We start from the raw sequence: 57,671 nt of genomic DNA, 5'->3' as shown, positions 1-57,671 counted from the left end.
AACAACGAGTATGAAAGAGAAAAATAAGAAAAATATTCAAGGGTCTGTCAATCGAAAACATTTTATAAATTATTTAATTGAAAAAAATTTGACTACAATGGCTGCTTATCGACATTTTAATAATGGAAATTCTCCGTTATTTTTTAAGCACTATCAACAATACTTTGGCACATTACATACTGTAGTTTATTCGCCAAAACTTCTAGAAGTTATCGTTGGAATAGGGGAGGACGCAGAACCGATTACAATTTCTTTTAAAGATTATTTGGACGAAGCTTTAACACTTCCTAAAAGGATAAAAGGTCGGATTGATTCAAAAAGCGGAGAAAGAATGGAATAAGCAATATATAATAAGGAGGGGGCATATTAAAAATCCTTCTCCTTTTTAGTTTACTTTCTAATGAAGGATTATTAAACTAATGGTTGCGACTAGAATGGTGTTTCGTTCGAAAAATAAAAATTGTTTTAGAATTTTATCAGTTCCTGATAGACTTCTCCAACGTCAATAATGGGAAGGAGATAGCCCAAAAAGTAAGTGGCGATAAATGTGGGTTGGTAATAGTCAAAACTCGCTTGGGATGATAAGATAAGAACGAATATTTTTATTTAGAGAGGCGAAGAATCATGAAGTATGCATTTATCCAAGCCGATTCCGGACGTAATTATGTCGAGATATAATTGAACAACCATAAAAACGAAGTCTACTATAGTATTATAGGAATATTGGATTGAAATCGTTTCCCTAGTGGAGAGTATGACATGATGTTAACTTCGGCTAACGATTTTTGTATTTGATGCGAAAGTCAAGCCCAACTAAATTAAGGCATTATTCATGTCTATAGATGAGGAAGTACCAGTTTGTATGAAAACACGAAAAATAAAACTAATTTTACTACTATCAACTATCTTATTAATACTGTTTACAAGCTTAAACATCTTTACATCCTATATAAAAATGAAAAAGACAGTTGAAGAGTCAATCGCTAACCAAAGTCTGGAAGCGGCTATGTCTATTGCATCTTCAATTGATGTAGAGGCATACAAACAATTTTTAGATAACCCCGTGAAAAACGATTATTATTGGCAATTAAGAGATTACTTAAATGATGCAAGAGTAAAAATAGGTGCCTTATTTGTTTATACATTAGAGATTGAAAATCCAAAGGTATCCAAAGCAATGATTATGGGTTTACCAGCTGAATTTAAAGGCTTTGATATCGGAATGTACTGTACAGTACCCGAGATGCAAGTGCAAAGAGCTTATAATGGAGAAACATATGTAACAGAAGTAATATCAGACCCTGTATATGGCTCTTACTTATCTGTTGGTGCACCAGTCAAAGATAAAGCAGGGGAGATTATTGCATACATAGGTATTGATATTAGTGCAGACACATTAAATGGCATCAAGGGAAAAGTGATCAAAGACAATCTTTTCATCTTTATTTTTAATGGTGCCCTCATTTTAATCGTTATTTGCTCTGTTTTCTTCTTACAGAGATGGTATCAAAAAGAAGTAGCAGAGGAAGTTGGAGCGACAGAAGATACATATCAAGCAGAAATTAAGACTTTAATCACTTCCGTGTCCTCTTTAAGACATGATTTCACAAATCATATACAAGTATTGCATGGATTTCTGCAATTAGACAAACCTGATCAGGCCAAACAATATTTATCTTCACTATCCAAAGAGGTTCAGGCTATTAAGTCACTCAAATTAAATATTGATCATCCTGGCTTGGCGATATTATTACAAACGAAAAAACTAACTGCACAAAATCATAATATTGATATGGATTTTTCAGTCTCACAGGATGCATTTAATAAAATTAAAACAACGGATTTAATCAAAATCTTGTCGAATTTAATAGATAATGCGATTGATGCAGCAAATGAATTACCGGAAGAGCAACGAAAAATTACAATTTGCTGTAAAGCTGATGATAAGCAATATGAATTTAAGGTTACAAATACCGGACCAAACATTGTAGAAGCAGGGCAAATATTCAAGCAAGGATTTTCCACTAAAAAACCAGAAAGTGGTAAAATAAGAGGACAGGGCTTGTTTATTGTGCATGAAATTGTTAATAAGTACGACGGTCAAATTTCTATCGATTCATCAAAATATTTAGAAACAACAGCAATAGTTACCATTCCAATAAAGTAAATTTCTAAACTTCATGCAGAAAATTTTTATTAAAAGTTAAGTGTTAAAGTAATGCAAATAAAGCCGTCACATTTGACGGCTTTAATTACGCGCACGCATTTCTTCTAAGCAACGCTCTCTAAATATTCTTTAAGTTCCTCCGTAATCTTTGATAAAAATTCAGTAGTTGCTCTAATTGATTCTTCTCCTTCTAGCCGTGTCCCTATTTCATCTCCACCCGTTTTAAAACATAAGCCTCAAACTCAGTATAATCCTTGAACGGCTCCAAGCCCTTAGATGGATCTTTATGTTCGTTCGCCATATAAATACATCCCCTTATAACACTATCTTTTTGATTTCCTCGTAATGTTCATCCCAAAGTTTTTAGAACGCAGCCTTCAATTCTTCACCGGATAAAGCTTCTTCTTTAGCTATTATAAAAATATAAGAGCCTTCTGAATTAATGGATAGAACGTCCAAAGTCGTGGATAGAACCTTTGAAATGATGGATTAGAAAGTTCAAAGTCGTGGATAGAACGTCCAAAGTCGTGGATAGAATCTTCGAAATGATGGCTAGAATCACTAAAGTCGTGGATTTCATTTTGTTCAATTAACACATTCATTGACCTTACAGATAAATAACCATATAATGGAATTTACTTGATAGGTTAATTATGTTTCTTATAAAGGAGTGACGAATGTTGACAAAATTATTAGATTTAGACTCTCAAAGAAGGAACGCAATTTTAAATGCAGCTTTAAAAGAATTTTCATCACAGGGGTATGACAACGCTTCAACAAATGTAATTGCAAAAGAAGCCGGAATTTCTAAAGCCCTTATGTTCCACTATGTAAGTAGCAAGCAGGAGTTTTTTCTTGTTGTGTATGATTACTTTTCTGACCTAATAAAAAAAGAATATTTCGAATTGATGAATTATGATGCAAAAGATATTTTTGACAGATTGCGTCAATCATATCTTTTGCAAATTAAACTATCGGAAAAGTACCCTTGGATTTTAGAGTTTAATAAACTTTCACGAACTACTAATTCTAATGAGGTAAATGAGGAACTCGAAAATAGAACAAACAAAGAACATTCAAGCTGTTATTCTAAATTATTTGATGAAATAGATGAAACTAAGTTTAGAAAGGGGTTGGATCTAGAAAAGTGCAAGCAGTTTATACTTTGGTCTAATATTGGATTTACTAATGAAATATTAGATGATATTAGAAATTCAGAATCTCAGTCTTTGAACTTTGAACTCGTTATTGAAAAACTTGATGGATATTTTGATGAACTTAGAAAAGTATTCTACACGTCAAGAAATGAATAAGAGGTCGGGAAATGTGCATTCAACACGAAAAAAACGGTTGACTGCACGTATCAGTATCGTAATAGTACTTCCCCTTGTAGCACTAGTCATTTTCAATAATGTAGGTAAAGAATCGGCGGAGGAGGGATATGAGATGATTGATGCGCGTGAGCCGATAATTGTAGAGTTTCCTTTGAGAGGAGAATGGCACTCTCCTAACACTCCAGGTACAAAAATTCCGAGTCACGGCACAAACAAATTAGCATCAAGATATGCTTATGACTTTATACAAGTGGATTGGGAAAGAAAGGGCTGGCCCGCCTATCGCGTTAGCTTGGCGCAATATCTACTTTTTGGGGTTCACTTAGATGAATATTATTGTTGGGGTCAAGATGTTTATTCTCCTTGCGATGGGATTATTGTCCAAGCAGAGGATGGTTATAAAGAACGTACACGAACAAAATTGCTTTCAGATATGTCTAACGCTTATAAAAATGCTCATTATTTCGACCCGAAAAAAGACGACATACAAATAGTTGCTGGCAACTACATCATTATAGAATGTGGCGATAATGTATATGCTGCATTAGTCCATCTTCAAACAGGGTCAATTCAGGTTTCCGTTGGTCAGAGTGTAAAAAAAGGTGAAGTTATTGGTAGAGTTGGTCATTCAGGTAACTCCTTTGCTCCGCATTTGCATTTTCAACTTATGAATAGTAGTGACATAGCTACAGCAAAGGGATTACCTTTTGCTTTTGAACAATACGAATTATTTAAAAATGGCAAATGGGAAAAAGTAAATAACGGAATTCCAACAAATAAGGATAGAATAAGATTTCAAAAATCTGATGAATTGGATTAAATTAAAATTGCATAAAGAGGTACTGTCAGGAAAATGGGCTTAGCGCTGTAAATCCGCATGGTACCCATATAACAAAATTTCCCCTTACGGCAAACGGCCGAATGGGGAGTTTTACCGACGAAGTAAAGGGGTCTACCGACTAAAGAGGGAGTTTTAGCTGCGGAGTAAAAGAGTTTAGCGGCTAAAGAGGGAGTTTTAGCGGCTAAAGAAGGAGTTTTACCAGCAAAATAAAGGAATTATCCCGGAAAATTTAGTTGCTCTTTCGATGAAGTAACTCCTTTGCTGCTAAAAGCTTTTTCAACTTTCATTTCTACATTTTTTGAGCAATTCATTTCATATATTACTAATAATCAAAATGGTACTCTATTAGGAGGAGATGGAATAATTGGATGAATCAATCCTTGATTTATTGAAAAAGGGTGGATTTGTTTTGTATGCGAGGCATGGCCAAGCAACTGTCGGGTTAGATCAGCCAAATTTAAATTTTCAAGATTGTTATACTCAAAGAAATTTGTCTGAAGTTGGGCGAAGGGAGGCAATTTACTTTGGACAAATGCTTCGCTATTTACAAATTCCGATTAGTTCACCGATTGTCGCAAGTCCTTTTTGTCGTACGTTTGAAACGGCACAGTTTGCATTTCCCTATGCCTATATCCAAATTGATCCAATTGGATATGAAATTTATAAATTGGGTGGAAACATACCTATCGTTGAAAAAACAAATATATTATCAAATCTGCAATCGATGCTAGAAAGAAAGCCACCACAGGGTACGAATCAAGTGATCGTTGCCCATAGCTTTCCCGAAGGTGTTGGATTAGGGAATATTTCTAATATGGAAATGGTTATTGTGAAACCAAAAGGTCCTGGAAATGGGTATGAAATAATAAAAAAACTAACTTTAGAAGAGCTACCACTTTTAGGTAGTAGCTCTAATTAAGCTAGGGATGGGAGAAAAGTATGGAAATAAAAACAGTCTCGCAGTGCACGTTAGAGGAAATTTTAAAAGCTTGGAATAAAGGCTTTGAGGGGTATTTTGTCCAAATAGAAATGAATGAAGAGATGTTTTTAAACCGACTCGTTAGAGAAGGATTATCGCCAGAATTATCAATCGTCGCATTTGATCGTAATAATCCTGTAGGCATTGTATTAAATGGCTTTAGACAAATAGATGGTAAGAAAACCTCTTGGAATGGTGGAACAGGCATTTCTCCAGACTATCGCGGTAAAGGTGTTTCTCGTGTTTTAATGGAAGAAACAATCGCCATCTATGGAAGAGAGAATGTGGAAGTTGCAACGCTTGAAGCTATAAAAGAGAATAAAGTAGCAATTGCGCTATATGAGAAGCACGGCTATACAATTACAAATCAATTGCTATTTTTAAGTGGCGAATATGAAGCAAAAGTAGAGGAGCAAGCTACAATTCATGTGGAAACTATTCGGCCAGAGCAACTTCCTTATTTATTTTTTTATCAGGAAGATGTTCCTTGGCAATGTAGCTGGCAAAGTAATAAACAAGGGGAAGCTAAAGTTTTTTACAACGAGAATAATGAAGCGATTGGTTATATGTTATATAAAATAGTATGGGATCAGGATGGAGCCATCGACCACATAGTGCTTTATCAATTAGAGCTATTGGAGAATGGCAATGTAGATCATATTCCACACTTTATCGCAAGTATTACAAATCACAAAGTAAATATAGCCACGGTTAACTTTTTAGCAAGCAATCCAGCGGCGAGCTATTTGATGGAAAACGGGTTAGAGGTGAAGACAGCGCAAGTGCAAATGAAGAAGAAAATGGATTGATATTAGGTGAGTAGAGAAAATTACGGAAGGATTGAAACGTCAAAGGTTGAGCTCCAACGTTGATGAATTTAAATGAAGCTCGAATTGTTCCGAGAAGTTAAAGCCACGGGCGGATGTCACGGAATCGGAAAGGAGTTCTTATATTGGATGTTAGCCTAAAATCATTAATGGCTAACTGACCTGCATCACGGGCCTAAGCACAAAGCCGATTCTGGACGCATTGTTTATCTGTGCGAAAGCGAAGCGACAGCAACAAATGTTTTCTGTGCGAAAGCGAAGCGACAGCAACAATTATGCAGAGACATAATTGATCAGGTTGTAAACATTCAAGAATTCCGGTATACTAATCCGATAAAGAATGTAAATAAAGGATGTATTTAAATGACGTTTGAAGAGATATTACCACGCTTAAAAGCGGGAGAAAAAGTAATTCGTAAAGGTTGGGGCGGTGCCGAATTATATGTGAAGCTTGTTGGACAAAGCGAACATGATGGCGAGGCTTTGAATCCTTATTTTTTAATTAATGTACGTGGTGAGGGCTATACAATGTTCACACCGACAGTCTGTGATTTATTAGCGGAAGATTGGGTAATTGTCAATTAATCGAAAGAGCCATCTCAAATGAGGTGGTTTCTTTGTTTTTTGAGGAGAGATATGTATGAAGTTTGAAGAATATAACGGTAAAACGGTATTTGTAACAGGGGCTGCTTCAGGTATTGGTCAAGCCCAAGCTATTGCATTTTTAGAAAATGGGGCGAGTGTATTCGGGTTTGATTTAGATGAACAAGGGTTAGTAAATTTACATCATCAATTTCCTGAACAATTTGCCTATCAAGTAGGAAGTGTATGCAATAAGAACGATGTAGAGCAAGCATTTGAAGCGGCGATTTCAATATTTAAACAGGTAGATATTTTATTAAATACCGCAGGCGTTTTAGATGGCTTTGCTAAAACGCTTGATACAGATGAGGCGCTTTGGGATAAAATTATGAATACTAATGTAAAAGGTACTTATTTTGTGACAAATACGATATTACCCCATATGGTTAAACGAAAATCGGGCACGATCGTTAATATGGCATCTATCGCAGGGCTTGTTGCAGGTGGTGGGGGCGCGGCGTATACAGCATCTAAGCATGCAATTGTCGGCTATACGAAGCAGTTAGACTTAGATTATTGTCGTGCAGGAATTCGTGCTAATGCCATTGCACCCGGAGCCATTCAAACACCGATGAACAAAGCCGATTTTGAAGGTGATGGTGCAATCGCAAAATGGGTTGCCGATGAAACGCCTGCAGGTCGCTGGGCACAACCACACGAAGTAGCGAATTTAACACTTTATTTAGCAAGTTCAGCAGCTGATTATATTCATGGAGCTGTTATGCCGATTGATGGAGGATGGCTTACTAAATAATATTGTTCAAACGTAAATTCTTCTGCTATAATACGCAAGTAAGCAAAATTCAGCTTGCACTGCGGCACTTCAGATAGGGCGAAATGCTCTCTTCCTTTGGCCGTAGTTATTACTAAAATAGCGAAAATGCTATTTTACAAAGGAGAATAAAATTGAATACAACTATTGTAAAAGATTCTAGCCGTATTTCTGTAACCGAACTTACAAAAACGGCACTAGTTGCAGCTTTATATGTGGCTGTAACTGTTTTATTGTCAGTTATTAGTTTTGGGGCAGTTCAACTACGTTTGTCGGAGATGTTTAACTACTTGGCCCTATATAACAAGCGCTATGTATTAGCCGTGACTCTAGGGGTAGTACTCGCAAATTTCATGTCACCAACATGGGTATTAGATGTACCTATTGGTGGAATTGCGACATTTCTAGTTTTAATTCTTTGCAGAAAAGTAACGAAAAATATAACAAATGATATTGTGAAAATGGTTATAACTGCATTGATTTTTGCTGTATCAATGTTCACCGTTGCAGGACAATTAACAATTCTCAATGATCTTCCGTTTTGGGCAACCTGGTTTACAGTAGGTGTTGGAGAATTGCTATCCATGACTGTTGGTGGTATGACTATTTATTTATTAAATAAAAAAATTGATTTGATGAAATAAATTGAAGTAATAAAAGCAAGTCGCCATTAAAAGGAGACTTGCTTTTTTGATTCTATAAGAAATACTGGTTTGTAATCATAAATTCTTTTCTACCTTATTCTACGGTTACAGATAATTCTTTCACAAGGAGAGATGCAGAACCATACCCATCTGGCAGGAAGTAAAGATCTGAGCTAATTTCTTCGATATTATTTAAAAATTCAAAGAAGTTTCCAGCGATTGTCATCTGCTTCACAGGTGAGACAATTTTGCCGTCTTGAATATAGAATCCTTTTGCCGCGACTGAAAAATCACCGGAAATCGTATTCGTACCAGAGTGAAGGCCAGATAATTCAGTAATAAGGACTCCTTCAGAAACTGTGGCCATTAACTCCTCCTGTGATCGCTTACCTGGTGAAATATATAAATTTTGAGGTGCGATTGATAAAGTACCTTTGTAAGAGTCTTTATGTGCATGTCCGCTAGTTTCGCAGCCTTCCTGCTTTGCCGTTTTTCTATTATGCAATAGTGTTTGCAGTGTTCCATTTGAAATTATCGCCTGCTCCTTTGTTGCAACGCCTTCACCGTCAAAGCTTGCACCAGACAAAGCTTCAGGATGGAATGGAGCATTCAGTAATGTCAAAGTATCTGACGCTACTTTTTGTCCGACTTTCCCTTTTAATAAAGATTGGTCCTTTTGTGCATTTTCAGCTGACAGAATAGGCATAAAAGTACTTAGTAATGAGGCTGTCGCATCAGAGCGTAGGATGATTGGATATTTTCCAGATGGAATCGACTTTTCACCTAGATTTGCAAGTGCTTCCTCAGCTGCTGCTTTGGCAATTTCCTCAGCATTGAGAGAATGAAAATCACGTGTCATTTTCAAATACCCACCCGTTTTTAGTTCCTCACCTTCTTTGACGACTGTAGAAAGGAAGATGACTAAGCCGTTCTCCTTATTTGATAAGGAAAGGTTTTTACTATTCGCTAATGAACGTTCAGTAGTATATTCTTGAAGCAAACAGTAATCAAGCGTTACAATGCGCGAATCGAATGCTCGAATTTTTTGTTCAATTGAACGAAGTAGCTCAATTTTTTCTGGAATTCCGATAGTCTCTAATTCTTCATTGTAAAATACATATTGTGTGTATTCATTACTGCCTTCAAAAATATCTATGCCCTCATCTTCATCTAGAACGTCTGCATTTTCTTTTGCACTGTTGATTAAAAAGGACATCGAATCATCGTCTAGTTTTTCTGTATAGGCGTAACCCATTTTTCCGTTATGCAGCCCACGTAGACTTAGGCCACCATCTTCAGACGTTTGATAGCTATCAATCTGTCCTTCATAAAGCATACATTGAAAAGAGTTTTTTCGTTCATAATAAACTTCAGCCTCGTTAAAACCGGCTTCTATCGCCTTATTTAGTAGTTTTTCTTGATATTCAGCAATATTCATAACTTATTCCCCCTTTGTTCCTCCAACTGTCATTTCACTAACACGAATCATCGGCTGACCAACATTGACAGGAAGACTACCACTAATTGATCCGCACATGCCAGCACCGTGCGCAAGATTATTACCAACGCGATCAACTAGCTGTAATGTTTTTGCACCGTTGCCTATAAGTGTTGCACCACGTACAGGACGATCTATTTTTCCATCCTTTACAATATAAGCTTCCATAACCGCGAAGTTATAATCACCAGTCGATGGATTTACTTGACCGCCACCCATATATTTTGCATAAATACCATATTCGGTAGATGCAATAATTTCTTCAGGTGTAGAAGTGCCTGGAGCGATATATGTGTTCGTCATTCGGGATGTAGGATTGAAACGATAGGATTGACGACGTGAAGAGCCTGTTGGTTCAGCATTCATGCGGCGCGCATTAAATTTATCAATCATATAGCCTTTTAGAATACCATTTTCAATTAAGATATTTTTTCGTGTTTTTTCCCCTTCATCATCAATGTTAAGGGAACCCCATTCGTTTGGAAGTGTGCCATCATCAATATATGTAACAATATCAGGGGCAACTTTTTCACCAATACGATTTGCAAAAACGGAATTGTTTTTCGCGACGGCTGTTGCTTCAAGCCCATGACCACAAGCCTCGTGAAATATAACGCCACCAAATTCATTATCAATGATGACTGGGAATTTACCGCTAGGACATTCATCGGCATGAAGCATAGTGACTGCAATACGTGCAGCTTCACCAGCATAGTGCTCTAAATCTAGATTTTCGATAAATTCAAAGCCTGCATGTGCACCAGGACCATAGAAGCCCGTTTGCATTTCTTTGCCCTCGGAGGCAGTTACCTGGATGGCAAGTCGATTATGAATACGCTTGTCTTCTACAAATTTTCCTTCTGAGTTGGCGATTAAAACATGCTGATCTTCGTCAAGATACCGAACTTTAACTTGACTGATGCGTTCATCATAATTTCTAGCAATGCCATTAGCCTGCCGCATAATCGTTACTTTTCTAGCAAGCTCCACACTGTTTGGTAGAATGATAATGTTATGAATAGGGGTAATAATTTCTTTTTTTAGTGGCTGAATCGTTCCGGTAGCACCACCTTTAATGGCAAGTGCTGCTCGTTTTGCTGCTGCTAGTAAGCCTTCCTCTGAAAAATCGTTGGTGTATGTGTAAATGCTCTGAAGACCGGAAAAAATGCGTATACCAATGCCGAAGTCACGTCCTGAAATACTTTCTTCAATTTTTCCACTTTGTAATGTTAATTCATTGACGAACTTGTCCTCAATGAAAACTTCGGAAAAATCGCCACCTGTAGAAAGTGCTGCTTCAAGTACATTTTCAATAACTGATTGTTTAATCATATTTTCTCCTCCTTTTTTCAAGTATACCAAATAATTCAAAAATTCCGCATTTGTGAAGCATATCACATGATTATATATATTCTTTTTGTAACTTTTTATGATATGGAGTATGGATTATTGGAAAAATTTCTAATTTGGTTATGCATTTAAATAAATATCTATATGAGAAATCAAAAATTGATTATATTTAACATCTTCTTACACCAAACTAATGGAAAGGCATAGGAAGGTGATGGAATGAAGCAACAGCAATATAGTGCAGGGGATATAGTTTTCATTTTTTATCAACATCCATCTATTCAGGAAGTAGTAAACATACAGGAAGCGGCAGTGGTGAACAATCCTGATAATCCAAATGAGCTGGCGCTACTTCTCTTGGATTCGTATTATCCGCTAACAAACGATATGTTAATATTTACGAGCGAAATGGATGCTGAGCAAGCTTATCACCAATATTTTCATTGATAGAGGCTTACAATATGTAGTTCATTTAGCATTGATTTTCCTACATTAAAAAGTTGCATTTTCAACCCTATAATGTGAAGAGACGTAATAAGTTTTCTCTCAAAATCTTATTCTATAACTAACTGCGTTATATATGGTTCAATATATCTGCAATCTAATCCATCTGGTAACTTTAAGAGTGAAAAGTATTGCATTGTCTCTGATTCTTTATAATCAATAACTAAATCGCCTTTAACATTTCTTGTATAATAGACTGCCGTAACTGAGTATAATTCATCCCCATTCGAAACTTTAAGATAATAATCTGGTCCTGAAAAAACACCTAATAACTTTAGATCCTCTATAACTAAACCTGTTTCTTCTAAAACTTCTCTTTTTGCGGTATCTTCTAAGCTTTCCCCTAATTCCATTAAACCGCCTGGAAGCCCCCAACCTCCATCGTATCTTTTTTGTAATAACACTTCATTTGCGTTATTGAGAATTAATACAACTGAACCAGGTAAAATGATGGGTTGGTGTCCTACATATTGTCTTAAAAATTTAACTTCTTTCAGCGGGTGTCCAAACATCCGCTGAAATAGAGGAACTCAGTCTAAGAACGCCACGTCCTGTGGCAACTACTGAGTGACCAACATCGTGTTGGCCCAAAGCCTCCGGCGGATGTCGCAGAATCGGGAAGGAGTTCTTTGTGCGAGCACAAAGTCGATTCCGGACGCAATTATGCCGAGGCATAATTGATAGTATTCCATAGTTACACTCATTTCTGTATTTGTTATTGTCCTTATATATGAATTGTCTAAATAACAAAAAAATCCTCCTTTAATTTGTATAATCTCAATCTTGGTGGTAACGCTAACAAAGATAGTCATGAAGAAGGGGAGAATACAATATGGACTCATTTCAACCGAATTGTTGGTCGGAGCATGAAGAACTTAAGGTTGTTATGCTTTGTGCACCTTCAAAATTAGATGTACCAGATTTAACAATAGCTGAAAATGTAGGATGGGATGCTGCTGTTAATCATGTAAAAGCAATGGAGAATTTCATGGGATTTAAGACAACACTAGAAAATGCGGGTGTCAAGGTTATTGATTATTCGAAAGAGCTATCAACTGATGTAAAAATAGTAAGTGAGCAGCTTATTAATAGATACTTTGTACGCGATCTAGCCTGTGTTATAGGAAATAGTATTTTCCGTGGTGAGGCGGGTAGTTCGCTAAGGCGTCCAGAGTATCCACATGCACACTCGCTATTAGAAAAGTGGTTTCCAGAAAAACATTTAAAAGTGAAACAACCTTCTACTGCTTTAGAATGTGGAGACGTGCTGATTTTAAATAAGGATGCCGTACTTATTAATATTGGAATGAGAACAACGTTAGAGGCAGTGGAAAGTATCAAGGATCGTATCTTCCAAGAAGGATTTTCGGAAATTGCAATCATTGATTTGCCAAGACGCGCCGATACACTTCATTTAGATATGAATTGTAATGTGACGAACGCTAATCTGCTAATAGCTAAAAACTTTATGCGTTATTTTCCTGTACACGTGTTCACAGCTCAAACAAATCGTTTTGAAATGACCGAGCAATTTTTAAATCACCATGGCTTTGACGTTTACTGGCTTGAAAAATATAATACAATCCCTGATATCAATTTTATTAATCTTAATCCCGAAACACTGTTAATTAGTAAGCAAGCAGCGAAGCAGCACTGGACGAAGCATCCACTATTACAAAAGAAAAATTTGATAGAAATTGATGTCACGGAGCTTGAAAAAGGCGGTGGTGGCATTCGTTGCATGACATTGCCATTGTTAAGAAAGTAGCCAAAAGGCAGGAGGGGGGATCAAAATGACATCTAAAACAAGTAAAGGGAGGTTGTCTTGGTGGCAGCTTTCGCTTCTCGGTATAGGTTGTACACTAGGAACAGGATTTTTTCTTGGGACAAGTATGGCCATTCATAAGAGTGGTCCTGCTGTGGTGATTCCTTTTTTGTTAGCGGCAATTGCTACGTATATTGTCTACGATGCTCTTGTTAAGATGTCAGTTGATAATCCAGATAAGGGATCATTCCGTACGTATGCAAAGCAAGCTTTTGGCAATTGGGCAGGATTTAGTAATGGCTGGATTTACTTGATTTCTGAGATGCTTATTATGGGTAGCCAATTGACGGCGCTTGGTATTTTCACAAAGTTGTGGTTTCCGACGCTTCCATTATGGATGGCTGCGTCTATTTATGCTGCACTTGGATTAGCTGTTATTCTTACGGGTATGAAGGGCTTTGAAAAATTTCAAAATATTTTTGGTGCGTTAAAGGCAGCGGCGGTTGTGATGTTTATTATAGTAGCGGCTGTCTTAATAATAAAAGGATTTAATTCGGAATCAACGGCACTCGCTGCATTGCATGCAAATTATGAAGAATTTTTCTCACAAGGTGTGAAAGGAATATGGCTTGGGCTACTATATGCCTTTTATGCATTTGGTGGAATTGAGGTTATGGGGTTAATGGTCATTGATTTAAAAAATCCTAAAGAAGCACCGAAAGCTGGTAAAGTGATGCTTATTGCTATAACTATCATTTTTATAATGGCTATTATGCTTGCCTTGGCACTTGTTTCTTGGAAGGACTTTAATATTGAGGAAAGCCCATTTATTACAGCACTTAATGGCTATCACATACCTTTTTTTGCAGATATTTTTAACGGAGTGTTGATTATTGCAGGTTTTTCAACAATGGTCGCCTCTTTATATGCGGTCATAACGATTCTCATTACATTGGCAGAGGATCATGATGCTCCAACGGCTTTGGCGAAAAAAGGGAAGATGAAGATTCCGTTTCCTGCATTTCTCTTTTTAGCTAGTGGTTTAATCATCACTATTGTTATAGGTTTTCTTATGCCAGAAAAGATTTTTGAATATTTGGTTACAGCTGCAGGGCTAATGCTAATTTATAACTGGCTCTTTATCTTAGTGACATATAGAAAGCTAATGGAGCTGTCGAAGTGGGGGCATGTGAAGAATGGTATCGGGATGTTGCTCATTTTGGTAACGGTGTCTGGGACGTTAGGGGAAAAAACAAGCAGACTCGGTTTTTTCGTGAGCCTGCTTTTTATTATCATTATAGGAATTGCGACTTGGATTGTTATGAAAAGGCAAAAATACGGTAAGCATGTTTAACTTCTTTCGGCGGGTGTCCAAACATCTGTACCTGTCGCTACGCTTTCGGTACAAAAGACATCCGCTGAAATAGAAGAACTCAGTCTAAGAACGCCACGTTCTGTGGTAATTTATCTGTGCGAAAGTGAACACATGACTGAGTGACCAACATCATGCTGTTGCCGCTGTCGCTTCGCTTTCGCGCAGATAAAACCCTTGTGCTGTCGCTTCGCTTTCGCGCAGATAAAACCCTTGTGCTGTCGCTTCCTTTCGCACAGACAAAACCACGTTGCTGACGTTGCGTTAGCACTACGCTTTCGCGCAAAAAACATCTGTTGGCCCAAAGCCGATTTCGGACGCAATTATGCCGAGGCATAATTGATTATTGTTCTTTGTTCTGTGGAAAGATCAGAGAATGTTGCATGCGTAAAAAAGGACATTTCGATGCACTACTATTATCATCACTTAAAAAATACTGCTTCCATTCATAACTACCTTCTTGCCCATACCATTTTAAATCAGTATGAGCTGGGATAGCGTCGTATTCGTTAATGCGTTGACGGATAAGCTTCTTTAATTTTCGACCAAAGACAGTAGAGTCGTTCATTTCTTCAAATATCCAGCGTGGCTGAAAGGCCATTAATAAAGTAGAGAAATTACGACTCTTGCGCAATTTATGTGCGGGCGTTGCACAAGACACAAAATAAGGCTCACCGTTAAAACAAAATTCCCATTCATGATGCGCTGGAGCGGTTGGAATTTCTTTTGGCCAATCGATATCATCTAATTTCGTCAAATTGTTTAAAACAGACCAAAATAAATTTCTATAATCCTCAACATCGAAATTTTTATGCATATCATTAGGGGTCTTGAAGAAAATGGTATGTGTTGTATACTGACCAAACGTTTTAGCGTACTTATCGTATTCCTTTAAGCATCGTGCTAACGTCTTTATCGATTGCTCTTCTCGTGGATCTCCGATAAAACTATAGCGAAGCTCGTTCGATAAAAAGCCTTTTCTAGCTGGAATACAGGGAAACGTATTTGCTTCATCTGCAACCATGGCAGCGAAGTCTGTATATGCTGACTGTTGCCATAATGGAAGTGTTTCAAAATGATCTTCAATCCACTTCTTGTCTAACACTGCTACTTCCACTTATGTCTCCTCCTTCTATACATCTTTATACTATTAAAAAAAATGCAAATGGGTGACGATGTATAGGTATTAACGTTTTCTTAATAGCGAGGATAAGGGGGAATTAACATTAAACAGGATTATTACCATAACATGTGGTTGATTTCCGTTCCGGCTGGGCGCTTTCCTGGGGGCGTCTGATGAGCTGCTTCGCTGCGCTCCAGGGTCTCGGGCCAACACGATGTTGGTCACGAAGGCGTTATCACAGGACGTGAGTTTAGCCTTCGTTCTTCTAGCCTCCACTATATTCAACATATGTTTTAATGAAATACCTAATTTTTGGTAGATAAATCAATAGTTTCAATTTTATTTATGATAGATAAAATGATTAATGGTATGATGAAATCCTAATATTTCAATTATTTAACATTGTTTTTTAAGTGTTAAAAATTGAGAAGTTGAAAAAAATCAATGAAAGGGTGACAGGCAAATGAATTCGGCTTATATAAAATTAACAAATCGTATGTTAAGGATCTTCAAGAACGCGGAAAAGAAGCGTTCTCTTCACAGCGTAAAGTGTTACAGCCTATTCATTTTTTATTTGCTTGTTTAAAAGAAAAAGAGGGGGTCCTTGGCGAAATAGTATTAAAATGTACTATAGATGAAGCTTCTATAAGAAACTTAGTTAATGAACTTGATCTAATATCAGACAAGAATGTTACCAGTCATAATTTATTTAATGTTCTAATAACAAATGATGTTTTAACAGTTTTGGAACAAGCAACTTGTTATATGCAAAACTATAACCAAGTTTATATAAATGAAGGTCACTTACTTAAAGCATTAATAAAGACGAATATGCTTGAGGAATTCGTTTTTGAAGAAGATAAGAAAATGATTTTAAAGCTTGGTACTACTTCGCGGGATATGATTACTCATCTTCACAATTATCATTTTCCAGATTCGATTTATAGTAATATTCGTAGAGTCAATCGTGATGATAAAAACACACTAATTCATTTTGTAGTTGCTGAAACGGATTATGAGGCTGTAGATTTTTATCGACGCTATGGTTTTTTCATAACTAGCCTAGGAGAGAGAAATACCCAGGTGTAGAACGCTTTCTTTGTCAATATAATAAACAGTGAAAAAACCTGCATTGCTGTTCCTAATGAAAAACAATGCAGGTTTTTTTATGATTTTGGATTAAAGACCTTTTCGTCTAGAATGTTTAAAGCATAACTAATGTCCTCTAAATCTTTCTTAGATGCATGTTGAATAAGTTGTTGAAAGCGCTCATCAATACAGGCGAATGCTTCCGCCATTATTTTTTCTCCATCCTCTGTAAGGCAAACATAGTGCTTTCTTCGATCTTTGGTATCGCTAATTTTTCCGATAAACTTTCTTTCCTGTAATTTGCGTAATTCACGGCTTGTATTAGGTAAGGACATATGCTGGCAATCACTGATTTCAGTAGGCGTAACTGGCTGGCTTACTTTTATATATTCTAAAATTTTATATTGTACAGGTGTAATATTATCGATTTTAACGTTTTGAGTTAGTTCATGTGTTACTTGATGTACTGATGTTGTAAATGCTACGAACTGATTAAATAATTCTTTTTTGTCCAAATGTGTTCACCTCTTACAGACAAGATAACAAAAAACTTATCTTAAAACAATTATCATTTGACAACTAAAGTTAGGTGATTTATGATTTTGTTATCAAATGATAAGTAATGGAGGATGCATGATGAACACATTAGTTATTTATACATATCCCAATCATAAAAGTTTGAATTATGCTTTTTTTCAGGAGGTTATGAAAGGCTGTAATGACAATCCATTCATAAAGGAGATTCAAATACTAGATTTATACGAGGAGCAATTTGATCCGCTTTTAGTATTTCATGAACAGAAACGCCGTCGTGATATGTTTCGTGATCCAAAACTTGAGAAATATCGAGAACAAATTAGGTGGGCTGATAAAATCGTTTTTGTTTATCCGATATGGTGGGGAAGGCCGCCGGCAATGCTTTTAGGGTATATTGATCAATTGTTTGCGGCCAATTTTGCTTATAAAGATAAAAAAGGACTATTTCCTGAGGGGCTTCTTAAAGGAAAATCAGTGGTGTGTATTTCGACAATGAAGGGGCCAACAAAATATCCACTATTATGGCTAAATAATGCTCATAAAATATTAATGAAGAGAGCGTTATTTAATTTTGTTGGCATTAAACAAGTAAAGTTTTTTGAATTTGGCAATATGGAAAGTCAGAAGGGGAGACAAAACAGAAAACTCGAAAAAGTTTATCAATATTTTAGAAAAATAGCTTACTAGTTCATCTGCCTAATAGACTCGTGCGGACGAAGAATGAATCTCCTATTCGTTTGCACGAGCCTTATTGATTTCTAATGGCAGTGTTACAAAAAATGTTGTAAATTCAGCAGGCTTGCTCTCAACAGTGATTTCCCCGTTATGCATATCGATGATTTTCTTTACAATCGATAGTCCTAAACCACTCCCGCCATTCTCAGCTGTCCTCGATAGGTCAGCCTTATAAAATCGCTCGAATATATGCTTTTGTTGTTCCGGCGTTAAACCTATACCATTATCATGAATGGCAATGGTGATCGTGTCCATTTTCTTCAGCATAGATATTGTAATAGTGCCAGCAGCTGGCGTGAATTTAATGCTGTTGCTTAATAAATTCATCCATACTTGATTCATTAAATCTTCATCCGCTATTAGCGAAATGTTTTCTAATTGCATATTCATGTAGATATTTTTAGCTAGCCAATTTGGTTCAAGTGTTAGTACGACATTGCGCAATTGTTTATCGAGTCGGTAATGCCTTGGCTCGAAGGGGTGGTGTTGTGATTCTAACGACGTTAGCTTTAGTAAATTGTCACTAATTTTTGATAGTCGATTACTTTCCATCTCAATGATTGTTAAATAATGCCGTCGCTTATCCTCAGGGAGGTCAATGTTTTTCAACGCTTTAGCAAAGCCATTAATAGATGTTAGAGGTGACTGAATTTCATGTGATACATTCGAGATAAATTCTTGGCGCATTCTTTCCATTTCACCTAATTCGACTGCCATATGGTTGATGCCATGTATTAATTGACCAAACTGCTCTTCATCTGTTTTCAGATCTAATTTAACAGTAAAATCACCTTTAGCAATCCGGCTCAATGCATCTACAATCGTATTCCAATAGTTCCGTTGTCTTTTTAGTCCAATTAAAAAGGTGATGATGACTGAGCAAGCAAAGAGAACAAAAACACCGACTACGGTCCATAATTGAAGCCAGAAACCTTGTGGATGTTTGCCTAACCAATCATAAAGCCAGGACGTTATATGGTAGGAAATAAAAGCAAAGACGATGCTAATGAAAAGAAGAAGCATTAAAGTTAAAAAAAGCTTTAAAAAATTTTTTAGTCTTTTCATGAAACAAGTTCCAATCGATAGCCTAGGCCGCGAATTGTACGAATAGAAAATCCGCTTGTTTCTTGAGGGAAACGTTGACGAAGTCTTTTAATGTGAACATCGACTGTACGTTCATCACCTTCATAGTCGTATCCCCAAATTTCTTCGATTAGCTGTTCACGTGAAAAAGTTTTTCCAGCATAGCTTGCTAACGTAAATAATAGTTCAAATTCCTTTAAACGAAGTGTTAAAGATTCATCGTTATACAAGACTTCGTGTGTATTACGATTTAACTTAATATTGCCAGCTTCCACAAGTTGAGATAGGGAAATATGGTATCTTTTAAGTATTGATTTCACACGGACAATCAGCTCTGCTGGCTCAAATGGTTTAACAAGATAATCATCTGTTCCAAGATGAAAACCCTTTACCTTTTGCGAGGTTTCTCCCTTGGCAGTTAACATTAAGATTGGTAGATTATCATTAAATGAACGTATTTCTTCGCATAATTCCCAGCCATCCATATTTGGCATCATGATATCCATTATAATCATATCCACCTTCTCGGAATCCAATTTGGACAATGCATCCACACCGTCCATAGCCTCAATTACCTCCAAACCCTCATTCTGTAAAAATACCTTTACCAATTCTCTAATATGCGCATCATCATCTACAATTAATAGTTTTGTCATGGGTAACAAATCCCTCCGTTATTCCTCTTTGATACGTAATTGTTGCATGGCAAACTCTCGATACATGTTATGAGTCTCAAATAGAGTTTCATGCGTGCCGCTGCCTGTAATTTGTCCTTTCTCCACAAAAAGTATTTGATCAGCATCTACTACTGTAGATAGACGGTGTGCAATTACAAGTGTTGTTCTACCTTGCATTAAATTATCTAATGCTTTTTGTACATAGATTTCCGATTTACTATCTAGACTAGATGTTGCTTCATCTAGCATTAATATTTGAGGGTCACGCAAAAGTGCTCTAGCGATAGAAATTCGTTGTCGTTGACCACCAGAAAGTTTAATGCCTCGTTCTCCTACCTCTGTATCAAATTGCTCTGGTAATTCATTAATAAATTGATCGGCATAGGCCATTTTAGCAACTCTATCAAGCTCTTCATCCTGCACTTCTCTGTCAATGCCATAGCAAATATTTTCACGAATCGTACCAGACAGCAGTGCACTCTCCTGAGCAACGTAGCCGATTTGGCTTCTCCAAGAATGTAGGGAGTACGTGTTGATAGGGGTTTCTCCAAGTGTAATATTTCCGTTAGTAGGTTGATAATATCTTTCTAACAGAGAAAATGTTGTTGTTTTACCTCCGCCACTAGGTCCTACGATTGCCGTAACTTGACCTGGTTCAATGGTAAAATTAATATTCGATAAAATTAGATCTTCCCCATAAGCAAAGTCAACATTTTTTACATAAATCGGTTGATCCACTTTTTCTAATATGTTTCCATCGAAAATATTTTCTTCCTCATGCTCAAGTAATGCACTAATTCGCTCAGTAGCACCCATTGCTTTTTGAAGCTGTGTAAAGAACATTGTTAATTGGGTCATCGGCATGATGATTTGGATCAAATATAAAATAAATGCCACCATGTCGCCAGCTGTAAGTTCTCCTGAAGAAACTCGTACACCTCCATATCCAATAATGGCCACGAGAACTGACATTAATACAAACGAAATGAGAGGAGAAATAAGAGCATGGATTTTAGACTCTTTCAAGCCGAATGTAAAGAGGTTTGTAATACCTTTCTTACCACGCTCATATTCAATATTCTCGGCATTTGAAGCTTTTACTAATCGTGTTTCCGGTAAAACTTGATTGAGCACAGCCGTAAATTTTGCTGTCTCATCTTGCATTCCTTTTGAAATGACAAACATTCGTCTTCCTAACAGCATTAAAATAACCATAGCAAGCGGAACGGCAATCAGCATGACTAAGGTCATTTTCCAGTCTAAGATTAATAGAATGATGATTGATCCAATAATAGATATAACGCCTGATAAACAGTTCGCAAGATGTTCAGTAATGAGATCCTTGACAACAGCTGTGTCATTCGTAACACGACTTAATGTTTCACCTGTATCGTTCTCATCATAATAAGGAATTGGTAAATGAAGTAGCTTTCTCCAGAGCTGATCTCGCAATTTCGCGACAACATGATGTCCGACACGATTTAAATAATAAATGGAAAGTCCACCCGCAATAGCTTGTGCGATAAAAGCAATCCCTAATAAAAGTATTTGCCAATAATCAAGGGATGCTAATGAAAAGCCATCGACTAATTTTTTTGTAAATAACGGAACGATAAAGCCTACGCCCGTAGTAGCTAAACTCATTATTAATGCAATAATTAAAAGCCATATTGGTGGCTCAGCCTGTTTGACTAAGTGAACAAAGCGCCGCCAATCCTTCATTTTTGTAGTATCTTTTGATGCCTCCTGCAATGTAAATCCTCCTTCGATTTCATCAACAATAAAATATGAATCTTTTATGTTACTAACTATAGCATGTCTTTATGAACTGAATATGAAATGAGCAGGTAATGAGGATAGGTGGCAGGAACATAAAAAATTACACATCAGAAAAACGCGAGAAATCAATGTTTTAAAATTGATTCCTCGCGTTTTTTAAAGTTTCGACTAGCTAAGTCCAAGCATCTTTTTAATAATTATACTCGTCGATAGAACCAAGTACAAACCCTAATATTCCAAATAAGAACATTATTACTACATATACAACGACTGCAACAAGCCCCCATATTAAAGCGGATTTAGCTGCTTTAGGCTTTTCATCTTTCCATACAAAGTACATAATAATCCCTAAGAGCGGTACACAACAAAAAGAAAGGATGTTAATTGCTATATTTGGTTTATCCTCTGGGTTTGTATTATTTACACGAACACCACATTTTGGACAAATTTCTGCTTGTGCCGCAATTTCTTCATTACAGTGTGGACAAAACATATTAAATTATACCTCCTAAAAGAAAATTAAAAGAATTCCCATTTTCCTACTACTTTTCCCTCATAGTATTTTTTCCCGATTAAATAAGCATCAATTAAAATAGGTAAACCAACAATTATGAATCCAATTATTAAATTATTTAAAATAAAAACAGAAATCATTATAAATATAAATAAGCAAAGAAATCCCTTACCCATTTGATTATTAATGATTTGGCCTACACCTGGTATTAGAAATGTAAGTAATGCAGGAGCTAGTGGATGAGTACCTTTTGGAGATTTTCTTAAAATAATACCGCATGAAGTACACATTTCTTGAAAAGAATTTAATTCATTCCCGCAATGATGGCAGTAATTATGTACTTTGAATTTTCTAACACCACAATTTGGGCAAATTTCTGCATGCTCTGATAGATTGGATGCACAGTATGTACAAAACATTTTCAATCTCCTTAGTTAAAAATTAATGAACCAATATATTCCCCTTTTTTATAGAGAAAAATAGTTAGATTCCAAAATAAGAGAGCGGCGTGTAAAATCATAAAAACAATGCCTATTCCACCGAGTATTCCTGTTACTAATCGCCGATTGTTAGTACTAACCCATTTATTAAATAATTGTCCTGTTCCGTCTATAATCATAGGAATTGTTAAAATAAGAGCATAAAAAAAAGGTGGAACTTTAAATAATGCCAATATAATGCCAATTACATATCCTATACAAATTCCAGTGCAACGTGCGCAAATCGGAAATTGAACACCTCTATAAAAAAAAGATCTGCTTGGTAATCTATGGCAAAGGAACAAAAATTGAAAATATTGATTCACGAAATCACCTATTTAATCAAGTTTTTCAAAAAAAGGAAACAACGAATATAATATACTATTAAAAGGAATATTGGTAGTGCCTTCAATGAAAAAATTAATTTTTTCATAATTTAGTATAAAATGATTAAATGGATAGTTTTTTTTATTCCTGTGAAAAATTTTCTATCTTTTTCAAGAAGATGTTTAAAATAAGTTCCTTTTTTTGGAGGGATATCATATAATATTATAAACCGACAGTCGGTCTATTAGCATGGTATCTCATTCTATTTGAAAAGTATAAAAGTCACCATGTTGACTTTTGGGAAATCGTTATGTATCATTTAGTAAACATGGTGACTAAATAGAGAGGTGCTACATATGGATTTAAATCTTTTATTGAAGGAATTGCATTTTATGCAGCAAAGTTATGCGACATTGTTTTCAGTTGTCAATAAAGTTCAAATAAAAGGAGATGAATATTTAGAAGTATTAACTTCGAGACAGCATATGGCTCTTATTGCCATTGCCCATTTACCAGTAGAAAATACAACACTCGTAAATATTGCTAAAAAGCTTGGTACAACTAAGCAGACTGCGAATAAGTTAATAACGAGTCTTGTGAAAAAAGGCTATGTCCAAACGATACCAAGTAAATTAGATAAAAGATCGATCAATGTCGAGATTACTTCAGAGGGAAAAAAAGCTTTAATTGCTTGTTCGGAGAAGTCTACTTACTTTTTAGCAGATATCTTTAAAGACTTTAAAACTGAGGAAATTGAAACATTGTGGAAGTTATTGCAAAAACTTTATCGTTTTGATGGTGAGGAACTAGATGGGTATGAAGAAACGGTAAATATGGAGATCAAGGAACCAGAACAGATTTCGGACTTCCAAGAGAGAGTTTTAACAGAGTTATTAAAACGACGTTATGGAGATGAAGAACGCCATGATTAAAGGAGAAACATCATTTTCTTATCCTCAAAAAGCAAAAGATACTGAGCAGAAGTTAAAAGAAAAAGTTTATCTTATGAAACGTAAAATAAAGAAATCTGCGTATGAGGTTAAGGGGAAATTTTGTCGGAATTCAAAAAATAGTCGCACTGGAAATTATGTATCCATTATCGTAGGGTTCTTATTGTTAATAATATCTTGGAGTTCACAAATTAAGTGGCTCATTTGGTTAAGTACTATAAGTATTTTTAGTAATGTCTTTCTTCTTATAATACAAAAATATTCGACACTTTCAAAAGGGTCATGAATGTTAAAGAAAGGGGTCTAATGAATGGAATCACAGATTAATAGAAAAGGCTTTTCAAAAGATTTTAACCTGATGGTGATTGGGCAAATTATTTCTATTTTAGGATCTGCACTTTTAAGGTTTGCCTTATCGCTTTATGTACTAGATATTACAGGACGTGCAGATCTTTTTGCAGTACTATTTGCGATATCGAGTGTCCCAATTTTACTTGCACCTCTTGGGGGAGCAATTGCTGATAGGTTTAATCGACGCAATTTAATGGTGATTTTCGATTTTACGAGTAGCATAATTGTGTTTAGTTTCTTCGCAATGCTAGCGATTGGTAATAGTTCCGTTTGGCTTATTGGTGTTGTGATGGTACTGCTTTCCTTTGTTAGTGCAATGTACGCACCTGCAGTGATGGCCAGTATTCCAGTACTTGTAGAAGAGGAAAAGCTTGAGCAGGCAAATGGAATTGTTAATGGTATTCAATCATTGTCTAATGTAGCTGCTCCTGTATTAGGCGGAATACTGTACGGTATGATTGGCTTAAAAGTACTTGTCATAGTGAGTGGTGTGTTCTTTTTCCTTTCTGCCATATTAGAAATGTTTATTCATATACCATTTATCCAACGAGAGAAGAGCGGACATATTATTCCGACGCTTGTAAATGATTTGAAAGAGGGCTTTAGCTATGTAGTGAAGAAATCTTTTATATTCAAATGTATGATTTTAGCGGCATTATTAAATTTATTACTAACTCCGTTGTTTGTCGTGGGTGTACCGATTATTCTCCGTGTTACAATGCAAAGTAGTGATACACTGTATGGTGTAGGGATGGGGTTAATCGATTTTGCTACAATTTTAGGAGCTTTATCTATGGGATACTTTGCGAAAAAAATGGGCATCAATAATTTATACTTTTGGGTGTTTATCACCGCTTTATTGATTGTTCCAATGGCTCTAGCAGTTACGCCACTCATTCTTAATATAGGTTATTATCCGTCTTATACTTTATTTGTCGGTAGTGCGCTTATCATAGCTATGATTCTGACCGTTATTTCAATATATGTTATTACACTTGTACAAAAAGAAACGCCTAATGAAAACTTAGGGAAGGTCATGGCTATTATCATTGCCGTTTCACAATGTATGGCACCGATTGGGCAAATATTGTATGGCCTATTATTTGAAGCATTTAGTGTTAAAGTCTACGTTCCTATTTTAATGATTAGTATTGCTATGGTAGTGATGGCAATTGCCACAAAGAGGATTTTACGATTTGAAAAGAGCGAGGCAGCACAATGATTGTTGATCCTCTGAGATGTTAAACTTGTCTATGAAGAGGCTTTACAGGCAAGTTACTGACGAAACTAGCTTAGATTATTTGCAAATGATATAGTTTAAACTAACTAGCTTAGTTATAAAAGATGAAAAGCCAAATTTCCCTAATTGTTGAGGGGAAGTATGGCTTTTTTATATGGGAAGTGAGGATAATCAGCACTTTATCCATTTGTTTTTCAAAATTTGCAAAAAGGTAATATCATTAATATTTACATGATGATTGCCTTTTTGGTTTTTTATATGAATGTTGTTTTCAGTGGCTGACAATAAGGTTCCTGTTTTCATCAGTTGATCCGTTTTAACTTGAACAGTTTCTCTTATATAATTTTGTAATTGCTGATAAAGTGGGATGCCAAAAAATAAATTAATTAATGAAGGACGTTTTGACACAAATTCTCCGAAATTTAAAACGAGAGCTTTATTTTTAAGCATTTCTAAATCGTATGGCTCTTCTTCTTGAGAGTTGTTAATGTGGGATAGTGAAATGAGTCGCGTATATAAAATAAAGATAGGTCCACAATTCGTGTTCAACTGGATAAAATCTCGTCCTGCAATACTTAATAAACCTGCTTTTTCTTCAATTGTCTCAATTACTCGATTTTTTATTGTATCTTCATCTTTTGTTCTTTCTATAAATTTGCAATTAATTTTTATTTTCACATTTACACCTTGAAGTTTAAGGAAATGTAATTGAAGCTGGCGAGTATTGTTTACGTCGCTTTCTGAACCTAGTGATTGTAGCAGTTGATTTGCTTCATCTATACAAAATTTCAACTCATTTAATTGTGCCTTTGGTAGTGAGCTAGTTGGAGAAGAAAAAACAGGAGTTGGAATTTTGGGGTTGGATTTATTACAGGAACATGTTAGTTTTTTGCATTTTTTACAGCGCTTCATGTGGAATCACCTTCATTTTCAGTTGATGCTAAATAATCTTTAAGTGGAGCTAACAATGAATTTCTACTTTTTAGGACTCTAAAAATACCCCATAAACCTAATTCAATATCCCATCTAATATTTCCTGAACGATACAAATAGTCTCCTGGTTGCTGAGATAGTCCACCTGCTCCATAAAATAAAAGGAAATCGTCATTACTTCCAACAGTAGCTTCGCCTTTAAAGGAAACTATTGAAGAAAACATATCTTTTTTACTTCTAAAGAAGTGATGTTCATGAATGGTAAATGTATGAGCTCTCGGTTTATCAGCTGGGAATGCAAAACGAAATGTTACGGGGTCTCCAGGATAAGCCAAAAATAGTGGTGTGCTTGGATTTCTTACTTGAGTAGCACTGAAAACTTTGAAAACATTATTTAGATTTTCTACAAAATGACTAAATCTTTCTGCTCGGTAATTAAAGCCTCTTGAGCCTTGGTCTTCAAAATCTTCCACTTTTTCCTCTGCTTTGATGAGGAGTGGTTCGGGATCAATAATGACATTCCCTTTTTTATCAACAAGTCTTACCCCATCATGCATAACGATAGAGAATTCTCTAAACTCAGGGAGCAAAGGATTTGAAATAATAGCCTGATGTCCTAGATTACCCTCTCTTCTGGTCTTTGGATGGAGATACTTTGACCCTTTAGACTCAGCAATTAGTATGCCGAATGCCCCGTGGTGTCGATGATTTCGTATGTCGGCCATATCCCATAAATTAGCTGACCCAAAATCAGTATCGATATACCAGATATACTTTATGCTCTCACCTGGAGCAATTGTCTGATCGAGGTTGAATCCTACAGTTGCTCCATCAGAATGTTGAACGTCATAAATAGCTAGTTGAGCGTGTAATGAAATTCGTTGTGACGGGGGAAATGGTGCGCTAACAGGTACCTCGGGATAACCATGTAAGGCTCCGTGATGGAATGTATCGTTCAATTCATTCGTAAGTGTGATTTCTACATATTCTCCAACATTTGCACGTAATATTAAAGGCTCTGGATTCACTTTCTGTAAATGAATATTTTTTACATTTTCCTTGAGTGTGAAAATTATTCCAAAAGGATCGTGATCTCCTTCATTGTTATAGTCAATTCGAGCATTTATAGCAGCGACTTCATATTTTCGAACAATCGAGTTTGGTGGAATTGCGTCTTTCGGTATTGTTGCTTTTTCAGGGGGTTTCCCCGTAGGACTTGGTAAAGGATTGTGTCGTGACGGTGGGGCGTCTCGGTCTGGTAAAGGAATTAAATGTGGAACTCTTTTTTCAAACGATCTAAAAATACCCCAGTTTCCTAACCAAATATCATCGATAGAGCCATAATGATAGAGCATATCGAAATCTCCTTCACCTTCCATGTTAAATTCAAGTGTGAAGGATTCAGCAATAGCTATATGTTGCTGCTGATCTAATTTTGAAGATAAGTTGGGACGTTCTTTATGCCAACGCTGACGGTGAAGATTAAAGCTATGTGACTCTTCATGTGCGCCTTGAAGGAGACGGATTCGAACAGGATCTCCATTGTAGGTTTGAAGCAATGGTGTTACAGGATCGCCATGTACCCATGAGCTGAAAACATAAGCAGGATCACGAACGGGTTTTTTTAAACGAAATTGAATCGGTTCATTTTTATAATTGATAGACATAACGCCTGGATCTTCTGGTGAACCAGGGAAGGGTGGAGGATTGAGTGGACATCCGTCTTTATCAAATAACATCGTAAAATCTTGAACAAATAAATTTAATTCACGGAAATCGGGAATTAACGGATTGACGATTGTTGCTTGTGTACCGGATTGTATTTCTTTACCAGTAACGGAGCTTAAAAATTTTGAGCCTCTTGCTTGAACATTAATGCCGGCAAAAACACCGTGGTGCTGATGTTCGTTGGCAAATAAATGGTCGTGCCAAAAAGTTGCTTTTAATTCTACATCTGCAAACCACTGATATTGAATTGTCTCACCTGAAAGAATGCCTGAATCGTAATTCCATCCAACATTTGCACCATCTGAGCACAAAACATCAAATTTAACGAAGTGAACATGCATGCCTGCCTCATATGTGCGGTTGACTAGTTGGAATGCATTTCCGCCAAGTGTCTCGGGTAACTTATTTGTAAATTTAAAACGTATTACTTCGCCAGCATTTGCCCGTATAACCAATGGCTCGGGTTCTTTTCTACCTGCTAATATATCTTCTTCATCTTTAGCTAAAACATATAAGCGACCTTCAGGATCATGCCATCCTTGCTTATTATAAATAATAGGCATTTGTATAAGAACGACATCAAAGGTCCTTACTGGGTTTACATCTGGAATAGCTGGGTTGACAAAAACAGCCCCAGGAACAGCATTCGGTGCAAAAGAATTTTTTTCAATTTGAGTAGCTGGTCTACCACCTATAATGCCGAGTGGTGGGCGCGGTGCTTTAAGTCCGACAATTCCTGGCACAAAGTTTGGAAATCCTGGTTTCTCAGGTGTCGGTTTTGGTGGTAATGGTCGATCCGGCAGTGGATTAAGTGCTTTGATCGGCACGCCGTTCGGATAACACTGACTACCATCTTGTAACGTATCAAAATTACGTTGAATTCCCCACATGCCTTCTCCAAAATGGGGGTACAGATGACAATGGATAATAGCATCGCCCATTGCACCTTGTAATGAACCTGCCCCGTATACTGGTGTAACTAAATAGTTCGATTGGGGTGAAATGGCTTGCACATCAAGAAGGTCGGAGTTTTGATTTGTTGGTTCAGAAAACCATTGATGGACATGGTAGTGAAATGAATGTGTTTCTTTTATACCCGCATGAATGAGCCTGATTTTTAAGGGATCCCCTATATAGGCTCGTAAAATAGGTGTTGCTGGATCACCGAATACCCAAGAATCGTGATGAACCTCTTCGCCCTCACAGTCTGGACAAACAACACCTTCTTGAATTAATCGTAGTCTGTTCCGCATAGGCTCCGAACGGTAGTTAATGGAATGAGTTGCTTCTGGTTGAAGAGTATGAGGACTGATGGGCTTTTGCCCTGTTAAATCGTGTACCTCCTCCTCGTCGTGGAAAAACCAACCATATTCTCGATAAGAGGGGAGTAATGGATTGTGAATATCGGCAAAAAGACCACTATTAATTGGTTTGCCTGAAATAGGATCAGTCCAAGTAGATCCCCGTGGTTCTACAAAAAGTGCACCAAACAAACCATGTACATTACTCCCTAATTCACTTGATAATGTATTTCCTAAATCAGAGAAAAAATGGGTTCCTTCAACATGAACTTGCCATTTGTATACAATACTTTTTCCTGGTGGAACTGTCGTATTTGGATTTCGCCCAACAAAAGCTCCATCAGAAGTAAAAACATTATATTCTACATCTTGAATATGCATCGATGCATTGAAGGGAAGTTGATTTTCAAATACAACCTCAATATCATCACCTACATTTGCGCGAATAACTAATGGCTCAACCAAATCTACTGGCGTAAATGGATTCTTAGCGACTTTTTGTTTGATTAGACTTTCATTTTCCTTTAATACATACATCATACCCTCTGGATCGTGGTCACCGAATTGATTGACAACAATACGAATGGGGATAGCAACAATGTGAAATTGTCTAATCATTCATGCCATTCCTTATATCAGGTATAGGTCTGTTTTCTTTTTCAATATAAAACACTTCTATATCGTCAATGTGAACTCGAAATTTTTCTCCATCAAGCTCCGTTATATTCGTAATCTCTGCCTCTATAACTAAATAGTCACTAACCACTTCTGCAATAGGTCCGATAATTAGAAAGGGGTATTGGGAGAGTAATACTAATGCTCTAACACCTATATTATTCTCAAAAGCTTGTGTTACAACAGTTTGTCGTATGGTATTAATATCTGGCATGCTAATACCAAGTTGTGTAGCCAGTTTATTTATATCCATAGGAACCTCCTATTCTTATGAAATTTCTAAATGAAAACCTATACAAGTACAAGTTTCCGTTTACAATCAAATGGTGTAAATACTGCAATATGCTCCATAGGGAAACTTAGTGGTGTAGGAAATTTAAAAAACGGAGCGTTGTGCATTTTAATAGTTACTGGATCTAGTGTGATAAAGCCATTTGTGACTTCTACAACTTTTCCACAAAAAATAGGTCTAAATGTTTGACCGAGAATATTTAATTGATTTCTCTCGGTTACCAGTAATATGTTTTTCCCTTTCATCTCCAAAAAGATCTCATTTGCAGGAACTATTGGATCTCCCACTTTTCTTCACCTCCTTATATTTGTGAATGCATCGATTTATTATATTGAGCTAAAATAAATTTATTACAATGATTTCCATTGTCCGAATGATTTTTTAGAGGTTTTGTTATGTCCAAGCCAGTTTGAAAATAACCGTTGGAAAAAAGAAGTGACTCTTCCTTGCTTTATATACGTAATATGAGCAGTTGGAATTTCAGGCACATCATGATGCTTTAAATAAACCTTTCCAGGCGTGATATTAAGTATCTTTCCTTTTATTGAGGTTGTAGCATATATAGTCAGCTTCGTCCCTTTCCATGTTTTCAAATTGGTCTCTAATAATTCTTCAAAGAATTGTTGTCTTAATACTTGTTTATTTGAAACCGTATGACTGAAGTTTGTTAATAGTTTTTTTCGCAGCTCTTCATCAATCACGACATTTTGGTGTGTGTTATGAATTGCGGGAATGCCAAACGGGGATTTAGCTGAGTGAATTGTAATGTATGGTATCCAAATCCGAGTAAAGAGTGTTTTTAACATAACGAAATTTCGTCCTATTGTATGAACTTTACCCACAGTATGGATGTTCTGATCGCCATTTTTGGAATAGACCTCTACAAGCTGATTTTTTTTAAATTTAAAAAATTTCATAAGCATCATTTGCTTTTTAAAATGGGGGAGATGCTCCCCAAGGTTTTGTATATTTACACCATGAATAAATTCTTGTAATAACTTCAATTCATATAAAGGTAAAGGGCTCGCGGGAGAAGTGTAACATTCCTCTTTTTTTAGTTCCGGATGTTCATAATCATATGTGTTTGTAATGCCAACAACCTCTTTTGTTTTCTTCAAAAAAATCTCCTCCTGTATAACAAAAAATTTTGTAATTTCCAAAGTTAAGCTACCTACTTCAAAACTTTTGTATAGTGGAAGGAACATTAGTAAGAGTCTAAGTAATCAATTTATCTGTACAACAGGTATTTCTTTTCATGGGAATTTCATAACAAGAAGATGACATATATTGAAAATAAAGGAGCTGACTATTTGAGTGTAATATTTTGGTTAATATTAATGAGTTATTTTATTGTTTGTTTTGTCACGTATACTTTTTTATACAGGATAAAATTTTTAATTAGCTATCATCTTGGTATGAATATCGCCATGTTAAGTAGTGGAGTGATGGGATTGGCTGTTGGTGTAGTTCTTGGCAATGCATTTCCTAGCCATTATACGTTGGTTACGATTTTTGTTACGGTGATTGCCATGGCAATCGGTGCAATATTTGGCGCATTAGTGGACTACCAAACTTTGCTTTCAGGTGTTTCAGGAGGATTAATGGCGGGAATAATGGGGCCGATGATTGGTGTAATGGCTGATTTCGGTTTTATAATTTTTTGTACCATTCTTACGTATGTAATATTTGGAATGCTCTGTTTATCCGTACGTTCTTAGCGTTCGGATAATGGATTGTGCATTAAATGAAGATAGAAATAAAAAGGACGGTCAAGTGTAGTTAGAGTTTGGAGCGAATGACTTTTTCTGTCGCAATTATCACAATAACAGCAAGTAGTTTACACAGTAAATAAAATAGCCAATTGTTTAATGATTCTAATGTATTTGATAAATAAACAATCGCCTCAAAGAAACCAGTAATTAATAATACGATAATACACCAAAATGAGTATTTGGAAAATGAAGATGAAAATGAATGGATAAATAATTGATGCTTACGCCAAAAGCTGAGTATAAACAGTAGCCGTCCTGCCCAAATAGAAAATGCGAAGAGAAAGGCGCTATGACTAATGATCAAAAGACTAGGTGTTTCAAATGCAAATGAATACCCATTTAAGGCTAAAATTAAAAACATCCAGATTAGATCGAACCATTTTTTGCGAAATAGACAGACAAAGCCAATGAGTGATATGACAAGTGATACATACCACATCAAATCGAACGTAGAATTAATCAACGAATTACCAGAGTTGTTGAAAATCGTAGTAATGTTTAATTGCATTATAATCATTAAAAAAAGCCCAATTAGATGAAGTATTTGAATAATGATCCCATAAGATATATATTTTTTCTTCAATTCAGTTGAGTACCCTTGAACAATCCTCCACCAAAAAACCCAACCAACGATTAAAGATAAGCCTGCATAATAAATGACCTTCATTAAATAAATAAACCATTCTTTTTCTTTTAGGTCATAAAGTTGTAGAGTTTCTTGCTGGTATGAGATTGGTATGCATAAATTATTATTTCCAATTTGCTTAAATAATAAAGTACTGTCTATTTGAAACCGATAAGAACCTTTTACAGAATGTCCGTCATTAAATAAGACAACGTAATAGTGAACATAGTACATTCCATCCGGCAAAGTAGGCAATTCTAGCCGGATTTTTTGTTGATCGTCACTTATTTGAGCCTTATTACTAGTCACCGTTTGCCCCTTATTATCGACTACCTCAAGGGAGGCTTGTGCTCGTTTGATTTTCTCCTTAAAAGTGATGTTAATCTCTGTAGGAACTGTTTCCAGTTGGCTATTAGGAGCGGGGTATTCCATGACAACAGATGAGTGCCCCTTAATATATTGAACACATATTACAAGTAATAATAATACAAAGAAAAATAAGACAAATCGTGGTCTAATTTTCATTAGGTTAATCCCTCCTAAGCAATCCACTAACATATTTTATTCATGACAGTCGATTATGGACTATTACTTAGAAAGGATAATTGGAACGACGTACATAATAAAAACTGCCTAATAATTTAGACAGTTTGGAACGGACTCAACAAAAAGTGTCATTATTTTTATCCGCGAATAAATAAATTTTGCTGATTTTGTCTTTGAGGATTGTAACAATTGCACCGTCTTGTTCTTTTATATCTATAAAATCAATGCCGAAATTGCAAAGTACTCCGCGCTCCATCGTACCAAAAACGGTTTCAATTTCAGCTTTCTGTCCCTTATATCTTAATAATTCATAATTTAGATTATCCTTCAATCCAGCGAGATTTAAAACGAAAAACTTGTCACAGCAAATGCAAGGGTATTTAGAACACTTTATACATTTATGGACATGTTGTGTTTGACGTTTTATCTGCATTTTCTTATTAAGTGTGTCACTTCGCCTAGCGCACAAATCAATACCCCCCTTTTTAGATGCTTAAGTTAGTATATGCTAGTTCAATATATACTTTTAGGGGAATGCAAAGGTTCTAAAAAGTTGAATCGTTAGTGAGAAAAATTCTATTTGATCATATATAAAGTACATTGTTTCAACAAATGCCAAGCTACTTAATATGTTAGGAGGGCTTTTTTATGGGTAATAAAGGATTGTAACCTAAATTTAGAAATATATCTTGACCTTCAAGTTAGTTGAAGGTTTACATTGGAGTTAAGAGAGGTGTGATGATTTGAAAAAGTATATGACAATTCAAGAATTCTCTGAAAGAACAGGTATAGCCAAAAGTACATTACGATTTTATGAAACCAAAAATTTACTGTTACCGGAGGAAAGAAGTTCTAATGGCTATCGAGTTTATGCGGATAGTCAAATTGCAACTGTAAAGTTAATATCCACTTTGCGATTAGCAGATGTATCTATTCATGAAATTCAAAATTATTTACACGAGCAGGATGAAATGACTCGCCAGGAAATGATGAAAACGTGGATTCAAAATATGAAACAAAAACGAGATTTGTTGGATATTAGCTTACGTTACTTGGAGAGTAATTCCATTCGAGATGATATCTATTTAATTGATAAAAATGATGAAAAAATTATTTGGTATACAGCTCAATCCACAACGGGTAAATTTGGAGCGCACTTTGAAAAAAGAGCAAATGAATTAAAACAATTAAATATTAGCATTAAAAGTTATTATTTAAATTATTTATCTGGCCAAGATGTAATCAAAGCTCAAATCGGCTTTGGTGTTCCAGCAAATACAAACATGAATGATATAGCTGACAGTGATTTTATTGAACATATGCCTTCTTGTATTTGTTTGGCATTACCATTTAAAGAACAAATGTCAACGATCAAGGACGGATACATAAAATTACTTCAATACGCGCTTCAACATAAATGGGTACCGACCCGCTCCATTCTTGAGTGGTATCGAGGTAATGATTTTACTCAACTAGATTTATTGTTACCTGTTATACAAATTGAGTAGGAATAAAAGGACTGGGATAGTTTGAGGAGGTGCAATATGAAACGATTCATCCGCTTTTGTATGAAAAATGCTTTAACAATGATATTAGTAATACCTCTAATTATTGTAGGCGGAATTTATTCATTACAAACATTACATAGTGAGAAGTACCCGAATATTGATATTCCATATTTAACAGTAGTTATTCCTTATCAAGGAGCTTCACCCGAACAAGCAATGAATGATATGGGGGAGCAAATGGAAAGGGAATTTATGAAGCTAGAAGGGAGAAAAAATGTTTATACAAACGGTGTAGCCAATGCCATATATTCAACTATTGAATTTGAAATGACAATGAATATGAAGGAAGCAGAGCAGCTCGTAAGGAGAAGTGTAGATAAATTACAGTTGCCTCAATTTGCAGGGGAACCGAGGTATGAAGTAACTAAACCTGGAGGAAACCCAATAATTTTCTCAATGGGTATATATGCTACAGAAAAAAATGATGAAGTTGAAACCTTTGTAAAGAATACTATAATTCCACAAATTTCTGTAATAGAAGGTATAAGTGATATAGAAATCAGTGGAACAGCGGAAAAGTTTGTTATTATTCGACTCTTGCCACATCAATTAATGGCAAGTGGAATTACTTTAAACGATGTTCGAGAAGCTATTTTGTCAAATAATCTTTCGATGCCGACTGGAGACATCTCCATTTCAAATGAAGTATTGCCAGTGCGAATAAATAGCGAGCTAAAATCTATTGAGGACATTAAAGACATAAAGCTTTTTACTAAAGAAGTAAATTCGCAAAATATTACTACCACGAATTTAGGCGAAATAGCTGAAATTTCATATGAAAGTGATTACACAAACAATATGACACGCATTAATGGAAAACAGGGCGTAAGTTTCAGCATAATTCCTGAAGGTGGTGCTAATACAGTAGCAATCGTTGATCAAGTGAAAAAAGAAATAAATAATTTAGCTATTCTGAAAGATTTTAAAGTCGAAATCTTACGTGATCAATCCATCGAAATTAATCAATCGGTCCATTCTATGCTACGTGAAGTATTTTTAGGGGCATTAATGACAATCATCATCACCTTATTATTTTTAAAAAATATTCGTTCGACTATTATTGCCGTCATCTCCATCCCGGTTTCAATTTTTGCATCTTTTATGTTGTTGAAAGCATTGGGATATACATTAAATATTATGACACTTGCTGGTATTGCTGTAGCAGTTGGACGAGTTGTAGATGATTCAATTGTCGTCATTGAAAATATATTTAGAAGAGTAAGAGCTTCAAAAGAAAGAAATGTAGAATTAATAGAGCAAGCTACAAGTGAAGTAGCATCTGCGATTACTTCCTCAACGATCACAACTGTTGCTGTTTTCTTACCACTTGCCTTTGTGCCAGGAATTGTAGGAGGTTTTTTTAAGCCACTTGCATGGACTATTGTTATTTCATTGTTGATTTCATTAATTGTTGCTGTAACTATTGTTCCTATATTGTCCAAAATCTTTTTATTAAAAATTACATCTAAAGAATCACGTGAAAATAGACTTCAAACTTGGTATCGCAACTGTTTGACTTGGGTTTTACATAATCGTTTAATTACTTTAACCGTAGCATTATTAATTTTGATAGGTTCCATTTTCATTATTGCACCGAGGCTAGGGACAACCTTCTTGCCACAAGAGAAAGTGAATGATTTCAAGATAGACATCACAATGGCAAAAGGAACTGCTCCAATGAAAACAGCTGATGTCGTAAGTAGAGTAGAAAATATATTATTAGATCGAACGGACATCAACCTTATAAATTCTAATATTGACGGACAATCTGGAAGTGCGACGATTTCATTCGTTGTCAATGATTCTGTTGGAAATTTGACCGACTATGTAAATGACGTTCGCCTACAATTAACAACGATCACTGAACCAGAGGAAATGACAGTCGCAGGTATTGGTGGAATTATCGGAGGGGAAGAAAGCAGATACACACTAGTTGTAAATGGAGCGGATTTTGAGGATATTAAAAAAGCAAGTGAGCAGATTACAACGGCTTTAAAAGAAGTACAAGGAATGGAGGATGTGACAACATCTTTAGAAGGAGAAGTACCTGAAATCGTTTTCGATTTGGATGATAAAAAACTTGCTGAAAAAGGAATAACGCACGCTATAGTTGCACAAAGCCTTCGAACACTCATTAATGGGGATGTAGTAACGACCATGAGAGTTGAAGAGGAAACGAGAGAAGTGAACCTAGGGTTGAAAATGGATGAAGTTACATCTCTTGAAGATTTAGGACAGCTTCAAATTCGTAATGTAATGGGAATGCCAGTCTTTCTGCATGAATTAGGAGAGCTTAAGAGGGTTAATAATGTAACTTCAATTACGCATCTAAATGGCAATGAATATATCATGGTGTATGGAACAATTACTAATGAAAAAGTGGGAGATGTAACTGCTCAAGCAGATAAAGTAATTAATAACTTACGGCTTCCTGAAAGTATTAGTTATTATAAGGAAGGTGTATCTGCATCGATGGATGATGGTTTCACAGATTTGTCGATGGCCATAGCAATTAGTGTTATCTTAGTTTATTTGGTTATGGTTTTTACCTTCAAAGAAGGAAAGGCACCATTTGTTATTATGTTCGCTGTTCCATTTTCTATTATTGGTGCATTAATTGGACTTTATATTATAAAGGAACCAATCGGTATGCCAGCAATGATCGGTTTACTCATGCTAAATGGAATTGTCGTAACGAATGCTATCGTTCTAGTTGATAAGGTGAAGCAATTTGAAAGATTTGGAATGACCAAGCAACAAGCTTTAATTGAAGCTGGGGTCGTACGTATTCGCCCAATTTTGATGACTGCAATTGCAACAATGGGTGCATTAATCCCGATGGCTATTTCGAATGAAACGGGGATGATATCAAAGTCTCTATCTGTTGTAGTTATAGGCGGGCTATCTACTTCTACTTTTTTAACATTATTTATCGTACCTATTCTTTATAGTCTATTTAAAAAGAATTAAAATCATAGAGAGGCAGGTACATAAGTATATTTTCAAAAAAAGAATTTCTTCACATCAGAAAAGCGCGAGAAATCAATGTTCCTAAAATTGATTTCTCGCGCTTTTTAAGAGTATGACCAGTTTTGTCCCAGCCATTTATATTTGTAACATTAGTACCATCTTCTTCGACGCCTCGCAGGTATTCTTTGTCGAGATTGAAGCTCAGTAGACGGAAAGATTGGTTGAGGGGTGCTTTCAATAGTAGAACGAACAATTTGCTGTTCCGGCAGTTCTACTTTTGAAAAAGTGATATTTTGAGTATTGTTCAAAAGTGGTGAAGATAGCTGATTATATTCCACATTATCTTCTAAATAAGCTGTTTCAGTTGAGTGAGTAATGTTTTGAGTACTAGTTAAGAGAGGGATAGTTTGCGGAGTATATTCTATTTCGTCTTCTAAATGCGTTGTTTGCAAAGAAGCTTGAGAGTATACTACTATTTCTTCAGTTGGCGTGATATGTGGAGTAGTGTTCAAGAGTGGTACAGTATGCTCATTATTGCCCATAACAATAGTAGAGTCGTCATGATACTGTTTTGGCGAATGCTCAATTTCGTGGTGCTGGATTTCAGCATGTAGCTCTTGCACGGGGTGAACATCCTTCATGACGAGTATTGGTCGCATCATGTCATGATCTTCATGCTCTAGGAAATGACAATGCCACATATAATGGCCGACATGATCTTTCCAATGCATAATAATTTTCGTAATCTTTCCTGCTTCCGCTTTTACAGTATCCTTCCAACCTTGCTCATAGTTATGTGGTTTTTCAGGGGGACCTGTAAATTCCAGTCTACCTTCATTTTGATATAGCTCCATATCGAAAGGGCGTCGTTCTAGAATTTTAAATTGAATTAAATGTAGATGAATAGGATGATCAAACTGCGTGGCATTTATAAAATTCCAAATCTCTATACTATCAAGTGCAGGCTTTTCGGTAGTAGGATCATGATACATACGATTATTTAATAATAACATTGGTCGACCAAAATCATCTGTCGTAGCAGTTAATGGTAAGTGTCTCTCGATATGTGCATCGTGCGAATGTAAATCCATTGATACTGCGAGTCTTTCTGGTATTTCACTAGTATCCTCACACTGTAGAGGAAGACACACGTTAAACTGCATGATTACACGTGTATGTTCATCAATGAAATCTTCATCAGAATTGACTAACGTTATTTCCTGACCTTCATATGATGAAAAATCGACAATAACATCTGTTCGTTCTGCCGGCAATAATTCTACAGATTGAATTTCTTGAGGGGCTGTTAAAAAGCCTCCGTCTGTTCCGATTTGTATCATAGGCTCACCGTTTGAAAGGCTAATGACATAACCTCTTCTATTGGAGCCATTGAGAAAACGAAATCTATATTTACGAGGTTCGACATTTAAATATGGCCAGACCTTCCCGTTTACAACGATGGTATTACCAACAAAGCCAGGTGTAATAGATGGATGAACGGGAACTGGGAATGGTGGTTCATCAGGATAGAAAAGTGAGCCGTCTTCATTAAACGATTTATCTTGTATTAAGATGGGATACTCATAGTCACCACAAGGTAGGTTAGAACGCTCCTCAAGCGAATCTCGAAGTAAATAAAAACCGGCTAATCCCGCGTACACATTTAAACGAGTTAGCGCCATTGCATGATCATGATACCACAGTGTTGTGCCGGGTTGATGATTAGTATATTCATGTATTTCTTTATTGAACTTTGGACCTGTTTGCGCATAATCTCTTGTATACCATGCATCGGGATGGCCGTCACTCTCCCAATCTACATTTGCGCCATGTAAATGTGTAACAGTTCTTACTTCCTTTGAATCGTTTGCCGCATGAAGTGAAAAATCAACGGGTAAAAAGTGATTTAAGGGCAATTGATTTTTATATCTAACATAAATGCTTTTGTCTTTTGTAGCCTCAATTGTCGGTCCGGGATAAAGCCCGTTATAGCCCCATATGATTGATTTTGGAAAATCTTTATGGAAAGAATGCTCTGCTTGCATCATTTTAAGTTCATAATAATTTTTTCTCTGTTGGCCTTTATAATATTTAGGTTTAGCGGTAACCGGTTTTGGCAGCTCATCCACAAATTTTGGTATTGTCGCTGGATCTGTAGGGTTAACTTCTTTAGTCAAAACATCACGTCCCTTTTCAATTCTTAAAATTGCTCATTACCTCATCATATGGGTAAAAACAATAGGCAACTAGGACAATAATGGAGATAATTGTACTTATTAAAAAATATCTACACTTAATAATCTGCAGGAGTTCGATATTCAAAGCAAAGTATGGGTTTGTCGATTATTACTGCCAGAAGAGACGTTGACGTCAGAAGGTGTGGGCATGCACGTTTGTGTCAATTACAAAAAAATCTTTATATAAGCAGGGAGATCAAAGCTTGTACAGCGCTATAAATGACGGTCGTCCGAACTATGTTATTTGTGGATTAACATAGTTATTTAGCGACAAGTTTTACTTCCTATTTACAATTGTGAATAGGATTTTTTAAATTGAAAGTGTTATCATTTTTAAGGGTTGCACTAGAAAGAAAAAAATTACTACTCGAATCATTTGAAAACGTTATTCTATCAACGTACAATATATGAAATTAAGAAACACGACAGCACAAAATTGTTGTATAATGTTGTGGTATGAGGAAAGAAAGCAGGTTGACAAAAATGGAAAGCAAAATGAATGTATACGCAGTTATAGACATGCAAAAGCATCAGGCGTCTATGTTAAAGAATACGCTAGATGTGAAACATAAGGTGAATATATGAAAAACTGGTTGATTTTCATTTCTGTCTTTATGGTTTCATTGTCACTTGTCATTAGTATTTTAGTACTCTGGAAAGCCGAGGCTCCATTCCGTTCAATTGAAGAGAAGGCTGAACAGTTGGCACTCGATGCCAAAGCCCTCGCAATTGTCTCGGAGTCTTACCCATATAATGGCAAAAATTCGTATGTCACTGTGTTCGGGGTAGATGAAAATGGTGATAAAAAAGCTGTCTTTGTTCCGACGAATCTAAAAGCTGATTCAATTAAGGAAGTACTTATAAAAGATGGTATTACGGAAAAGCAGGCATTATCGGTTTTAAAAAAAGAAGGCAATGTACAAAAAGTCCTTAATACCAAATTAGGCTATGAGGAGCCTGGTGCTGTTTGGGAAATTACATACCTAAACGATCACGATAAGCTCAACTATGTCTATATTATGTTTAAGGACGGCGACTGGTGGAAGCGCATTACGAATTTATAAGAGGAGTAGATCCCGTATGAAAAATTTATTAGCAAACCGTGTAAAAACTTTAACACCTTCTTCAACTTTAGCAATTACTGCCAAAGCAAAGGAATTAAAAGAGCAAGGTATTGATGTTATTGGTCTAGGTGCTGGTGAGCCAGACTTCAACACGCCACAAAATATTTTAAATGCTGCCATTGACTCGATGGAAAAAGGTTTAACAAAATATACACCTGCTGGCGGCCTTCCAGTACTTAAGAAAGCGATTATCGATAAACTTCAACGCGACAACAATCTTACATACAAGCCGAATGAAGTAATTGTAGGTGTTGGAGCAAAACATATTCTTTATACGTTATTCCAAGTTATTTTAAACGAGGGCGATGAAGTTATTATTCCAATTCCTTATTGGGTATCTTATCCTGAGCAAGTAAAATTAGCGGGCGGTGTACCTGTTTATGTGGAAGGCACAAGTGAGCAAGGCTATAAAATTACTGCGGATCAATTAAGAGCTGCTGTGACAGATAAAACAAAAGCAGTTATTATTAACTCTCCTAGCAACCCATCAGGTATGATTTATTCTCGTGAAGAGATTGCTGAAATTGCTGCTGTTGCAGAAGAAAAAGATATTTTAATCGTGTCAGATGAAATTTATGAGAAGCTTGTATACAATGGTATTGAGCATTTTTCAATTGCACAGCTATCTGATGCAGTGAAAGCACGTACAATCGTTGTAAATGGTGTTGCAAAATCTCACTCTATGACAGGCTGGCGTATCGGGTATGCTGCAGGGGATGTGGACATTATTAAATCAATGACCGATCTTGCATCACATTCTACTTCAAACGCAACAACAACTGCACAATATGCAACAGTGGAAGCGTATAATGGACCACAAGACGCTGTAGAAGAAATGCGTCAAGCATTCGAATCTCGTCTTGAAAAAATTTATCCACAGTTAAGTGCAATTCCTGGCTTCAACGTTTTAAAACCTCAGGGTGCATTCTATTTATTACCAGATGTAGCAGAAGCTATGGCTCATACTGGCTATGATTCAGTAGATGCATTCGCTTCGGATATTTTAACAGAAGCAAACGTAGCAGTGATTCCAGGTTCTGGCTTTGGTGCACCAACTACAATGCGATTATCTTATGCTACATCTTTAGACTTATTAGAAGAGGCAGTCCGTCGAATTGATACATTTGTAAAATCAAAATGGCAAGACTAATCCTTTTAACCAACTTTGGAGGATTTCTATGAAAAAAATTATGATTCAAGATATGCCAAAGCATATCGGTGAAACCGTCAAGCTAGGAGCTTGGTTAGCGAACAAACGATCAAGTGGGAAAATTGCCTTCTTACAATTACGTGATGGTTCTGGTTTTGTTCAGGGCGTAGTTGTAAAAGAAGAAGTAGGTGAAGAAATTTTCGCCATTGCAAAAGGTTTGTCCCAAGAAACTTCAATGTACATTACGGGAGAGGTTAAAGCAGATGAGCGTTCAAGCTTTGGCTGTGAAATTGCTGTAACTAGTATTGAAGTACTACATGCTGCAACTGATTTTCCTATTACGCCAAAAGAACATGGTCCAGAGTTTTTAATGGATAACCGTCACTTATGGCTACGTTCTCGTAAGCAACATGCGATCATGAAAATTCGTAACGAAATTATTCGTGCAACTTACGAGTTTTTCAACAACAATGGCTTTACAAAAATGGACCCACCGATTTTAACTGGGTCAGCTCCAGAAGGTACTTCTGAGCTATTCCATACAAAATATTTCGATGAGGATGCATATCTTTCTCAATCTGGTCAACTTTATATGGAAGCGGCAGCAATGGCATTAGGTAGAGTATTTTCATTCGGTCCGACGTTCCGTGCAGAAAAATCTAAAACACGCCGTCACTTAATCGAGTTTTGGATGATTGAACCGGAAATGGCATTTGTGGAATTTGAAGAAAACCTAGAAGTGCAAGAACAGTACGTAGCGCATATTGTGCAATCAGTTCTGGCAAACTGCAAATTAGAATTAGAGCGACTTGGTCGTGATACTTCAACACTTGAAAATATTAAAGCACCGTTCCCTCGTATTTCTTACGACGATGCCATTAAATTATTACATGAACAAGGATTTGACGATATTGAATGGGGCGATGATTTCGGTGCACCACATGAAACAGCAATTGCTAATTCATTTGACAAACCTGTATTCATCACTTGTTACCCAGTAGGCATTAAGCCATTCTACATGCAACCACATCCTGACCGTGATGATGTAGTATTATGTGCAGATTTAATTGCACCAGAAGGTTATGGTGAAATAATTGGTGGTTCTGAGCGTATTCACGACTATGATTTATTAAAATCTCGTCTTGAAGAACATCAATTATCTTTAGATGCTTATGCATGGTATTTAGAGCTACGTAAACAAGGTTCTGTACCACATTCAGGCTTCGGTCTTGGATTGGAACGTACAGTGGCATGGATTTCTGGCACGGAGCACATTCGTGAAACAATTCCATTCCCACGTTTACTAAACCGCTTATATCCATAAGCAACAACTAGTTTGGTTTTAGGTTTTGCTGCCCGTTAAAGCAGTTAAAATTAAAAAAGTCGCGTAGTGATGTGTCTACGCGGCTTTTCTACTTACGATGGAAAAAGGAGTCAAGTATAATATGAGCACAAATAACAATCGACTCCGTACATGGACTGAGCAGAGAATGATTCAAATTCCTCAGCTTTTTTTTCAGTTTTATAAGGAGTTAAATATTGAGGATGATGAGGCACTTATTGTTATGCATTTACTTGCGTTCCATATGGAGGGAAATGATTTTCCTACGCCTAATGACCTGATGAATCGTCTTACAATGCCTGGCAATGACATTACTTCACGTCTACAGCGATTAATGCAAAAAGGCTTCCTTGAAATAACAAGCGACGTCGATGCAAATGGCAAACTATATGAAAAATATTCGGTATACCCAATTTGGGAGCGGATTATGCAGATGATTGAAATGAAGGAACATCAAAAATCAGCAGCATCGCTTCGACAAGAAGAGGGAGAAATATTCCGGTTATTTGAAGAGGAAATGGGGCGTCTTTTATCTCCTTTAGAGCTAGAAAAAATCGGATATTGGTTAGATGAGGATAAGCACAGTCCGGCGCTTATTAAGGAGGCGCTTAAGGAGGCTGTGTTTGCTGGCAAGCTAAGTATTCGTTATATAGATCGAATATTACTGGAGTGGAAAAAGAAAAATATTTCGACACCACAGGCTGCACAGAAGCAAAGCGAGCAGTTCCGGGAAAAACAAACATTTAACCGACCGCCAGTCCGAACAGTGCAGCAAGAAACGCAGTCGACAAATAAAGTACCATTTTATAATTGGTTAGAAGAAAGAGAATAGGGGGCTTCCAACATGTTAACAAAAAAACAATGGGAGCATTGTCTAGCGGAAATGGATCGTATGTTTCCTGATGCACATTGTGAGTTAGTACATGACAATCCGTTTGAACTAACTATTGCCACGTTATTATCGGCACAGTGTACGGATGTACTTGTAAACAAAGTAACGAAAACATTGTTTCAAAAATATAAAAAGCCGGAAGATTACTTAGCTGTATCCTTAGAAGAGTTGCAACAGGACATTCGCTCCATTGGCTTGTATCGAAATAAGGCAAAGAATATTCAAGCATTATGTCAAAGGCTATTAGAGGAATACGAGGGAGAAATACCTGCAAGCCGAGAAGCACTAGTCACATTGCCTGGTGTTGGTCGTAAGACGGCTAATGTTGTGTTGTCTGTAGCTTTTGAAATTCCTGCACTTGCAGTGGATACACATGTAGAGCGCGTCTCTAAACGATTAGGGCTATGTCGCTGGAAGGATTCAGTGCTTGAAGTCGAAGAAACAATTATGAAAAAAACACCGATGGACAAGTGGTCGAAAACACATCATCAACTAATTTTCTTCGGTCGTTATCATTGTAAAGCTCAAAATCCTAACTGTCACACTTGCCCTTTACTTGATGATTGTAGAGAAGGGCAAAAGCGTTTAAAAAAAGGGCTGGTGAAGGAAGCGTGAACGTAAAGGCAATTGAAAAGGAAAAAATAGATGCTTGGTTTGCAGAGTGGGCGGAACTAGAAGGTAAAATTCATGCTGCTCATGATGCAAGGAATGGTGAAACAAAAGGATTAATGGAAATGGCCATTTTATTGTTTGAGCGCTTAGTGCAAGAAGCAGGGGATGAAGTGTTGCCTATTAACGGTGTCGAACGATTAACCTTTATAAAAGCAAAACCTGGCCAATATGCCTGTTATCGTCAGCTCGATGAATTATTTAAGGAAACAAAAAAACGAGCAGCACGGCTACGCTTGCAGGCTGCAAAAAAGTAACATAGACAGATAGATTAAGCAAACTGAAAGATATAAAAGAGGCTGGTACATAACTGGTCAAAACCTTAATGGCGCGAGAAATCAATTTTAGAAATGTTGATTTCTCGCTTTTTTCATTTGGGACGGTAACTCTACTGTTGTTTTCCGAAGCATTCCGCTCGCTTTCCGCGGGCGAGCGCCGAGCCTCCTCCTACGCTTCGCTTCGTGCGGGGTCTCGTCTGTCTCGCTTTCCCGCAGGAGTCGAGCGATGCTTCTCCAAACAACGCACTGTGTCACACTATTATTTTAGTCACGCTTTCCATTATAATAAAAGAATTAATGTGCAGGTGGTGCCCCTGATGATTTTAAATCAAGAAACCCATAATTTAAGTCCATATTTGGCGATCTACGATATTGTTGTGCCAAAAGATAATATACTTCGCCAAATAGAGAAGGCGCAAAAAATAAAACATATTCTGCCACAATTAAGTCGGATATACATGCCGAACAGGAGGTATGTCAAAATACGAAAGCATTTAGGCAATTAGCCGCAAAACGCTACAAAGTAGAAGCGAAGAATAGTGAATTGAAAAATGGACACGGGTACGATACGGCATCGACTGCGGGTCTATTTGGCATGGAAATTCAAGGTGCTATAACGATATTAGCTGTCAATTTGAAACGGATATTAAAACTACTAAACGAAAATGAATAAGGAATAGAGACAGAAATAAGGCACTCCCTGTTCAAAATCGAACAAGAAGTGCCTTATTTTTATCTGAAAAAGGTTCGCTTTTATGAAAACGTAAATTTTTCAGTGCCCTTGCGTTGTGCTACTCTGCTTTATTTTATTCAGTACTACCGGTACCATCATCCGGTGCGGTTGGTTCAGTTGGCGTTGTTGGTGGCTTGTTACCATTATTGTTGCCGTTGTTACCTGGGGGGGTACCGTTATTTCCTGTATTGCCGCTGTTACCATTCCCACCAGCGTTACCAGTATTGCCACTACCATTACCATTGTTGCTGTTATTGCCATTGTTTCCATTTCCGTTACCGTTGTGGTTTCCGTTGTTGTTACCGTTGTCCCCGTTGTTGCCATTTTCATCAGGTGCTGTTGGCTCTTCAACATCAGGTTGATCCGGAGTATCTGGCTCTTTATCTTTATCTTTATCTTCTTCATCAGTCGTACCTGTTACTTGGAAGGAAGCTGTACCTGGTTTACTGCGTGTACCATCAACAACTGCTACGACAGAAATCGTGTAATTGCCATCTTTCAGTTGTTCGCTGCTAATTGTTAAGCCTTTGCTTTCCGATGTACCAAGAGAAATAGTCTCTCCACCTTCTCGTTTAGCAGATACCTCGAAGGTAGTTGGTAGCGGTTCATCTGTTTCCGGATCAAGCATTGCATCATGCTCCCAAGAAATATTGATAGATTGACCTTCTATATCAAGGCTTGCACTTACATTGTAAGGTGAAGAAAGTTCTGGCACTGCGTATTCATTTGAAACTTCCTTAGGCTCTGTACCACGTACAAATAGCTCTGTTCGACGTAACTCATTTGGAGTGAAATTACTTGCTAATTTAAGTGGATTTGTGCCTGCTTCAATTGTAGCTTCCACAACTGAGTTTGGTTTTTTGAAACGTGGTGTTTCAACGTTCGCCGAGATCTCTTTCATAATTTGTTTAAATAAATGTTGTGGTAAACGACGTTCATCCCAAGTTGTAATAGGATCAAAGTGTTTTTCATAACCACTCCAAATAGCGATCGAATAGTTTGTAGTGTACCCAGCAAACCATGACTCTGGTACACTTGTATCCGGTAAATTATGCTTGCTAAAATCAGCACTTGAATAGTTTGTTGTACCTGTTTTACCTGCGATATCTAATCCAGGTACATTGGCTGCAGTACCTGATGAATCAGGCTTATTGCCGACAACGTCACGTAACATATCTGTCACCATATAAGCTGTATAATCGCTCATTGCAACATTAGGCTCTGGTGTGTAGTCTTTTGTAGTTTTACCGTCACGGTAAACGATTTTTGTAATCGCATAAGGATCAGTGTAAACACCATTATTCCCAAATGCTGCATAGGAAGCTGCCATTTGTGTAGGAGACATCGTAATATCCCCACCACCGATCGCATCAGATTCATAAACTTTTTCAGCATTAATACCTAAACGACCAACAAATTCTTTAGCTTTATCAATACCAACTTCTTGTAATGCTTTAACAGCTGGAACGTTACGTGAAGCATATAAAGCTTTACGTGCTGTTATTGCTCCCATATACTTATTATCCCAGTTTGTGATAGTTTGTTCCGAATTTGAGTATTTCATAGGTTTATCCACAAGTGTTTGACCTGTTGACCATTTTAGATTTTCGATTGCTGGCCCGTAATCTAGTAATGGTTTCATTGTTGAACCTGGTTGATGTTTTAAGTCATATGCATAGTTGTAACCACGTGCAGCCCCGTAATGGCGTCCGCCACCGATTGCTTGAATTTGACCAGTTTTCGTATCAATAACAGACACACCCGATTGAATCTCTTTTGTTGGGAAGTTACTGTCATCATTCATAATATTTTCAACAATTTGCTGCGCTTTCGGATCAAGTGTTGTGTAAACTTTAATTCCTTCCGCCATTGCACTACCATCACCGTTACTCTCTAGCTCATTAATAACAACATCAAGGAAGGCATCATATTTAGAGCCAGAAAATTTTTGACGTGTCGCATCGTCAGCTAGGCCAGCTTGAACGTTTACTTTCTTAGCTTCTTCCATCTGAGCTTTTGTAATTTTACCATGTTGATACATTAAACCTAGAACTGTATTACGACGTTTTTCTGCAAGTTCAGGATTTTTCAATGGATTGTAAGCATTTGGACGTTGTACTAAACCTGCAAGTAATGCTTCTTCATCTAAAGTTAAATCTTTTAGTTCTTTACCATAGAAATATTGGGCTGCTGTACCGAAGCCATAAACACGACCTGACATGAGCATTTTGTTAAAGTACATTTCAAAAATTTCTTCTTTTGTATATTTACGTTCTAATTGGAAGGAAAGCCAAGCTTCCTGTGCTTTACGTTTTAATTTTTTTTCATTTTGTAAAAATGAGTTTTTAACAACTTGTTGTGTTAATGTCGAAGCCCCTTGTGCCCCGAAGCCATCACGGATGTTAGCGAGTATTGCACCACCAAGGCGATAAAAATCCATACCACCGTGTTCGAAAAAGCGTACATCTTCCGTTGCAAGGATGGCGTTAATCATATCCTGTGGTATATCTTCATATTTTACATATTTACGGTTTTCTGCACCAATCGTTGCAAATAAATCACCGTTTTTATCATAGAACTCTGAGGAAACTGGGTCCTTCAGTAAGTTTTCATCTAGTTCAGGTGCGCTACTTGCATAATAGGCGAATAACCCAGCACCTCCAATAAAACATGCAGCTATAACAGCTACTATAGTTAACGTAATGCGCTTGAACCATTTTTTCTTCGATGGTTTCGGAGCGCTTTTTTTATTTTTTTGAGCGAGAGCCTTTTGATGCTCACCGCGTGTCGGACGACGTTCAGTCATTCTACTATCTCCTCACTTTCAGAACCATGGCTTTTTGCTTCAATTAGCTTTTGGACAATCGGTAAATAATCGATCCGTGGATAATAGCTTGTAGGAATTTCAAAAGCTTCCTTTTCTATAGTTGAAAAGGGAATCGATTTACGTTCACCGTTTTCCATCGCTAGCCAGGCCTTTTGTAAAAAATCGTATGGCACGATAAAATATCGTTCAAAAGCTGAGAAACGAACGATAATAAAAGCCACACCATTTTGTTCCGTCACTTGCTGCATATGTGTCATTTGATGTACGTGAATATTCTTTAGGGGAAAACTGGTCTTTGTAGCAGTTTCCTTTGCATCAAAATCAATATAATGCCCATTCCAAACACCATTGTAATCTGTTGTCGACGGTGTTCGGAAATAAGCCTCACGAATAACTGCAGCACTTCGTGATGGGTACTCTACTTTGACGATTTGCACGGGAACAGGTTTCTTATGAATGATAGCAAGTCGCCTTTTTACATAATAATCATTTGCTTCATTAATTTCATCTTCTAGTGTTTTCCCTCGATTACTAAAAGAAAAATCCTTGTCCTTTCCCTTTTTTGCTGTTTTTTGAACAGTTGGATTAGGGGAATATAATTTCCCATTCGGATAACGAATTGTCACTTAGTTCACCCTCTATAATACTGCTATTATACAATAGTTTACCATGATTAAGTAGCAGTTCTCCACTTCCATTAATAGTATGATTGATGCTAGATTAACTATGGTTTAAATTACCATTAAGTAACCGATCTTTGGGCGATTTTCGCCTCTTAAAGTCGAAAAATATGATGTGATATAACCCGCGAATCGTCAAAATAACTGATGAAATTTTTAACGAATTTATAGAAAAAACTGGTCTCTACGTTAGTTTCTCTACTAGATAGACGATTTTGAAGACTACGAAAATAGACTAGTTCAATTAAATTTTATCGAAATACTTCTTCTTTCAGCTAACTTACGCTTATTTTGTCACGCATGAAGGTAATTTTATACATGCGAGGAATACATAAATTAAAGCAAAGGAGGCGTTATTTTGAACAAGTTAAAACAATTAGTTGCGCAGTTGGATCTGGTCAATCAATTACTGTTAACGAGAGTGTCTTTGGAAAACAACGCACAGAGCATGAATTTTTTTATGCAGCTCAAATCTGTTAGCCAGAAAGTAAGCTTAGCAGAAAAGAACTGGCAAGTAAAGAATGCTTGTTCGCCTATTAGTAGTGAAAAATGATAGACTTTGGTACACTTAACTCATATGCAATATAAATAACCCAATATGAGTATTTTTCATACAATATCTACCACGATGAGTGATGTACCTTGAATAGGACTCATCGACAAAAGCAGTTATGTCATTTTCTTGAAAGATATGCCATTTATATGGGCTGATGGGTGTGAAGACTTGGCAACGCTTTAGTCACTGGTGAGACCTGAGAATGAGCCAGTAGTGGGACAAATTTTAAATGCATTGCGTCCCATGATACCTCTTTTGTGGTCAACATTGTGCGCTGTCGTTGCACTTTCGCACAGTCAATGCGGAAATCAATCCCAAGTTATGGTGTTGAGCCATAAATAAAGCTTTTATACATCTTTGGGAGTAAAATTACGCATGTAATATAAATAATTTTGTAGACTAAGATAGAACGAATTTTAAAATAGTAGGTTCGCTTGCTTTCACGTAAATGGAGATGAATCTTCATTTTAAGGGTGGATTCAACCTAAATACGATAAAATTTTAAGGTTCATCACCAAAAGTTGTGTTGAAACGTGTGACATGTAATAGGTTAAGGCTGTCGCACAGAGGAACCTTGGTTGTGCCTAAGCGACTTATCGGGCGCCCTCAGGAAAGTGTACAGGCGATACGGTTTCAATCCTATGTTATGGTGATGAACCTTCATTAATGAAATGAGGTGCGAAATTGTTGTTAATACAGCAAACTTCCCAATTAATAGATGAATGTGAAAAATGTGTATCACGCTTTTGGCAAATGCGTGAGGAGGATCGTACTCCCGACTTTTTTGTGGAGGTTAAGCCACACGCTGATGTCATTCACCAGCTTTTAAAGGAATGGCAGCAGGAGGCGAATAAGTGGATTCAAAAAAATCAGCCAAAATATATGCATACACAACAAATTGCTTCAGCGGTGGAATCGATGGAGCAATTTGTTGTGCAATCCTTTTATAAAGAAACGAGTAAAAAGCGTTTTTTAGATGCGATTCATTCAACATCTTATACGTTAAAAATTTTTGAAAGGTTAATAAAGGAGTTAGAAACAGATGTTATCGAAAAAAAGGACCATTAGTGAACTGTTAAACGAATGGAGATATGATGAGGAGTTGAAGGAACGCATTTTACACTGGCAAACGCTTGAAGGGCGTGAAGCTAAATATGCACCTTTTCCAGAGAATTTACATCCTTCACTTGTAAAGGCTCTTCGAACAAGAGGGATAGAACAACTGTATACCCATCAACGTCAGGCGTTTGATTACGCGATGGAGGGTGTTTCCTTTACCGCCGTTACACCAACAGCGTCTGGAAAATCATATTGCTACCATTTACCGGTACTACAAAAAATATTAGAAGATAAAAATTCGCGCGCGATTTATTTATTTCCAACGAAAGCTTTAGCGCAGGATCAGAAAAATGATTTAAATGAGCTAATCGAACAAAGCGGTGAGGAAATTTTAAGCTATACGTATGATGGGGATACTGCGCCTGGCATTCGCCAAAAGGTTCGTAAGGCAGGGCATATTGTGATGACAAATCCTGATATGCTTCATTCGGGGATTTTGCCACATCATACGAAATGGGTTTCACTATTTGAAAATTTACAGTATATCGTCATTGATGAGTTGCATACATATAAAGGTGTGTTTGGCTCGCATGTTGCGCATGTTATTCGAAGATTAAAGCGTATTTGTGAGTTTTATGGCAGTAAGCCGATTTTCATTTGTACATCAGCAACCATTAAAAATCCAAAAGAGTTAGCAGAAGCTTTAACGAATGAAAGCCATGCCTTAATCAGCGATTCCGGAGCGCCAGTTGGGAAAAAGACATTTCTTTTTTATAATCCACCTATCGTCCATAAAACATTTGGCGTGCGTCGAAGTGCTGTTTTAGAGGTGAGCGATCTCGCGAAAAGATTATATACAGCAGGTATTCAAACCATTATTTTTGCTAAAAGTCGTGTGCGAGTAGAAATGATTGTGACGTATTTAAAGGAGCTTACACGCAATAAGCTTTTAGATGAATCGGTGCGAGGTTATCGTGGTGGTTATTTACCCTCTGAGCGACGTGTGATTGAACGAGGGCTTCGTGATGGTACTATTCAAACGGTGGTTAGTACAAATGCGCTGGAATTAGGCGTTGATATTGGCCAATTACAAGCATGTATCATGACAGGGTACCCAGGAAATATCGCTAGTGCTTGGCAGCAAGCTGGTCGTGCTGGCCGTCGTCAGGACGAGGCGCTAATCATTTATGTAGCACAATCGGCAGCACTGGACCAGTACGTAGTGAACCATCCGCTTTTTCTACTTGGCAGTGCACCAGAGGAAGCGCGTATTTATCCTGAAAATATGTTGATTTTAATGGATCATTTGAAATGTGCAGCGTTTGAGCTACCATTTTCCGTACATGATACGTATGGTGAATATGAAATTCAGGAGTTACTGGAATATTTAGCGGAGGAAGGCGTTGTTTTTAAAACGAGTGAGAAGTGGCATTGGATGAGTGACCGTTTCCCGGCACGTGACATTAGTCTTCGTTCTGCATCACAAGAAAATGTTGTAATAATTGATATGACTGTTCCTGCACAAACAAAGGTTATTGGTGAAATGGATCGTCATAGTGCGATGACATTGCTACATGAAGAGGCTATTTATTTGCATCAGGGCATTCAATTTCAAGTAGAAAAGCTTGATTGGGAAGAAAAGAAAGCGTATGTCCGAGAAGTAGATGTCGATTACTATACTGACGCTAATCTTGCAGTTGAGATGAAGGTGCTAGAGGAAGATCGGAGCCGAGGCTATCAGGGTGGTGTTATTGGCTTCGGTGATGTTGGTTTAGTCGCACAGGCAACAATATTTAAAAAAATACGCTTCGGTACACACGATAATATCGGTTCTGGCCCTATTCATTTACCACCGGACGAAATGCACACAAGCTCTTCGTGGCTATCATTCTCTGCGCTAGAAAAATGGTCGGAGGCGGAGCTAACGGATGCTATGACAGGAGCTGCATATGCGATGAATGCGTTCATACCTCTGTTTATTCAATGTGACAGCAGCGATGTAACAGTTGTCCCACAAGTTAAGGCCGCACATAATGAATTGCCAACGTTTTTTGTTTATGATAAGTATCCTGGTGGTATTGGTCTAAGTGAAAAGGTATATGAACTATGGGAAGAGCTATTATCGAGAACACAGCACCATGTAGTGAACTGTGCTTGTGAATCAGGCTGTCCATCGTGTATAGGAGCTCAAGATAGCTTACAACAAGCAAAGAAAAAAGTAGTAGAGTTACTTCGAATTTTAAATTAAAGATAAAAAGAGGGCATGAGAGGGAAAAGTGTTTTACATTATCCCATCAAGCCCTCTTCTTTGATTAGTTTTTAAATCATTTTACGGTTAATACAGTAAGTTCTTCTATTTGTCGTCCAGAAGCGTTAGGGTGTTTTTTTTAGAGAAACTTATTTCAGCAGATTGGTATAAAAAGTCGATAAACGATCGCAAATTAGCAATGCGAGAAAACGAATTTTCCGATGATTTTTCAGAGGAAGAAGAGGAACTTTTAGAAAAGAATGAAGCACTTGAAACTCAAACACTGGTGTTCACTGCTACGTTAAATGATCAAAAAATTAACTTTGTGAATATAGGAGGTATGTACGAATTGTCCAAGATGGTAACAAGTGGCGCTTTATAACAGGGGCATATAAAACACAGACAGTTACCAATAATGCAATTGCTGAAATGAAACGTCTTGGCATTTTATCATATGCTGAATCAATTCAAGCATAATTATAAAGCCCAGGTACTCAAGTATTTTTGAGTCTGGGCTTTATTTCGTTTATTTTATCGGTATATTTAGTAATTCAAAGTATACTCTATTAAACTTTAATTTAAAGCTAAGTCGAGTGACTAATATTATTGTTTAGTATACACTCCTAAAAAACCATCTTCATTATCATTATTCAATAGTTTTATTTCCTCATATTCATTCTTTTTTTTACTTTCGATAAGGAATAGCGTTTTTTTATTTGTTGTATTTCCTTCTGAAGTTGTATAGGAAAGGGTCAAAATTTTCTTTTCGTCATCTATTTTAAACGAAAAATCAGAATAATCTATCTTTTCGGAGTTTATTAGGATATATGATTTATACTTGTCTTCGTCATAAGCATAAGCACCATCTTTTAGCTCTTCTCCAAATACGTCAAGAACTTTTTTATTATCTTCGTGATTCGTGTTGAGTTCTAATACCTTTAAGTTTTCTAATTTCATAGTTTCAGAAATAATACTATCAGGATTTCTCACTTCGTTATCAACAGTCATACGGTTGCTACAAGCTGTTAACGTAAAAATTAGTCCAAGTAATACAAAAAAGGTTAACCTTTTTTTCACCATTCTTTTTCCACCTTCCTTCTAATGTTTTTAACAGTTCTTACTAACAGTATACACCTATATATATATAAATATTTCCATTTATTGTATAGCGGTATTTGTATTACAAAAAAGGGTAGGTTGTTAATATATAGTATCATTTGCAAGTAATAAAACATTTAAGATTTTACTATTTATTTCTGCGTTATTTTTAGTTTTAAGTTGCAGTAGCCTTGTAGCAAGTGCAGCCGAGAGTGATGATTTACCTGATTCAGAATTACAACCACTAGAGGAATTAGAATTACCAATGGATAATCAGTATAGCCTTACTACAGAAGATGGAAGCACAATTTTGTTTGAATCAGAAGAAGATTATCAATCTTATCTGAATGATAACATAAATGCTAGATGTGCTACATGTAATCAGACTACCCAGACAACACTTGAAAAGACAACAGTTTCAAGAGCATTCATTGGTTACCATCCCGCAACACCAGGCTGGGATAAAGTTGAAAGCTTATCAATAGCTGGTGGTATAACATGGAGTATAAGCGGCTCCTTTGCACATGACGGGTCAACGTTTGGTATCTCATTTTCACATAATCTTACTGCCACAAGAAATTATAAATCAGAGTACCCTAAAAAATATATCCGTGTAGGTGTTAGAAGAGATGTTATATATCACAAAGTGAAAAATGTGGTGAAAAACCCTGTGGGTACAGTAATCAATACTTATATTACTGAAACTGCAACTACAATTGGTGAAGTGTATACTGAATTAATGTATAAAGATTGATAGATTTTGAGTGTATAAGATTATTATTGTTAATGACTAATTCGAAAAACATGCTCATTAGTAGTACAAACTAGGAAAAGGTTTGTACTACTAATTTTTTTACAATGAATTGACTATGGCTCGACTTTGAGCACCTTGTTTATTTTTAGATTAAACTTCTAATTCATCATGTTCTTTCTTTTTAGGGACAACCTTCTTAACAACCAAACGAGGGTAAACAGTGTTTGTTGCCGTTTCTGTTTATGTTGAATTCTTGCGGTCAAAGGATTCTGTTATATAAGTAAACAAATAATATCTATTGAATGTATTTATATTATATAGGTATATGTATGATATATAGTATACGCCAAATACGCCTAATACACATATATTATATACAGGGGTGAAAATTTGTTTCCCTTAATGATCAATCGAGTGTTAATTTTAACGATGGTGACATAACTATATTTTGATGGTGTTTTACTGATGTTAAATAAAATACGCTTCGGTACACACGATAATATCGGTTCTGGCCCTATTCATTTACCACCGGACGAAATGCACACAAGCTCATCGTGGCTATCATTCTCTAGGCTAGAAAAATGGTCGGAGGCGGAGCTAACGGATGCTATGACAGGAGCTGCATATGCGATGAATGCTTTCATACCTCTGTTTATTCAATGTGATAGTAGTGATGTAGCAGTTCTCCCACAGGTTAAGGCAACTCATAATGAGCAACCGACGTTTTTTGTTTATGATAAGCTAGTGGTATTGGTCTAAGTGAAAAGGTTTATGAACTATGGGAAGAGCTATTATCGGGAACACAGCACCATATAGTGAGCTGTGCTTGTGAATCAGGCTGTCCATCTTGTGTAGGAGCTCAAGATAGCTTGCAGCAGGGGAAGAAGAAAGTAATAGAGCTGCTTCAAGTTTTAAATTAGAATATAAAGAGGGCTTGATAGGAAAAAGTCTAATACTATTCCTTTAAGTCCTCTTCTTTATTCGTGAATAAATCAATTTATGGTTGCTCTATTTGTAGCAAAAAATCTACTCTCAATTATCCGAAAAAGATTTCAATTATTATAGTAGGTGTGTTGATGAACTTTATCTACTAAATTCACCCGTACTCTGCGACAGAAGCAAAGCGACAAAAGCTAGCCCTTCTAAAAATCACCTCCTTTTTGTGCAATGGCTAAAAGTTGCACTATGATTACTATAGGTTATACTTGTGGTGAAAACCCAAAATAGTTTACAGCAAGCGAAGAAAAACGTCCTACAAGTTTTAGCAATTTTACATGCAGAAAATGAGTGAAGTAAATGTCTTACGAAAATAAAATTTTACAAATGAAAAAAATGCTCGGAAAAAAAACGACAACAACTATAAAAAAAGAGGATAAACCTGCTTATCAAAAACCTATTGCTCCAAGCTATACAGAGAAGTGGATAAAGGCGGGCCTGACAGTTGTAGAAAATGATTTCGGTATTGTTTTTAAACGACAAGTGCGTTTTCCTTTTAGTTTTCAGCATGGTCATTATAAGTTGCAGTCATATTTTGATGCATTAGTAAAATGGCAAGAGGCAAAGTTCGAACATCCATATGCGTTAGAAATGAATGAAAAGGTTTTGTTTTTTGATACGGAAACTACTGGCTTAAAGGGTGTAGGTACACAAATTTTTCTTCTGGGCTTTTTAGAAGTATCAAAAGAAGATGAAAGCTTTATTTTAACTCAATATATTCTAGCCGATCCTGCTCATGAGGCCGCGTTACTTTTTGAATCAAAGCTTTGGCAAAAAACAGCAACGGTTATTACCTACAATGGAAAAAGCTTTGACTGGCCGCAACTTGAAACACGTTGGACACTCCACCAAAAAGAATTACCTAAATTGCGTACACAGCGGCAAATTGATTTGTTGCATAGTTCAAAGCGTTTATGGAAAAATGATATGGAACGAATGAAATTAAAATCTGTGGAAGAAGAGAAGCTTGGCTTTTCCCGCATTGGAGATATACCTGGATATCTTGCACCAATCATTTATTTAGATGCAATCAAAAGTG

At 36.6% G+C, this 57,671-nt stretch carries 57 protein-coding genes and 1 pseudogene (2 of these 58 cut by a window edge); 35 read left to right on the top strand and 23 right to left on the bottom strand.

What is annotated here, in order from left to right; genetic code table 11:
• Together ACYQ73_RS00580 and ACYQ73_RS00575 are read left to right on the top strand one after the other, a co-directional pair.
• Nucleotides 1-340, top strand: partial view of a C45 family autoproteolytic acyltransferase/hydolase gene (locus ACYQ73_RS00580; protein ID WP_460010671.1) — the final stretch only. Its footprint begins 695 nt before the window's first position; only the last 340 of its 1,035 coding nucleotides appear in the window; the start codon falls outside the window, past its left edge; its stop codon occupies nt 338-340.
• Between the two features lie 522 nt (nt 341-862).
• Nucleotides 863-2,167, top strand: a complete 1,305-nt coding sequence (locus ACYQ73_RS00575) for a sensor histidine kinase (protein ID WP_460010670.1) — start codon at nt 863-865, stop codon at nt 2,165-2,167.
• A 413-nt stretch (nt 2,168-2,580) separates the two neighbouring features.
• Here ACYQ73_RS00575 and ACYQ73_RS00570 read toward each other — a convergent pair whose 3' ends face one another.
• Entirely contained in the window at nt 2,581-2,769 is a 189-nt protein-coding gene (locus ACYQ73_RS00570; protein ID WP_460010669.1) for a hypothetical protein, read from the bottom strand.
• A 78-nt stretch (nt 2,770-2,847) separates the two neighbouring features.
• On the opposite strand from ACYQ73_RS00570, the gene ACYQ73_RS00565 reads away from it, so the two are divergent.
• The 7 genes from ACYQ73_RS00565 to ACYQ73_RS00535 all read left to right on the top strand — a co-directional run bounded on the left by ACYQ73_RS00565 (nt 2,848) and on the right by ACYQ73_RS00535 (nt 8,206).
• On the top strand, nt 2,848-3,480 hold the full coding sequence (locus ACYQ73_RS00565) for a TetR/AcrR family transcriptional regulator (RefSeq protein ID WP_460010668.1): 633 nt from the start codon (nt 2,848-2,850) through the stop codon (nt 3,478-3,480).
• A gap of 133 nt (nt 3,481-3,613) precedes the next feature.
• Nucleotides 3,614-4,321: a M23 family metallopeptidase gene (locus ACYQ73_RS00560; protein ID WP_460010667.1), complete on the top strand. Its 708-nt coding sequence runs from the start codon at nt 3,614-3,616 to the stop codon at nt 4,319-4,321.
• 385 nt (nt 4,322-4,706) lie between these two features.
• Nucleotides 4,707-5,261, top strand: coding sequence for a histidine phosphatase family protein (locus ACYQ73_RS00555; RefSeq protein ID WP_460010666.1), 555 nt, complete (start codon nt 4,707-4,709; stop codon nt 5,259-5,261).
• Between the two features lie 20 nt (nt 5,262-5,281).
• Nucleotides 5,282-6,130 (top strand): GNAT family N-acetyltransferase, encoded by an 849-nt coding sequence (locus ACYQ73_RS00550; protein WP_460010665.1) that lies wholly within the window; start codon nt 5,282-5,284, stop codon nt 6,128-6,130.
• A gap of 381 nt (nt 6,131-6,511) precedes the next feature.
• Nucleotides 6,512-6,733 (top strand): DUF2829 domain-containing protein, encoded by a 222-nt coding sequence (locus ACYQ73_RS00545; RefSeq protein WP_142508321.1) that lies wholly within the window; start codon nt 6,512-6,514, stop codon nt 6,731-6,733.
• Between the two features lie 55 nt (nt 6,734-6,788).
• A complete protein-coding gene (locus ACYQ73_RS00540) occupies nt 6,789-7,544 on the top strand; it encodes a 3-oxoacyl-ACP reductase (RefSeq protein WP_460010664.1) in 756 nt (251 codons plus the stop codon).
• 152 nt (nt 7,545-7,696) lie between these two features.
• Entirely contained in the window at nt 7,697-8,206 is a 510-nt protein-coding gene (locus ACYQ73_RS00535) for a QueT transporter family protein (protein WP_460010663.1), read from the top strand.
• Nucleotides 8,207-8,300: 94 nt separating this feature from the next.
• Here the strand turns inward: ACYQ73_RS00535 and ACYQ73_RS00530 are convergent, their stop codons facing one another.
• The gene (locus ACYQ73_RS00530) at nt 8,301-9,644 is read right to left on the bottom strand and encodes a TldD/PmbA family protein (RefSeq protein ID WP_460010662.1); all 1,344 of its coding nucleotides are present in this window, start codon (nt 9,642-9,644) and stop codon (nt 8,301-8,303) included.
• A gap of 3 nt (nt 9,645-9,647) precedes the next feature.
• A complete protein-coding gene (locus ACYQ73_RS00525; RefSeq protein WP_460010661.1) occupies nt 9,648-11,036 on the bottom strand; it encodes a TldD/PmbA family protein in 1,389 nt (462 codons plus the stop codon).
• Between the two features lie 237 nt (nt 11,037-11,273).
• On the opposite strand from ACYQ73_RS00525, the gene ACYQ73_RS00520 reads away from it, so the two are divergent.
• The gene (locus ACYQ73_RS00520; protein WP_460010660.1) at nt 11,274-11,501 is read left to right on the top strand and encodes a transcriptional regulator SplA domain-containing protein; all 228 of its coding nucleotides are present in this window, start codon (nt 11,274-11,276) and stop codon (nt 11,499-11,501) included.
• Between the two features lie 107 nt (nt 11,502-11,608).
• Here the strand turns inward: ACYQ73_RS00520 and ACYQ73_RS00515 are convergent, their stop codons facing one another.
• Entirely contained in the window at nt 11,609-12,070 is a 462-nt protein-coding gene (locus tag ACYQ73_RS00515; protein WP_460010659.1) for an NUDIX hydrolase, read from the bottom strand.
• 320 nt (nt 12,071-12,390) lie between these two features.
• On the opposite strand from ACYQ73_RS00515, the gene ACYQ73_RS00510 reads away from it, so the two are divergent.
• Entirely contained in the window at nt 12,391-13,326 is a 936-nt protein-coding gene (locus ACYQ73_RS00510; RefSeq protein WP_460010658.1) for an arginine deiminase family protein, read from the top strand.
• 25 nt (nt 13,327-13,351) lie between these two features.
• Nucleotides 13,352-14,677: an amino acid permease gene (locus ACYQ73_RS00505; protein ID WP_460010657.1), complete on the top strand. Its 1,326-nt coding sequence runs from the start codon at nt 13,352-13,354 to the stop codon at nt 14,675-14,677.
• A 361-nt stretch (nt 14,678-15,038) separates the two neighbouring features.
• On the opposite strand, the gene ACYQ73_RS00500 is transcribed toward ACYQ73_RS00505, so the two are convergent.
• Nucleotides 15,039-15,812: a YqcI/YcgG family protein gene (locus ACYQ73_RS00500; RefSeq protein WP_460010656.1), complete on the bottom strand. Its 774-nt coding sequence runs from the start codon at nt 15,810-15,812 to the stop codon at nt 15,039-15,041.
• Nucleotides 15,813-16,367: 555 nt separating this feature from the next.
• Between ACYQ73_RS00500 and ACYQ73_RS00495 the strand changes: the two genes are divergently transcribed.
• Nucleotides 16,368-16,907 (top strand): Clp protease N-terminal domain-containing protein, encoded by a 540-nt coding sequence (locus ACYQ73_RS00495; protein ID WP_460010655.1) that lies wholly within the window; start codon nt 16,368-16,370, stop codon nt 16,905-16,907.
• A 77-nt stretch (nt 16,908-16,984) separates the two neighbouring features.
• Here the strand turns inward: ACYQ73_RS00495 and ACYQ73_RS00490 are convergent, their stop codons facing one another.
• Complete coding sequence (locus tag ACYQ73_RS00490) at nt 16,985-17,422, bottom strand: MarR family winged helix-turn-helix transcriptional regulator (RefSeq protein ID WP_460010654.1); 438 nt, start codon at nt 17,420-17,422, stop codon at nt 16,985-16,987.
• A 121-nt stretch (nt 17,423-17,543) separates the two neighbouring features.
• Between ACYQ73_RS00490 and ACYQ73_RS00485 the strand changes: the two genes are divergently transcribed.
• Nucleotides 17,544-18,131, top strand: a complete 588-nt coding sequence (locus ACYQ73_RS00485; RefSeq protein ID WP_460010653.1) for an NAD(P)H-dependent oxidoreductase — start codon at nt 17,544-17,546, stop codon at nt 18,129-18,131.
• A gap of 42 nt (nt 18,132-18,173) precedes the next feature.
• Here the strand turns inward: ACYQ73_RS00485 and ACYQ73_RS00480 are convergent, their stop codons facing one another.
• From ACYQ73_RS00480 to ACYQ73_RS00455, 6 genes are all read right to left on the bottom strand, one after another.
• Nucleotides 18,174-19,244: a HAMP domain-containing sensor histidine kinase gene (locus ACYQ73_RS00480; RefSeq protein WP_460010652.1), complete on the bottom strand. Its 1,071-nt coding sequence runs from the start codon at nt 19,242-19,244 to the stop codon at nt 18,174-18,176.
• Nucleotides 19,241-19,918 (bottom strand): response regulator transcription factor, encoded by a 678-nt coding sequence (locus ACYQ73_RS00475; RefSeq protein ID WP_460010651.1) that lies wholly within the window; start codon nt 19,916-19,918, stop codon nt 19,241-19,243. Before ACYQ73_RS00475 ends, ACYQ73_RS00480 begins: the two co-directional genes overlap by 4 nt.
• A gap of 18 nt (nt 19,919-19,936) precedes the next feature.
• Complete coding sequence (locus tag ACYQ73_RS00470) at nt 19,937-21,691, bottom strand: ABC transporter ATP-binding protein (RefSeq protein WP_460010650.1); 1,755 nt, start codon at nt 21,689-21,691, stop codon at nt 19,937-19,939.
• Nucleotides 21,692-21,908: 217 nt separating this feature from the next.
• Nucleotides 21,909-22,211 carry a zinc ribbon domain-containing protein gene (locus tag ACYQ73_RS00465; protein WP_460010649.1) on the bottom strand — a complete coding sequence of 101 codons (303 nt, stop codon included), beginning with the start codon at nt 22,209-22,211 and terminating at the stop codon, nt 21,909-21,911.
• Between the two features lie 26 nt (nt 22,212-22,237).
• A complete protein-coding gene (locus tag ACYQ73_RS00460; protein ID WP_460010648.1) occupies nt 22,238-22,651 on the bottom strand; it encodes a zinc ribbon domain-containing protein in 414 nt (137 codons plus the stop codon).
• An 11-nt stretch (nt 22,652-22,662) separates the two neighbouring features.
• The gene (locus ACYQ73_RS00455) at nt 22,663-23,037 is read right to left on the bottom strand and encodes a DUF2085 domain-containing protein (RefSeq protein ID WP_460010647.1); all 375 of its coding nucleotides are present in this window, start codon (nt 23,035-23,037) and stop codon (nt 22,663-22,665) included.
• A gap of 357 nt (nt 23,038-23,394) precedes the next feature.
• Here ACYQ73_RS00455 and ACYQ73_RS00450 point away from each other — a divergent pair, with 357 nt between their 5' ends.
• Genes ACYQ73_RS00450 through ACYQ73_RS00440 form a run of 3 tightly spaced genes read left to right on the top strand, consistent with a single transcriptional unit; the run spans nt 23,395 to nt 25,561 of the window.
• Complete coding sequence (locus ACYQ73_RS00450; RefSeq protein ID WP_460010646.1) at nt 23,395-23,970, top strand: MarR family winged helix-turn-helix transcriptional regulator; 576 nt, start codon at nt 23,395-23,397, stop codon at nt 23,968-23,970.
• The gene (locus ACYQ73_RS00445; RefSeq protein ID WP_460010645.1) at nt 23,963-24,274 is read left to right on the top strand and encodes a hypothetical protein; all 312 of its coding nucleotides are present in this window, start codon (nt 23,963-23,965) and stop codon (nt 24,272-24,274) included. Before ACYQ73_RS00450 ends, ACYQ73_RS00445 begins: the two co-directional genes overlap by 8 nt.
• A 24-nt stretch (nt 24,275-24,298) precedes the next feature.
• A complete protein-coding gene (locus ACYQ73_RS00440) occupies nt 24,299-25,561 on the top strand; it encodes an MFS transporter (protein ID WP_460010644.1) in 1,263 nt (420 codons plus the stop codon).
• Between the two features lie 189 nt (nt 25,562-25,750).
• Here ACYQ73_RS00440 and ACYQ73_RS00435 read toward each other — a convergent pair whose 3' ends face one another.
• The 5 genes from ACYQ73_RS00435 to ACYQ73_RS00415 all read right to left on the bottom strand — a co-directional run bounded on the left by ACYQ73_RS00435 (nt 25,751) and on the right by ACYQ73_RS00415 (nt 31,626).
• Nucleotides 25,751-26,491 (bottom strand): hypothetical protein, encoded by a 741-nt coding sequence (locus tag ACYQ73_RS00435; RefSeq protein ID WP_460010643.1) that lies wholly within the window; start codon nt 26,489-26,491, stop codon nt 25,751-25,753.
• Nucleotides 26,488-30,159 (bottom strand): multicopper oxidase domain-containing protein, encoded by a 3,672-nt coding sequence (locus tag ACYQ73_RS00430; protein ID WP_460010642.1) that lies wholly within the window; start codon nt 30,157-30,159, stop codon nt 26,488-26,490. The genes ACYQ73_RS00435 and ACYQ73_RS00430 overlap by 4 nt, the downstream gene beginning before the upstream one ends.
• Nucleotides 30,152-30,469: a hypothetical protein gene (locus tag ACYQ73_RS00425; RefSeq protein WP_460010641.1), complete on the bottom strand. Its 318-nt coding sequence runs from the start codon at nt 30,467-30,469 to the stop codon at nt 30,152-30,154. Before ACYQ73_RS00425 ends, ACYQ73_RS00430 begins: the two co-directional genes overlap by 8 nt.
• Before the next feature lie 38 nt (nt 30,470-30,507).
• The gene (locus tag ACYQ73_RS00420; protein ID WP_156304550.1) at nt 30,508-30,795 is read right to left on the bottom strand and encodes a hypothetical protein; all 288 of its coding nucleotides are present in this window, start codon (nt 30,793-30,795) and stop codon (nt 30,508-30,510) included.
• Nucleotides 30,796-30,858: 63 nt separating this feature from the next.
• Nucleotides 30,859-31,626, bottom strand: a complete 768-nt coding sequence (locus tag ACYQ73_RS00415; protein WP_460010640.1) for a hypothetical protein — start codon at nt 31,624-31,626, stop codon at nt 30,859-30,861.
• 159 nt (nt 31,627-31,785) lie between these two features.
• On the opposite strand from ACYQ73_RS00415, the gene ACYQ73_RS00410 reads away from it, so the two are divergent.
• The gene (locus ACYQ73_RS00410; RefSeq protein WP_460010639.1) at nt 31,786-32,226 is read left to right on the top strand and encodes a hypothetical protein; all 441 of its coding nucleotides are present in this window, start codon (nt 31,786-31,788) and stop codon (nt 32,224-32,226) included.
• A gap of 61 nt (nt 32,227-32,287) precedes the next feature.
• Here the strand turns inward: ACYQ73_RS00410 and ACYQ73_RS00405 are convergent, their stop codons facing one another.
• Together ACYQ73_RS00405 and ACYQ73_RS00400 are read right to left on the bottom strand one after the other, a co-directional pair.
• A complete protein-coding gene (locus ACYQ73_RS00405) occupies nt 32,288-33,430 on the bottom strand; it encodes a copper resistance CopC family protein (protein ID WP_460010638.1) in 1,143 nt (380 codons plus the stop codon).
• A gap of 136 nt (nt 33,431-33,566) precedes the next feature.
• The gene (locus tag ACYQ73_RS00400) at nt 33,567-33,782 is read right to left on the bottom strand and encodes a hypothetical protein (RefSeq protein ID WP_460010637.1); all 216 of its coding nucleotides are present in this window, start codon (nt 33,780-33,782) and stop codon (nt 33,567-33,569) included.
• Nucleotides 33,783-34,194: 412 nt separating this feature from the next.
• Here ACYQ73_RS00400 and ACYQ73_RS00395 point away from each other — a divergent pair, with 412 nt between their 5' ends.
• Together ACYQ73_RS00395 and ACYQ73_RS00390 are read left to right on the top strand one after the other, a co-directional pair.
• Nucleotides 34,195-34,959: a MerR family transcriptional regulator gene (locus ACYQ73_RS00395; RefSeq protein WP_460010636.1), complete on the top strand. Its 765-nt coding sequence runs from the start codon at nt 34,195-34,197 to the stop codon at nt 34,957-34,959.
• A gap of 36 nt (nt 34,960-34,995) precedes the next feature.
• Nucleotides 34,996-37,989: an efflux RND transporter permease subunit gene (locus ACYQ73_RS00390; protein ID WP_460010635.1), complete on the top strand. Its 2,994-nt coding sequence runs from the start codon at nt 34,996-34,998 to the stop codon at nt 37,987-37,989.
• A 149-nt stretch (nt 37,990-38,138) separates the two neighbouring features.
• Here ACYQ73_RS00390 and ACYQ73_RS00385 read toward each other — a convergent pair whose 3' ends face one another.
• On the bottom strand, nt 38,139-40,166 hold the full coding sequence (locus tag ACYQ73_RS00385; RefSeq protein WP_460010634.1) for a multicopper oxidase family protein: 2,028 nt from the start codon (nt 40,164-40,166) through the stop codon (nt 38,139-38,141).
• Nucleotides 40,167-40,807: 641 nt separating this feature from the next.
• On the opposite strand from ACYQ73_RS00385, the gene ACYQ73_RS00380 reads away from it, so the two are divergent.
• The 7 genes and pseudogenes from ACYQ73_RS00380 to ACYQ73_RS00350 all read left to right on the top strand — a co-directional run.
• Nucleotides 40,808-41,290, top strand: a complete 483-nt coding sequence (locus tag ACYQ73_RS00380) for a cell wall elongation regulator TseB-like domain-containing protein (RefSeq protein ID WP_460010633.1) — start codon at nt 40,808-40,810, stop codon at nt 41,288-41,290.
• A 16-nt stretch (nt 41,291-41,306) separates the two neighbouring features.
• Complete coding sequence (locus ACYQ73_RS00375; RefSeq protein WP_460010632.1) at nt 41,307-42,500, top strand: pyridoxal phosphate-dependent aminotransferase; 1,194 nt, start codon at nt 41,307-41,309, stop codon at nt 42,498-42,500.
• A gap of 28 nt (nt 42,501-42,528) precedes the next feature.
• Nucleotides 42,529-43,824, top strand: a complete 1,296-nt coding sequence (asnS, locus tag ACYQ73_RS00370) for an asparagine--tRNA ligase (RefSeq protein WP_460010631.1) — start codon at nt 42,529-42,531, stop codon at nt 43,822-43,824.
• 121 nt (nt 43,825-43,945) lie between these two features.
• Nucleotides 43,946-44,674: a DnaD domain-containing protein gene (locus ACYQ73_RS00365; protein WP_460010630.1), complete on the top strand. Its 729-nt coding sequence runs from the start codon at nt 43,946-43,948 to the stop codon at nt 44,672-44,674.
• A 12-nt stretch (nt 44,675-44,686) separates the two neighbouring features.
• Complete coding sequence (gene nth, locus ACYQ73_RS00360) at nt 44,687-45,349, top strand: endonuclease III (protein ID WP_049666611.1); 663 nt, start codon at nt 44,687-44,689, stop codon at nt 45,347-45,349.
• Nucleotides 45,346-45,660 (top strand): YpoC family protein, encoded by a 315-nt coding sequence (locus tag ACYQ73_RS00355; RefSeq protein WP_460010629.1) that lies wholly within the window; start codon nt 45,346-45,348, stop codon nt 45,658-45,660. Before nth ends, ACYQ73_RS00355 begins: the two co-directional genes overlap by 4 nt.
• A gap of 427 nt (nt 45,661-46,087) precedes the next feature.
• A pseudogene (locus tag ACYQ73_RS00350) lies at nt 46,088-46,354 on the top strand (transposase); the annotation flags it as partial.
• A 133-nt stretch (nt 46,355-46,487) separates the two neighbouring features.
• Here ACYQ73_RS00350 and ACYQ73_RS00345 read toward each other — a convergent pair.
• The gene (locus ACYQ73_RS00345; RefSeq protein ID WP_460010628.1) at nt 46,488-49,220 is read right to left on the bottom strand and encodes a PBP1A family penicillin-binding protein; all 2,733 of its coding nucleotides are present in this window, start codon (nt 49,218-49,220) and stop codon (nt 46,488-46,490) included.
• On the bottom strand, nt 49,217-49,867 hold the full coding sequence (gene recU / locus ACYQ73_RS00340) for a Holliday junction resolvase RecU (protein WP_460010627.1): 651 nt from the start codon (nt 49,865-49,867) through the stop codon (nt 49,217-49,219). Before recU ends, ACYQ73_RS00345 begins: the two co-directional genes overlap by 4 nt.
• 412 nt (nt 49,868-50,279) lie before the next feature.
• On the opposite strand from recU, the gene ACYQ73_RS00335 reads away from it, so the two are divergent.
• The 4 genes from ACYQ73_RS00335 to ACYQ73_RS00320 all read left to right on the top strand — a co-directional run bounded on the left by ACYQ73_RS00335 (nt 50,280) and on the right by ACYQ73_RS00320 (nt 54,166).
• Complete coding sequence (locus ACYQ73_RS00335) at nt 50,280-50,474, top strand: hypothetical protein (protein WP_053482465.1); 195 nt, start codon at nt 50,280-50,282, stop codon at nt 50,472-50,474.
• Between the two features lie 687 nt (nt 50,475-51,161).
• Nucleotides 51,162-51,545: a YppE family protein gene (locus tag ACYQ73_RS00330; RefSeq protein WP_460010626.1), complete on the top strand. Its 384-nt coding sequence runs from the start codon at nt 51,162-51,164 to the stop codon at nt 51,543-51,545.
• Nucleotides 51,520-53,784: a DEAD/DEAH box helicase gene (locus ACYQ73_RS00325; RefSeq protein ID WP_460010625.1), complete on the top strand. Its 2,265-nt coding sequence runs from the start codon at nt 51,520-51,522 to the stop codon at nt 53,782-53,784. The genes ACYQ73_RS00330 and ACYQ73_RS00325 overlap by 26 nt, the downstream gene beginning before the upstream one ends.
• A 130-nt stretch (nt 53,785-53,914) precedes the next feature.
• Nucleotides 53,915-54,166, top strand: a complete 252-nt coding sequence (locus ACYQ73_RS00320; RefSeq protein ID WP_460010624.1) for a hypothetical protein — start codon at nt 53,915-53,917, stop codon at nt 54,164-54,166.
• 221 nt (nt 54,167-54,387) lie between these two features.
• Here the strand turns inward: ACYQ73_RS00320 and ACYQ73_RS00315 are convergent, their stop codons facing one another.
• Nucleotides 54,388-54,864, bottom strand: coding sequence for a hypothetical protein (locus ACYQ73_RS00315; RefSeq protein ID WP_460010623.1), 477 nt, complete (start codon nt 54,862-54,864; stop codon nt 54,388-54,390).
• Nucleotides 54,865-55,147: 283 nt separating this feature from the next.
• Between ACYQ73_RS00315 and ACYQ73_RS00310 the strand changes: the two genes are divergently transcribed.
• The 4 genes from ACYQ73_RS00310 to ACYQ73_RS00295 form a co-directional block, all read left to right on the top strand.
• Complete coding sequence (locus ACYQ73_RS00310) at nt 55,148-55,636, top strand: hypothetical protein (RefSeq protein ID WP_460010622.1); 489 nt, start codon at nt 55,148-55,150, stop codon at nt 55,634-55,636.
• 465 nt (nt 55,637-56,101) lie between these two features.
• Nucleotides 56,102-56,395, top strand: a complete 294-nt coding sequence (locus tag ACYQ73_RS00305; protein ID WP_460010621.1) for a hypothetical protein — start codon at nt 56,102-56,104, stop codon at nt 56,393-56,395.
• Nucleotides 56,386-56,556 carry a Zn-binding domain-containing protein gene (locus ACYQ73_RS00300; RefSeq protein WP_460011492.1) on the top strand — a complete coding sequence of 57 codons (171 nt, stop codon included), beginning with the start codon at nt 56,386-56,388 and terminating at the stop codon, nt 56,554-56,556. Before ACYQ73_RS00305 ends, ACYQ73_RS00300 begins: the two co-directional genes overlap by 10 nt.
• Nucleotides 56,557-56,932: 376 nt before the next feature.
• On the top strand, nt 56,933-57,671 hold the 5' portion of the coding sequence (locus ACYQ73_RS00295; protein ID WP_460010620.1) for a ribonuclease H-like domain-containing protein. It continues 518 nt past the right edge of the window; 739 of the gene's 1,257 nt are visible here — the first part of the coding sequence; the start codon lies at nt 56,933-56,935; the stop codon falls past the right edge of the window.

The sequence above is a fragment of the Lysinibacillus sp. CTST325 genome, from assembly GCF_054665055.1.
This window is presented reverse-complemented; position numbering and strand designations above follow the sequence as displayed.

Coding starts and splice junctions, on each gene's coding strand:
- ACYQ73_RS00510 (WP_460010658.1), top strand. CDS start 12,391: ATGGACTCATTTCAACCGAATTGTTGGTCGGAGCATGAAGAACTTAAG.
- ACYQ73_RS00460 (WP_460010648.1), bottom strand. CDS start 22,651: ATGTTTTGTACATACTGTGCATCCAATCTATCAGAGCATGCAGAAATT.
- ACYQ73_RS00390 (WP_460010635.1), top strand. CDS start 34,996: ATGAAACGATTCATCCGCTTTTGTATGAAAAATGCTTTAACAATGATA.
- ACYQ73_RS00430 (WP_460010642.1), bottom strand. CDS start 30,159: ATGATTAGACAATTTCACATTGTTGCTATCCCCATTCGTATTGTTGTC.
- ACYQ73_RS00550 (WP_460010665.1), top strand. CDS start 5,282: ATGGAAATAAAAACAGTCTCGCAGTGCACGTTAGAGGAAATTTTAAAA.
- ACYQ73_RS00365 (WP_460010630.1), top strand. CDS start 43,946: ATGAGCACAAATAACAATCGACTCCGTACATGGACTGAGCAGAGAATG.
- ACYQ73_RS00570 (WP_460010669.1), bottom strand. CDS start 2,769: ATGAATGTGTTAATTGAACAAAATGAAATCCACGACTTTAGTGATTCT.
- nth (WP_049666611.1), top strand. CDS start 44,687: ATGTTAACAAAAAAACAATGGGAGCATTGTCTAGCGGAAATGGATCGT.
- ACYQ73_RS00465 (WP_460010649.1), bottom strand. CDS start 22,211: ATGTTTTGTCCACACTGTAATGAAGAAATTGCGGCACAAGCAGAAATT.
- ACYQ73_RS00325 (WP_460010625.1), top strand. CDS start 51,520: ATGTTATCGAAAAAAAGGACCATTAGTGAACTGTTAAACGAATGGAGA.
- ACYQ73_RS00440 (WP_460010644.1), top strand. CDS start 24,299: ATGGAATCACAGATTAATAGAAAAGGCTTTTCAAAAGATTTTAACCTG.
- ACYQ73_RS00405 (WP_460010638.1), bottom strand. CDS start 33,430: ATGAAAATTAGACCACGATTTGTCTTATTTTTCTTTGTATTATTATTA.
- ACYQ73_RS00545 (WP_142508321.1), top strand. CDS start 6,512: ATGACGTTTGAAGAGATATTACCACGCTTAAAAGCGGGAGAAAAAGTA.
- ACYQ73_RS00520 (WP_460010660.1), top strand. CDS start 11,274: ATGAAGCAACAGCAATATAGTGCAGGGGATATAGTTTTCATTTTTTAT.
- ACYQ73_RS00575 (WP_460010670.1), top strand. CDS start 863: ATGAAAACACGAAAAATAAAACTAATTTTACTACTATCAACTATCTTA.
- ACYQ73_RS00310 (WP_460010622.1), top strand. CDS start 55,148: ATGGATAATCAGTATAGCCTTACTACAGAAGATGGAAGCACAATTTTG.
- ACYQ73_RS00435 (WP_460010643.1), bottom strand. CDS start 26,491: ATGAAGCGCTGTAAAAAATGCAAAAAACTAACATGTTCCTGTAATAAA.
- asnS (WP_460010631.1), top strand. CDS start 42,529: ATGAAAAAAATTATGATTCAAGATATGCCAAAGCATATCGGTGAAACC.
- ACYQ73_RS00375 (WP_460010632.1), top strand. CDS start 41,307: ATGAAAAATTTATTAGCAAACCGTGTAAAAACTTTAACACCTTCTTCA.
- ACYQ73_RS00540 (WP_460010664.1), top strand. CDS start 6,789: ATGAAGTTTGAAGAATATAACGGTAAAACGGTATTTGTAACAGGGGCT.
- ACYQ73_RS00425 (WP_460010641.1), bottom strand. CDS start 30,469: ATGGATATAAATAAACTGGCTACACAACTTGGTATTAGCATGCCAGAT.
- ACYQ73_RS00450 (WP_460010646.1), top strand. CDS start 23,395: ATGGATTTAAATCTTTTATTGAAGGAATTGCATTTTATGCAGCAAAGT.
- ACYQ73_RS00515 (WP_460010659.1), bottom strand. CDS start 12,070: ATGTTTGGACACCCGCTGAAAGAAGTTAAATTTTTAAGACAATATGTA.
- ACYQ73_RS00410 (WP_460010639.1), top strand. CDS start 31,786: ATGACATATATTGAAAATAAAGGAGCTGACTATTTGAGTGTAATATTT.
- ACYQ73_RS00475 (WP_460010651.1), bottom strand. CDS start 19,918: ATGACAAAACTATTAATTGTAGATGATGATGCGCATATTAGAGAATTG.
- ACYQ73_RS00530 (WP_460010662.1), bottom strand. CDS start 9,644: ATGAATATTGCTGAATATCAAGAAAAACTACTAAATAAGGCGATAGAA.
- ACYQ73_RS00480 (WP_460010652.1), bottom strand. CDS start 19,244: ATGAAAAGACTAAAAAATTTTTTAAAGCTTTTTTTAACTTTAATGCTT.
- ACYQ73_RS00345 (WP_460010628.1), bottom strand. CDS start 49,220: ATGACTGAACGTCGTCCGACACGCGGTGAGCATCAAAAGGCTCTCGCT.
- ACYQ73_RS00380 (WP_460010633.1), top strand. CDS start 40,808: ATGAAAAACTGGTTGATTTTCATTTCTGTCTTTATGGTTTCATTGTCA.
- ACYQ73_RS00525 (WP_460010661.1), bottom strand. CDS start 11,036: ATGATTAAACAATCAGTTATTGAAAATGTACTTGAAGCAGCACTTTCT.
- ACYQ73_RS00315 (WP_460010623.1), bottom strand. CDS start 54,864: ATGGTGAAAAAAAGGTTAACCTTTTTTGTATTACTTGGACTAATTTTT.
- ACYQ73_RS00505 (WP_460010657.1), top strand. CDS start 13,352: ATGACATCTAAAACAAGTAAAGGGAGGTTGTCTTGGTGGCAGCTTTCG.
- ACYQ73_RS00560 (WP_460010667.1), top strand. CDS start 3,614: ATGATTGATGCGCGTGAGCCGATAATTGTAGAGTTTCCTTTGAGAGGA.
- ACYQ73_RS00485 (WP_460010653.1), top strand. CDS start 17,544: ATGAACACATTAGTTATTTATACATATCCCAATCATAAAAGTTTGAAT.
- ACYQ73_RS00305 (WP_460010621.1), top strand. CDS start 56,102: ATGTTAAATAAAATACGCTTCGGTACACACGATAATATCGGTTCTGGC.
- ACYQ73_RS00445 (WP_460010645.1), top strand. CDS start 23,963: ATGATTAAAGGAGAAACATCATTTTCTTATCCTCAAAAAGCAAAAGAT.